General features: G+C 65.9%; 48 protein-coding genes and 1 pseudogene (1 of these 49 running past the window's edge). 22 read left to right on the top strand and 27 right to left on the bottom strand.

The genetic code is table 11. From position 1 onward, the window contains the following. Window positions 1-434 carry the 5' end (the start) of a 5-methyltetrahydropteroyltriglutamate--homocysteine S-methyltransferase gene (gene metE / locus V8683_RS24190; protein ID WP_411192766.1) on the bottom strand. 1,861 nt of this gene lie to the left of the window's left edge, so the window shows 434 of its 2,295 coding nt (coding positions 1-434); it begins with the start codon at window positions 432-434; its stop codon lies beyond the left edge, outside the window. Between the two features lie 342 nt (window positions 435-776). On the opposite strand from metE, the gene V8683_RS24185 reads away from it, so the two are divergent. The 5 genes from V8683_RS24185 to V8683_RS24165 all read left to right on the top strand — a co-directional run bounded on the left by V8683_RS24185 (window position 777) and on the right by V8683_RS24165 (window position 5,045). After that, a complete protein-coding gene (locus V8683_RS24185) occupies window positions 777-1,430 on the top strand; it encodes a VC0807 family protein (RefSeq protein ID WP_411192765.1) in 654 nt (217 codons plus the stop codon). 89 nt (window positions 1,431-1,519) lie between these two features. Beyond that, window positions 1,520-2,047, top strand: a complete 528-nt coding sequence (locus V8683_RS24180) for a 2,4'-dihydroxyacetophenone dioxygenase family protein (protein ID WP_027796931.1) — start codon at window positions 1,520-1,522, stop codon at window positions 2,045-2,047. Window positions 2,048-2,113: 66 nt separating this feature from the next. Further along, window positions 2,114-3,427: an MFS transporter gene (locus V8683_RS24175; RefSeq protein ID WP_411192764.1), complete on the top strand. Its 1,314-nt coding sequence runs from the start codon at window positions 2,114-2,116 to the stop codon at window positions 3,425-3,427. A gap of 14 nt (window positions 3,428-3,441) precedes the next feature. Beyond that, window positions 3,442-4,173: an SDR family NAD(P)-dependent oxidoreductase gene (locus V8683_RS24170; protein WP_411192763.1), complete on the top strand. Its 732-nt coding sequence runs from the start codon at window positions 3,442-3,444 to the stop codon at window positions 4,171-4,173. Between the two features lie 62 nt (window positions 4,174-4,235). After that, window positions 4,236-5,045: an IclR family transcriptional regulator gene (locus tag V8683_RS24165; protein ID WP_411192762.1), complete on the top strand. Its 810-nt coding sequence runs from the start codon at window positions 4,236-4,238 to the stop codon at window positions 5,043-5,045. 31 nt (window positions 5,046-5,076) lie between these two features. Here the strand turns inward: V8683_RS24165 and V8683_RS24160 are convergent, their stop codons facing one another. From V8683_RS24160 to V8683_RS24140, 5 genes are all read right to left on the bottom strand, one after another. Next, a complete protein-coding gene (locus V8683_RS24160; protein WP_411192761.1) occupies window positions 5,077-5,475 on the bottom strand; it encodes a VOC family protein in 399 nt (132 codons plus the stop codon). Between the two features lie 140 nt (window positions 5,476-5,615). Then, entirely contained in the window at window positions 5,616-5,966 is a 351-nt protein-coding gene (locus V8683_RS24155; RefSeq protein ID WP_411192760.1) for a BON domain-containing protein, read from the bottom strand. A 49-nt stretch (window positions 5,967-6,015) separates the two neighbouring features. Further along, window positions 6,016-7,101, bottom strand: coding sequence for a porin (locus V8683_RS24150; RefSeq protein WP_411192759.1), 1,086 nt, complete (start codon window positions 7,099-7,101; stop codon window positions 6,016-6,018). A gap of 126 nt (window positions 7,102-7,227) precedes the next feature. Then, a complete protein-coding gene (locus V8683_RS24145; protein ID WP_411192758.1) occupies window positions 7,228-8,529 on the bottom strand; it encodes an MFS transporter in 1,302 nt (433 codons plus the stop codon). A gap of 63 nt (window positions 8,530-8,592) precedes the next feature. Beyond that, a complete protein-coding gene (locus tag V8683_RS24140) occupies window positions 8,593-9,786 on the bottom strand; it encodes a M20 aminoacylase family protein (protein ID WP_411192757.1) in 1,194 nt (397 codons plus the stop codon). 120 nt (window positions 9,787-9,906) lie between these two features. Here V8683_RS24140 and V8683_RS24135 point away from each other — a divergent pair, with 120 nt between their 5' ends. Beyond that, a complete protein-coding gene (locus V8683_RS24135; RefSeq protein WP_411192756.1) occupies window positions 9,907-10,806 on the top strand; it encodes a LysR family transcriptional regulator in 900 nt (299 codons plus the stop codon). 75 nt (window positions 10,807-10,881) lie between these two features. Here the strand turns inward: V8683_RS24135 and V8683_RS24130 are convergent, their stop codons facing one another. From V8683_RS24130 to V8683_RS24100, 7 genes are all read right to left on the bottom strand, one after another. Continuing rightward, window positions 10,882-11,622, bottom strand: coding sequence for a 3-ketoacyl-ACP reductase (locus V8683_RS24130; RefSeq protein ID WP_411192755.1), 741 nt, complete (start codon window positions 11,620-11,622; stop codon window positions 10,882-10,884). 156 nt (window positions 11,623-11,778) lie between these two features. After that, complete coding sequence (locus V8683_RS24125; RefSeq protein ID WP_411192754.1) at window positions 11,779-12,666, bottom strand: transglutaminase family protein; 888 nt, start codon at window positions 12,664-12,666, stop codon at window positions 11,779-11,781. Continuing rightward, on the bottom strand, window positions 12,663-15,275 hold the full coding sequence (locus tag V8683_RS24120; RefSeq protein ID WP_411192753.1) for a circularly permuted type 2 ATP-grasp protein: 2,613 nt from the start codon (window positions 15,273-15,275) through the stop codon (window positions 12,663-12,665). Before V8683_RS24120 ends, V8683_RS24125 begins: the two co-directional genes overlap by 4 nt. A 50-nt stretch (window positions 15,276-15,325) precedes the next feature. After that, window positions 15,326-18,775 carry a transglutaminase family protein gene (locus V8683_RS24115; RefSeq protein ID WP_411192752.1) on the bottom strand — a complete coding sequence of 1,150 codons (3,450 nt, stop codon included), beginning with the start codon at window positions 18,773-18,775 and terminating at the stop codon, window positions 15,326-15,328. Between the two features lie 356 nt (window positions 18,776-19,131). After that, window positions 19,132-19,923, bottom strand: a complete 792-nt coding sequence (locus V8683_RS24110) for a hypothetical protein (RefSeq protein WP_411192751.1) — start codon at window positions 19,921-19,923, stop codon at window positions 19,132-19,134. Window positions 19,924-20,129: 206 nt separating this feature from the next. After that, window positions 20,130-21,176, bottom strand: coding sequence for a 2-dehydropantoate 2-reductase (locus tag V8683_RS24105; protein ID WP_411192750.1), 1,047 nt, complete (start codon window positions 21,174-21,176; stop codon window positions 20,130-20,132). 122 nt (window positions 21,177-21,298) lie between these two features. Further along, window positions 21,299-22,066: a class II aldolase/adducin family protein gene (locus V8683_RS24100; RefSeq protein WP_411192749.1), complete on the bottom strand. Its 768-nt coding sequence runs from the start codon at window positions 22,064-22,066 to the stop codon at window positions 21,299-21,301. A gap of 362 nt (window positions 22,067-22,428) precedes the next feature. Between V8683_RS24100 and V8683_RS24095 the strand changes: the two genes are divergently transcribed. After that, on the top strand, window positions 22,429-22,983 hold the full coding sequence (locus tag V8683_RS24095) for a DUF4142 domain-containing protein (protein ID WP_411192748.1): 555 nt from the start codon (window positions 22,429-22,431) through the stop codon (window positions 22,981-22,983). 51 nt (window positions 22,984-23,034) lie between these two features. Here V8683_RS24095 and V8683_RS24090 read toward each other — a convergent pair whose 3' ends face one another. Together V8683_RS24090 and V8683_RS24085 are read right to left on the bottom strand one after the other, a co-directional pair. Next, the gene (locus V8683_RS24090) at window positions 23,035-23,772 is read right to left on the bottom strand and encodes an OmpA family protein (RefSeq protein WP_411192747.1); all 738 of its coding nucleotides are present in this window, start codon (window positions 23,770-23,772) and stop codon (window positions 23,035-23,037) included. A 288-nt stretch (window positions 23,773-24,060) separates the two neighbouring features. Then, entirely contained in the window at window positions 24,061-24,753 is a 693-nt protein-coding gene (locus V8683_RS24085) for an aspartyl/asparaginyl beta-hydroxylase domain-containing protein (RefSeq protein WP_411193512.1), read from the bottom strand. Window positions 24,754-24,990: 237 nt separating this feature from the next. Between V8683_RS24085 and V8683_RS24080 the strand changes: the two genes are divergently transcribed. Further along, entirely contained in the window at window positions 24,991-25,257 is a 267-nt protein-coding gene (locus V8683_RS24080) for a hypothetical protein (protein ID WP_411192746.1), read from the top strand. 20 nt (window positions 25,258-25,277) lie between these two features. Here V8683_RS24080 and V8683_RS24075 read toward each other — a convergent pair whose 3' ends face one another. Then, window positions 25,278-26,627 carry a sigma-54-dependent transcriptional regulator gene (locus V8683_RS24075; protein WP_411192745.1) on the bottom strand — a complete coding sequence of 450 codons (1,350 nt, stop codon included), beginning with the start codon at window positions 26,625-26,627 and terminating at the stop codon, window positions 25,278-25,280. Further along, window positions 26,612-28,081, bottom strand: coding sequence for a sensor histidine kinase (locus V8683_RS24070; protein WP_411192744.1), 1,470 nt, complete (start codon window positions 28,079-28,081; stop codon window positions 26,612-26,614). The genes V8683_RS24075 and V8683_RS24070 overlap by 16 nt, the downstream gene beginning before the upstream one ends. Before the next feature lie 337 nt (window positions 28,082-28,418). On the opposite strand from V8683_RS24070, the gene V8683_RS24065 reads away from it, so the two are divergent. The 7 genes from V8683_RS24065 to V8683_RS24035 all read left to right on the top strand — a co-directional run bounded on the left by V8683_RS24065 (window position 28,419) and on the right by V8683_RS24035 (window position 40,210). Further along, window positions 28,419-29,582 carry an efflux RND transporter periplasmic adaptor subunit gene (locus tag V8683_RS24065; protein WP_411192743.1) on the top strand — a complete coding sequence of 388 codons (1,164 nt, stop codon included), beginning with the start codon at window positions 28,419-28,421 and terminating at the stop codon, window positions 29,580-29,582. A gap of 13 nt (window positions 29,583-29,595) precedes the next feature. Beyond that, window positions 29,596-32,694, top strand: a complete 3,099-nt coding sequence (locus V8683_RS24060; protein WP_411192742.1) for an efflux RND transporter permease subunit — start codon at window positions 29,596-29,598, stop codon at window positions 32,692-32,694. 6 nt (window positions 32,695-32,700) lie between these two features. Further along, window positions 32,701-35,928 (top strand): efflux RND transporter permease subunit, encoded by a 3,228-nt coding sequence (locus V8683_RS24055; protein ID WP_411192741.1) that lies wholly within the window; start codon window positions 32,701-32,703, stop codon window positions 35,926-35,928. 2 nt (window positions 35,929-35,930) lie between these two features. Further along, window positions 35,931-37,496, top strand: a complete 1,566-nt coding sequence (locus V8683_RS24050) for an efflux transporter outer membrane subunit (protein ID WP_411192740.1) — start codon at window positions 35,931-35,933, stop codon at window positions 37,494-37,496. 185 nt (window positions 37,497-37,681) lie between these two features. Beyond that, entirely contained in the window at window positions 37,682-38,110 is a 429-nt protein-coding gene (locus V8683_RS24045) for a helix-turn-helix transcriptional regulator (protein ID WP_411192739.1), read from the top strand. Beyond that, window positions 38,107-39,435, top strand: a complete 1,329-nt coding sequence (locus V8683_RS24040; RefSeq protein WP_411192738.1) for a type II toxin-antitoxin system HipA family toxin — start codon at window positions 38,107-38,109, stop codon at window positions 39,433-39,435. The genes V8683_RS24045 and V8683_RS24040 overlap by 4 nt, the downstream gene beginning before the upstream one ends. Window positions 39,436-39,499: 64 nt before the next feature. Continuing rightward, window positions 39,500-40,210 carry a Crp/Fnr family transcriptional regulator gene (locus V8683_RS24035; protein WP_411192737.1) on the top strand — a complete coding sequence of 237 codons (711 nt, stop codon included), beginning with the start codon at window positions 39,500-39,502 and terminating at the stop codon, window positions 40,208-40,210. Window positions 40,211-40,223: 13 nt separating this feature from the next. Here the strand turns inward: V8683_RS24035 and V8683_RS24030 are convergent, their stop codons facing one another. The 7 genes from V8683_RS24030 to V8683_RS24000 form a co-directional block, all read right to left on the bottom strand. Continuing rightward, entirely contained in the window at window positions 40,224-40,478 is a 255-nt protein-coding gene (locus V8683_RS24030) for a hypothetical protein (RefSeq protein WP_411192736.1), read from the bottom strand. Window positions 40,479-40,608: 130 nt separating this feature from the next. Further along, window positions 40,609-42,018, bottom strand: coding sequence for a DHA2 family efflux MFS transporter permease subunit (locus tag V8683_RS24025; RefSeq protein WP_411192735.1), 1,410 nt, complete (start codon window positions 42,016-42,018; stop codon window positions 40,609-40,611). Further along, window positions 42,015-42,443: a MarR family winged helix-turn-helix transcriptional regulator gene (locus V8683_RS24020; RefSeq protein ID WP_411192734.1), complete on the bottom strand. Its 429-nt coding sequence runs from the start codon at window positions 42,441-42,443 to the stop codon at window positions 42,015-42,017. Before V8683_RS24020 ends, V8683_RS24025 begins: the two co-directional genes overlap by 4 nt. 131 nt (window positions 42,444-42,574) lie before the next feature. Continuing rightward, complete coding sequence (locus V8683_RS24015) at window positions 42,575-44,446, bottom strand: AI-2E family transporter (RefSeq protein WP_411193510.1); 1,872 nt, start codon at window positions 44,444-44,446, stop codon at window positions 42,575-42,577. Between the two features lie 59 nt (window positions 44,447-44,505). Next, window positions 44,506-45,135: an MlaC/ttg2D family ABC transporter substrate-binding protein gene (locus tag V8683_RS24010; protein WP_411192733.1), complete on the bottom strand. Its 630-nt coding sequence runs from the start codon at window positions 45,133-45,135 to the stop codon at window positions 44,506-44,508. Between the two features lie 301 nt (window positions 45,136-45,436). Beyond that, the gene (locus tag V8683_RS24005) at window positions 45,437-45,844 is read right to left on the bottom strand and encodes a VOC family protein (RefSeq protein ID WP_462849546.1); all 408 of its coding nucleotides are present in this window, start codon (window positions 45,842-45,844) and stop codon (window positions 45,437-45,439) included. Between the two features lie 232 nt (window positions 45,845-46,076). Next, window positions 46,077-47,534 (bottom strand): sigma-54 interaction domain-containing protein, encoded by a 1,458-nt coding sequence (locus V8683_RS24000; RefSeq protein ID WP_411192731.1) that lies wholly within the window; start codon window positions 47,532-47,534, stop codon window positions 46,077-46,079. Between the two features lie 347 nt (window positions 47,535-47,881). Here V8683_RS24000 and V8683_RS23995 point away from each other — a divergent pair, with 347 nt between their 5' ends. Continuing rightward, entirely contained in the window at window positions 47,882-49,282 is a 1,401-nt protein-coding gene (locus V8683_RS23995; RefSeq protein ID WP_411192730.1) for a GntP family permease, read from the top strand. A gap of 94 nt (window positions 49,283-49,376) precedes the next feature. On the opposite strand, the gene V8683_RS23990 is transcribed toward V8683_RS23995, so the two are convergent. The 3 genes from V8683_RS23990 to V8683_RS23980 form a co-directional block, all read right to left on the bottom strand. Next, complete coding sequence (locus tag V8683_RS23990; RefSeq protein WP_411192729.1) at window positions 49,377-50,867, bottom strand: aldehyde dehydrogenase family protein; 1,491 nt, start codon at window positions 50,865-50,867, stop codon at window positions 49,377-49,379. Between the two features lie 11 nt (window positions 50,868-50,878). Further along, window positions 50,879-51,829: an agmatinase gene (gene speB, locus V8683_RS23985; protein ID WP_411192728.1), complete on the bottom strand. Its 951-nt coding sequence runs from the start codon at window positions 51,827-51,829 to the stop codon at window positions 50,879-50,881. Window positions 51,830-51,965: 136 nt separating this feature from the next. Then, a complete protein-coding gene (locus tag V8683_RS23980; protein ID WP_411192727.1) occupies window positions 51,966-52,853 on the bottom strand; it encodes a helix-turn-helix transcriptional regulator in 888 nt (295 codons plus the stop codon). A gap of 184 nt (window positions 52,854-53,037) precedes the next feature. Between V8683_RS23980 and V8683_RS23975 the strand changes: the two genes are divergently transcribed. The 6 genes and pseudogenes from V8683_RS23975 to V8683_RS23950 all read left to right on the top strand — a co-directional run. Next, window positions 53,038-53,382, top strand: coding sequence for a cupin domain-containing protein (locus tag V8683_RS23975; protein WP_411192726.1), 345 nt, complete (start codon window positions 53,038-53,040; stop codon window positions 53,380-53,382). Window positions 53,383-53,452: 70 nt separating this feature from the next. Further along, window positions 53,453-54,871 carry an NAD(P)/FAD-dependent oxidoreductase gene (locus V8683_RS23970; protein ID WP_411193508.1) on the top strand — a complete coding sequence of 473 codons (1,419 nt, stop codon included), beginning with the start codon at window positions 53,453-53,455 and terminating at the stop codon, window positions 54,869-54,871. 66 nt (window positions 54,872-54,937) lie between these two features. Continuing rightward, window positions 54,938-55,927 (top strand): LysR family transcriptional regulator, encoded by a 990-nt coding sequence (locus V8683_RS23965; protein WP_411192725.1) that lies wholly within the window; start codon window positions 54,938-54,940, stop codon window positions 55,925-55,927. A gap of 120 nt (window positions 55,928-56,047) precedes the next feature. Continuing rightward, on the top strand, window positions 56,048-56,284 hold the full coding sequence (locus V8683_RS23960) for a hypothetical protein (RefSeq protein WP_411192724.1): 237 nt from the start codon (window positions 56,048-56,050) through the stop codon (window positions 56,282-56,284). A 112-nt stretch (window positions 56,285-56,396) separates the two neighbouring features. Then, window positions 56,397-57,518 (top strand): polyamine ABC transporter substrate-binding protein, encoded by a 1,122-nt coding sequence (locus V8683_RS23955; protein ID WP_411192723.1) that lies wholly within the window; start codon window positions 56,397-56,399, stop codon window positions 57,516-57,518. 35 nt (window positions 57,519-57,553) lie between these two features. Next, window positions 57,554-57,671, top strand: a pseudogene (locus V8683_RS23950) (polyamine ABC transporter ATP-binding protein); the annotation flags it as partial.

Raw genomic sequence — 57,671 nt, 5'->3', positions numbered from 1 at the left:
GAGAAATCCAGGTTGAACTGCGTATCGGCCGTGAATTCGGGGACGATGTAGTGGTAGTTCGTGTCGAACCACTTCGTCATTTCGCCGGCAGCTACACCGCCGCAGCACGCTGCGTGGTCTTCGGCGCCAGCGGCCGAACGGCCACGCGCGACGCGGAAGTAGTTGTCGAGCTTGTCGCCATGAAAGCCCTGCACGCGTTCCGGCAGGTTGCCGAGCGTGAAGCTCATGTCGAGCACCTGGTCGTAGAACGCGAAGTCGCCCACAGGCACGAAATCCAGGCCCTTCTGGTTGTCCCAGTGGCGCGCGCGCAGCTCGGCACCAAGCGCCTTCAGTTCGTCGCGCGACGATTCGCCCTTCCAGTAACGTTCGAGGGCGAACTTCAGTTCACGTTTTGCGCCAATGCGGGGAAAGCCGAGATTGTGTGTCGTGACCATGTGGGCTGCCGTCCGGAATACAGAAGTTGAAAGTCGTGACAGCGATAATAGGTTTTCTATCTCATGAAATAAAATGGATTTATTTCATCTTTTCATTAGAATTCTTCATTCATCCAGTTCAGGTCTGCCGCCATACCCGGACGCATCCATCTCGTCATCGTCCGCGAAGTCGCTCGCCAAGACTGGCAGGCTTCGAGGATAAGCGCCTGAGCCGACCACCGGCCATCGCGCCGAAAAGTAGCCTATCCTTGGCTCTGACTCCGCGTGGCCCAGTAGAACAAGGCCGGCATTCACGACCACGGCAACGACCACGGCGAGCCCATGGTCAGACAGCAGACGCTCATGATGAATCCTTCCGCCCGTTATGTCCTCGCGTTCGTCGTCAACGTCGCATTGCCCGTCGCGGCCTACTGGATGGCAATCGGCACTTACGGGCTGCGGGGCGCGCTGATCGCATCGAGCCTGCCCGTGCTGGTGTGGATGACGATCGATCTGGTGCGATTCCGGCATTTCGACGCGCTGAGCGCCATCGTGCTCGCGGGCATTGCCCTGTCACTGCTCGTGCTGCTTTCCGGTCCCCCGCGCTGGCTGCGGGAAGCCCGCGACCCGCTGGTGAACGGCATGATCGGGTTGCTCTTTCTGCTCTCGCTGGCATTCAAGCGCCCTCTCGTCTTCTATCTCGGACGATCGACGCTGTCCCGTCAGCGCGCCGGGCGAGAAAACGAATTCGACGAAATGTGGCAGACCCACCCCACCCTGGTGAAATCGATCCGGCTCATGACAGCCGTCTGGGGCATCGGCCTCGTGAGCGAAAACATCATCCGGCTCTGGATCTCCAGCTACATGACGAATCCCCAGGCCGACCGCCTCTCCACGATCATCCGCTACACGGTATACACGGGGCTCACGGCCTGGACGATCTTCTATCGGCGCGTCTATCTCAAGCGCCAGGTCGCGCCAACACCCGCTGAAACAGCGGGTACCGGTCACGCTTGACACCTGTCTCGAAACGTCTGACTATCTGCCCAGCGCAGGTGTCCACAATACGGCGCAAATGTCCACTATATGGACAGACAGGAGACGGAATGACAGCCCCATCGAACGGCGCCGATGCCATGACGCCCTATCAGCTTCCCAACCCGCCTGAAGCCTTGCGCGAGATCGTGGTCGAATCCGCGATACCGAAGGACGAACGCGTGTGGGTGCCGCAGGCCGAAAACGTCTGGTTCCGGCCGCTGTGCCTGAACGTCTCCAGCGGCTACTGGATGAATCTCCTGCGCGTGCGCAAGTCCGGTGTGCTGAGCCGCCATCGTCATCCGCAAGCCGTGCATGGCATGGTGCTCAAAGGCCGCTGGCGCTATCTCGAACATGACTGGGTCGCCACCGAAGGCAGCTACGTGTTCGAACCGCCGGGGGAAACGCACACGCTTTACGTGCCCGAAGACGTCGAGGAAATGATCACGTATTTCCAGGTCAACGGCGTCATGTACTACTGCGATCCGTACGGCAATCACACGGGCTACGAAGACGTCTTCACGAAGCTCGAAATGTGTCGCGAGCACTATGAGCGTGTCGGGCTGGGCGCCTGCTACGTCGATCAATTCGTCAGGTAAGCCAAACAGATTGCATCATGCAGTAGCGGCACGCAAACATCACAAGAGCATCGGCGGAGACAAGACATGCAACCGAAGACACCGCGCCTGAAGCGCATTCAGTGGATTGCGCTCACCTTCCTCACGCTGGCCGGCATTGTCAATTATCTGGACCGCAGCACGCTGTCCATCGCCAATCATTCGGTCAGCGGCGAACTGGGTCTCTCGGCTTCGCAGATGGGCCTGCTGCTCTCGGCCTTCTCGTTCGCCTACGCATTTTCGCAACTGCCCGTGGGCGCGTTGCTCGACCGCTTCGGTGCGCGCGTCATGCTAGGTCTCGGCATGCTCGTGTGGTCCTGCGCGCAGTTGTGCGGCGGCTTCGTTCGTACGCTGCCGCAATTTCTCGCGGCACGCATTGCGCTTGGCATTGGCGAAGCGCCGCAGTTTCCGGCCGGCGCCAAGGTCGTCAGCGAATGGTACGCGTTGCGCGAACGCGGCCGGCCCACGGGCATCTTCACCACCTCCTCGACGATCGGCCCGGCGTTGGCCCCGCCCATTCTCACCGTCCTGCTGCTCGCGTTCGGCTGGCGCTGGATGTTCGTCGTGATGGGCGTGCTGGGCATTGCCGTGTCGATCGGCTGGTATCTCGCCTATCGCAATCGCGCCGAGGTCACGCTCGGGGCCGACGAAATCCAGCATCTCACCGAGGACGAGCCCCACGCCCGCGCCGAACGCCGCATGACCTCGGCGGAATGGCGCGGACTTTTCAAATCGGCCACCACGTGGGGCATGATCTTCGGCTTCATGGGCGTCATCTACATGGTGTGGCTGTATCTCACCTGGCTGCCCGCTTATCTGGAACACGAGCGGCACCTCACCATCGCAAAGACCGGCTGGGTCGTGACGATCCCCTATGTTTTCGGCACGCTCGGCATGCTATCGAGCGGCTTCGTCGCCGACGGCCTGATGGCACGCGGCATGGCGCCGATCCGCAGCCGCAAGTGGCCGATCTGCTCCGGGCTGATCGGCGCGGCCGTGTTCACGGTGCCGGCCGCGTACACGCCGACGCTCACGCTCGCCATCGTCTATCTTTCGCTCGCGATGTACTTCGTCAACATGGCAAGCGGTGCCGCGTGGGCGCTCGTGAGCGTCGCGGCACCACGGCATCTGGTGGCCTCGCTCGGCAGCATCCAGAATTTCGGCGGTTATTTCGGTGGCTCGTTCGCGCCGTTCATCACGGGCCTCGTGGTCGATCAGACGCATTCGTTCGTCAACGCGTTTCTGATCAGCGCGGGTGTGGCATTCGCGGCGGCGCTCGTCTACATGTTCGTCGTGCGCGTGCCGATCGCGGAGATGACGCCGCACGACGCCGCGCCCGGAACCCGCATGACCCATTCCTGATTGCACGTACCGTCATGACCTTCCAGCACGATCTCTTTGCAGACAAGACGGCCGTCGTAACGGGCGGCACGCAAGGAATAGGCGCGGGCATTGCGCGCCATCTGGCCGCGCTCGGCGCGCGCGTGATCGCAGCCAGCCTCACGCCCACCGATGCACAACGCAGCGCGCTGGCCGCCGACGGCATCGAAACGGCTTCGCTCGATGTCGCTTCGAAAGCCGATGTCGACGCGCTGTTCGCCTCGCTGTCGTCGCTCGACATCCTTGTCAACTGCGCGGGCGTCATCCGGCGCGGCGACGAACTCGATCCCGAGGTGTTCGCCCAGGTGCTGGACGTGAACCTGACCGGCACGATGCGCACGTGCGCCGCGGCGAGGCCGCTCCTGGCCCAACGCGGCGGCGCGATCGTCAATACCGCTTCGATGCTGAGCTTTTTCGGCGGCGGGCTCGTGCCCGGCTATAGCGCGAGCAAGGGCGGCGTGGCGCAATTGACCAAATCGCTTGCCATCGCCTACGCGCCGGAAGGCATTCGCGTGAACGCGGTGGCGCCGGGCTGGATCGCAACGCCCCTCACCCAGGCCTTGCAGGACAACGAAGAACGCACGCAGGCCATCTTGTCGCGCACGCCGCTCGGCCGCTGGGGCTCGCCCGACGATATCGGCCCTGCCGTGGCGTTCCTCTGTTCGCCGGCGGCATCGTTCATCACGGGTACGGTGCTGCCCGTCGACGGCGGTTATCTGATCGCGTGACCGTGGCGGGGCGGCGCGCCTCGCCAGCATCGTCACGCCACTCCACATTTATCTGTACGACCATGCCGACTTCCGCCGCCGAAACCCTCGAAGCCGCTCGCGCCACGGGCACCGCCGCCTTTTCGAAGTTCATGACGATGCTGCAGTTGATTGCGGACGCAACGGAAGCGCCGGGCATGCCGCAGTTGGTCGCATCGAGCGGGTTTCCGCGTCCTACGGTCTACCGCATCGTTACCGCGCTGATCGCGGAAGGGCTCGTGGTCGAGAGTGCGCGTGGCGGCGCGTTCGAACTGGGGCCGAGGCTCCTGACACTCGCCAGCCGCAGTTGGGAACGTTCGGATATCCGCGTCGTTGCCGAGGAGGCGCTGCGATCGCTGCGCGATGCGACACAGGAAACCGTGCATCTCGCCGTGCGCAGCGGCAGTGAAATGGTCTACATCGAGAAGCTGGAAAGCCCGCACGCTGTACGTATGGCTTCGCGGATCGGCACGCGCGTGACGCTGTATTCGAGTTCGGTCGGCAAAGCCTGGCTGGCCGCCGTTGACGAAGCCGCACGCGATGCGCTGCTCGACGGCCTAGCGCTCGTGCCGCTCACGGCCAATACGATCGTCGCGCCCGAGGCTTTGCGCGCGGAACTCGACGCAACGCGCGAGCGCGGCTATGCGCAGGACCGCGAAGAAAATGAAGCGCAGATCTTCTGTTACGGATGCGCGATTCGTAGTGCGAATGGCCAACCCATCGCGTGCGTCAGCGTGAGCATTCCGCTATTCAGGCTCAGCGAAACGCCACTCGACACGTATGTGGCGCCGCTGCTCGCCGCGTGCAATGCGGTCGCGCAACGGCTGGGGCCCGCCCCGCGATCGATCGCTTGATGCCGACTGGGCCGCAAAAGCCTCACACGCATTACTTGCGGCTGTACTTCGCGATGGCTTCCGCGCTAACCGGCGTAAACAGATTCACGAGGTTGCCGTCGGGATCGCGAAACAGCACCGAGCGGTTGCCCCACGGCTGCGTTGTCGGGGCCTGCACGAAATCCGTGACCACCTCTTGCAGCTTCCTGTACTCGTCGTCGACGTCGTCCACGCGAAACTCGACGATGACCGACCGGTTGCTCGCCGGCGTCGCGGCTCCCGCGCCGAACAGGTCCATCGTGCGTTGACTGCCGACCGCGAGGGTCGCGGACGGCGTGGAGAGTTCCGCGAAATCGTCGGTGTACCAGGTGGCCACGAGGCCGATCGCTTCGTAAAAGCGAACGAGTCGTTTGATGTCGCCGGTGATCATTCTGGTCGAAACGAAATCCATCTTTCTCTCCATGGTGGGTGGTGGGGTCGGCAGGGTTGCCGCGGGCGGGTCCGAAGCACGAACGGAACAGCGCCGCCGCAACCGCTACGCATCCTACTGAACACCTGCTGCCACCGTTCTGTCAGTAGCCATCGCAGCGTTCACGGAACCGGCATGCGGACTTGCAGGCTGTTGCGAACCTCCGTGACACCACTCACGCGCTGCGCGCCAGACATGGCGAGCGGAATCTGACTCGCATCGGGCACGGAACCGCCCAGGGTCACGACACCGCCTCGGGCAACAACGACCACATTGGTCGAGTCCAGCCCTTTGACGTGGACCAGCGCGCGACGTATCTGCTTTTCCAGCAGATGGTTGGCTTTGCGAATCTGCTTCGCGCTCGGCGCCGGGCCGGCCGACGCCGCGGTTTCGCTGCCCTGTGCATAGGCGCTCGTCGCGCCCAGCGCGATCAGGGCCGCGACGGCCAACCGGAATAGAGAATACTTGCCCATCTATCGTTCTCCTTACTAGCAATGGTTCGTCAAATAGACCCGGCAACGGCTAGAACACGTGGCGAATGCCGAAATCCAGACCCAGCGTGGTTCCCGTTGCGCCAAGCGGCGTGTCGATGGAAAGGCCGGTATCCATCGTGCCGCAGTTGTTGACGAGACCCGCCTGCACGTAGACCGTGGTGGTCCGGGACAGGTAATAGTTCGTACCCAGCCCGACCAGCAGCGAGTGGTTCTGCGCAACGCGACTCTGCTGCTCGTACCAGACACCGCCATTCAGGTCCAGTTGGGTCGTCACAAGAAAGTTGAGGCCGCCGCCATAGACGTTGTTGGAGGTCGAGCCCACCTTGTAGTTGACGAACGATACCTTGGCCGTCAGCCTGCCGATCTTGTACGACGCGCCAAGCTGGCGCCCCTCTACCTCGACGGGAAACTGGGTTGGCACCGGCGTCACCAACGCGCTTCCCGTGCTGGGTTGCGCTTCGAAGAACGATGCGCTGACCATGACGGTCCCATTGGTGTACTTCAAGCTGCCCGAATACTGGAAGCCATTCCGGAAATCGCCCGCCACGCCGCCGAGCGAAACCATCGCTGCGGCCTGGAATCCCCAAAGAACGGGGCTCGTGTAAGAGACGGCGTTCGGCACGAACCAGGAGGCGGCGATCAGATTGTCGGAGTTGATGATGAGGCTGCTTGCGAATTGCGAAAGGCCGCGCGGATCGAGGGCGTCCAGTTCATCGGCGAACGGCGAGTACTGCAGACCCGCCTTCACTTCGCCAAATCCGCCCTTCAGCCCGACATACGCCTGCCGGCCAAAGAGGTAGCCGTTGGAATCGTTAAAGCCTCCCGTGCCCGTGTCGTAGCCGCTCTCCAGCCTGAACTCCGCCCTCAGGCCGCCGCCCAGGTCCTCCGTGCCGTACATGCCGAATCGCGATGCGGAAAGGCCGCTGTCCGTGAACCCGAACTGCTTGCCGGCATTTTGCAGGGTCGTCATGTTCAGCGTCTTGTTGGTGTAGATCAGCCCCGCATCGGCGGTGCCGTACAAGGTGACGCTACTCTGCGCCTGCGCCATGCCTGAACAGGCCAGACCTGACGAAACAGTCAGTAATCCGATATAAAATTTTCGACTCGATGACATGATGAAGTTGCTCTCCTGTAAACCTCGCTCCCTTGGCCATCAATCGCGTCCAAGCGGGGTTTTATTTTTAGTATTACTATTTATTGGAACGACACGATGTGTGGGCGACGTCGCGCGGCTTCAGCGTTAGATCTGCCGACCTCGGCTTTCCGGCAACAACAGTATCGCCAGCGCCGTGACAAGGCTCGTGCCGACCACATACCACGCGGGTGCAAGCGGGTTGTGAGTCGATCCGATCAGCCATGTAATGACAAACTGGGTCGTTCCGCCGAACAGCGAAACGCCCACCGCGTAAGTAATCGCGAGGCCGAGCGCGCGCACCTGCGGCGGCATCAGCTCGGGCAGGACCGCCATCCCGGCCGCGCCGCTCGTGGCGGTCGCTCCGGCGAGCAGCACCGTGACACCAACGAGGCTCGCCAGATCCTTTTGCCCGGCCAGCAGCACGAACGCCGGATAGATCGCGAACAGCAACACGAGACGTGGGATCAGCATGACCGGCTTGCGTCCGAAACGATCGGACAACCAGCCGCCGAGCAGCGAGAACACAAAGGTCGCGACGCCGAACGCGGCGGTTGCCGTCATCGATACGGTCGCCGGCAACTTCAGCACGGTGATCGCGTACGTCGTCATGTAGAGGGCGATATACGTCGAGACCGTTCCGCCGAGCACGATCGCCACACACAGCGTCATCAGCCATGCGTTGTCCCTGAGCAGCGCAGCGCGCACGACAGGTGTCGTGACCGCTCGCGCGCCATCGCCGTGATCGAGCGTTTCCGGCAGGCGGCGACGCAAATAAAGCGCCATGGGAATCAGCACGAGGCCGAGCGCAAACGGCACGCGCCAACCCCACGACTGCAACTGCGCCTTCGTCAGCAACGCCGACACTGTTACGCCGACCATGCCGGCGGCGAGCGACGACACGCCCTGGCTCGCGAGCTGCCAGCTCGAATAGAGCCCCCGCTTGCCGGGCGGCGCGATCTCGATGAGAAACGCCGTTGAAGGACCGACCTCGCCGCCAAGCGCGATGCCCTGCACGAGCCGGCACAGCACGACGATCACCGGCGCGGCCACGCCGATCGTCGCGTACGACGGCGTGAGCGCAAGACCCAGGGTGCCGAACGTGATGAGGCCAATTGTCAGCAGCATCGCGGGTCGTCTGCCCGCACGGTCGGCAAAGGCGCCGATCACGATCCCGCCAAGCGGCCGCGTGAAGAAGCCGACACCGAACACCGCGACCGATGTCAGCAAGCTGACGAGCGGCACGGTGGACGGAAAAAATGCGCGGCCAATATAGACCACGAAGAACGCGTAAGTGACGAAGTCGTAAAACTCGAGTGCGTTGCCGGCCACCGTCGCGACGACAACGCTACGCGAAACGGGGGCATGGCGTGTCCCGGCCGGGACCGCCTGCGCAGTCGTGTTGTTCATCGGATATCTCCTCGTTGCCTCTCTTCTTTTTTGTGAGCCCGCGGTTGCGGGCGCGTGGTTCGTTCAGGAGTCCATGAGGAAGCGTTCCGCAAGCAGCGTCCAGTATGCCGAGCCCACGGCGACGTTATCGTCGTTGAAATCGAATCCGGGGTTGTGCACCATGCAGCCGGTCGGGCCGCTCTCGTTGCCGTTGCCGATCAGCAGATAGCAGCCGGGGCGCCGTTCGAGCATGAACGCGAAGTCTTCGCTGCCGGTGAGCGCCGGGCCTTGCGGCGTCACCCGCTCCTCGCCGACGAGTTCGACGGCCACGCGGCATGCGAATTCCGTTTCGGCCGTGGTGTTGACGAGTGCCGCGTAGCCGTGCTGATAGTCGATTTCGGCCGTCACGCCGAAGCCTTGCGCGATCGAGTGCGTGAGTTCGACAACGCGTTTTTCGAGCAGCGCGCGCACCTCGGGCTTGAGCGCGCGCACGGTCAGTTCGAGGCGCGCGGTTTGCGGAATGACATTGTTCGCGGTACCCGCCTGCATTAGGCCCACCGTGATGACGGCAGTGTCCTGCGGGTCGACGTTGCGCGACACGACGGTCTGCAGCGCCGTCACGAGGGTCGCGGCCGCGACGACCGGATCGTTCGCGCGGTGCGGGGAAGCGCCGTGGCCGCCGCAGCCGTGAATCGCGATCGCCACCTTGTCGGACGATGCCATCATCGGCCCGTCGCGGAACACCAGATGCCCCTGAGGAACGCCGGGCGCGTTGTGCATGCCGAAGATCGCGTCGCACGGGTACTTGTCGAACAGGCCGTCGTCGATCATCCGCGCGGCGCCGCTATCGGACTTCCCGTATTCCTCGGCCGGCTGGAAGATCAGGTTCAGCGTGCCGGAGAAGCGGCCGCGCTCAGCGAGCGTCCGGGCCGCGCCGAGCAGCATCGCCGTGTGGCCGTCGTGGCCGCACGCGTGCATCACGCCGTCATGGCAGCTCGCGTGGGCGAGCCCGGTCGCTTCGTGGATCGGCAGCGCATCCATGTCGGCGCGAATGCCGAGCGCGCGCGTGCCGTTACCGCGGCGCAACTGCGCGACGAGGCCGGTGCCGCCAAGCCCGCGCTCGACGCGATAGCCCCACGCCTGCAGCCTATCGGCAACGAGGTCGCTGGTGCGTCGCTCCTGAAACGACAATTCGGGATGGCGATGAATATCGCGCCGGATCGAGACGTATTCGTCGGCATGACGCCGCACGTCCTGCAAGAGTTCTTCAGCGTACATATATCGGGCTCGCGGTGAGGGGAACGCCGACCATGGTAGATATCGAAAAATAATAATTCCAATGCATAATTCTATGGATCAGCATTACCATGACTCATAGACTATTCATCTGGCCACAGCATGAACCTCGCCCAACTCCAGCATCTGATTGCGCTCGCCGACACCCAGTCGTTCAGCAAAGCGGCGCAGCGCGTCCACGTGACCCAGCCGGCGCTGAGCCGCAGCATCCAGGCGCTGGAGGAGGAACTGGGCGAGAAGCTGGTCGACCGGATAGGGCGGCGCAATGAGCTCACCCCGTTCGGGCTGACCGTGGTCGAGCGCGCGCGGCATATCGTGTTCGAGACCACGGAGCTGATGCAGAGCGGGAGCCGGCTGCGGCAGGGTGTCGAGACGCCGCTGCGTGTCGGCTTTGGCTCCGGGCCAGGCGTGCTGCTGACGGTGCCGCTGATGCTGCATTTCGCGAATACTTATCCGCGCGCGAAGCTCAGCATCGCGCGCGGCGCGATCGAGCTGCAGTTGCAGGCGCTGCGCGCGCGCAAACTCGACGCGATCGTTGTCGACATGCATTCGCTAGGTGCGGCCGCGGACCTGATGATCGAGCGGCTGCCCGATCTGCGCGCGGGCTTTATCGCCCGTGGCCAGCATCCGCTCGCGAGGCAGGCCGAAGTCACGCTCGCTCAGATGCGGCAATATCCGATCGTGTCGACGGTGTTGAGCGATATGGCGTCACGCAGGATGCGCGAGCGCTTCGGGCCCGAAGGCGATCCGCAGCAACTGATCACGCTGCGTTGTGAGGACATCATGTCGTGTATCGAGGTGGCGCTGGCAAGCGACGCGATCTTCCTGGGCATTCTCGCGGCGGCGCGCGATCGTCTCGCGCGGGGCGAACTGGTCGAGTTGCCGATCAGCCCGTCGGGCCCCGGCCATGCCAATCTCGCCATCGTGACGCTGGCGGGACGCAGCGAAACACCGTTGATGCCAATGCTGCGCAATTTCGTGTTTGCGCATATGCACGACTGAGGCGGCGACTGTGGGCGACGGAACAACAAGGCGCCCGGTTGGCAAACCTCGACAAACCCCGGGCGCTCTTGCCGCTTAGCTCATGTGCAGGCCGCCGTTCAGCGAGAAGTCGGCGCCCGTCGAAAAGCCCGCGTCGTCCGACGAGAGCCACGCGACGATCGACGCGATTTCTTCCGGCGCCCCAAGCCGCCGTACCGGAATGCTGGCCACGATCTTCTCCAGCACCTCGGGCTTGACCGCACGCACCATGTCCGTGCCGATATAGCCCGGCGAAACGGTGTTGACCGTCACGCCCTTGGTGGCCACTTCCTGCGCGAGCGCCATCGAAAAGCCGTGAATGCCGGCCTTGGCCGTCGAGTAGTTGGTCTGCCCGAACTGGCCTTTCTGGCCGTTCACCGACGAGATATTGACAATGCGGCCCCAGCCGCGCTCGACCATGCCGTCGATCACCTGTTTGGTGACGTTGAAGAGGCTCGTGAGGTTGGTGTCGATGACGGCGGTCCAGTCTTCGTGCGTCATCTTGCGGAACACGACGTCGCGCGTGATGCCCGCATTGTTGACCAGCACGTCGACCTCCCCAACGTCCTTCTTGACCTTCGCGAAGGCGGCGGCCGTCGAATCCCAGTCGGCCACGTTACCTTCCGAGGCCACGAAGTCGTAGCCCTGTGCCTTCTGATCTTCGATCCATTTCGCGCGACGCTGCGAGTTAGGCCCGCAGCCGGCGACCACGGTGTAGCCGTCCTTGAACAGCCGCTGGCAGATTGCGGTGCCAATGCCGCCCATTCCGCCGGTTACGTAAGCAATGCGCTTCGCCATAAATCCTCCTTTCATTTTTTGGGGGGTATAAGCCAGTCAACAAAAGCCAGGGAGGATGGAAGTCAGTTTGACGACCGCGCGCGCGCCGCACGATGGGCATTAACCCGTAGGTAAAAACGCCGAAAACCGGGACCCGGCGCGCGGTGCACCGGCCGTTCAGACCGGCAGTACGCTGACTGCCACCTCCACCTGATGCTCGCCGCCGCCGAGCAGCGAGCCGCGCAGAAGCGACACGTCGCTATAGTCGCGGCCGATGGCGAGCGTCACGTGATCGAGGTCGGCAAGAACGTCATTGGTGGGATCGAGGTCGATCCAGCCGCTTGCCGGACAGTGGACGGAGAGCCACGCGTGCGAGGCGTCCGCGCCAATCAGGCGCGGCTGGCCCGGCGGCGGGTCGTTGCGCAGATAGCCGCTCACGTAGCGGGCCGGCAGGCCGAGCGAGCGCAGGCAGCCGATCATCACCTGCGCGAAATCCTGGCAGACCCCGCGCCGCATTGCGAAGGCACGCACGGCAGGCGTGTCGAACGCCGTGGCCGAGGTCTCGTACGCGAAGTCCGCATGAATGCGATGCATCAGGTCGATGGCGCCCTGGGCGATCGGCATGTCCTGCGGGAAACTCGGCAAGGCATAGGCGCGCAGCTCGGGACTCGGAACGACGTTCGGCGATGCGAAGCAAAATTCGGACTCCGGATAAAAAGGCGTGCCCGCACGATAGCGCAGACCTTCGGCCACCTGCTCCCACGCGGGCGTCGTGGAGGCGTCGAGCGCAGCCCGGCGGGGTGATAGCTGTACGACCGTTTCACTCGTCATGCATAGTGCTTCGTGCGGAATATCGAGGGCGAAGTAAAGCACGTCGTTGCCGAATGCGTCCATGCGATTCGACAAATAAGCAGGATAAGGTTCGATGCTTTCGGTATGCGAGACGATCTGCTGCCATGCGCAGGCAAGCGGGCGGATCGTCGCAAGATGCTGCGCGGTCGCCACGGTCGTGGAATAACGATAGGTCGTACTGTGGGAAACGCTGAGCGTCACGGGGCCACTCATGCGCCCCCCTGCTGCGCGGCGCTCGCCGCATGGCTGAAGTAGCGTGCGCTGATTTCGGTGGAAGCCGCCATCGCGATCGCGCACAGCCGCTCGCACACCTCGACGAGCACGGGATAGCCGCCGCCCGGATCGGTCGTGCATAGCGGCTCCAGCGTGGGCAGCGTCGCCGCTTCGGGCATCAACTCGCGGAACGGCCGCCGCGACGTGCCGCCCGCCGACTCCTCGATCTGCGCGAGCTTGCGGCGCAGCCGCACGTAGACGCCATACAGGGCGCGCGGATTGGTCTCGTCGATGACGAGCAGGTCCAGCAGCGCCGGCACCTCCAGCCGCCCGGGGTACATCGAGCGGTAGGTGAGCGTCGAGTCGAACAGTTGCAGCAGCACGTCGAAGCCCTCCGGGCGGGCGAGCAGTCCGTTCGCCGCCACCGTGCGCAGGAACGTGCTCATCGCCCACAGGCGTTCGATATGGCGGCCCGCGAACAGCAGGCGCCAGGCCTCGTCGCGCGTCATGCGGTCGCCCTGCGCGCCGCTGATCGCCGAAAGCTGCGTCGCGAGACGTTCGAGCACGTCCATGAGCGCCACGCGGTCGTAGCGTTCGCCGGCGCTCGCGGGCGCAAAGCGGGCCAGGGCGTCGCGAAAGTCATTGCGCGCCGCGAGTATCGTGCGCCAGTGGTCGTTCGCGAGGCGCCCGCGCACTTCCCCGCAGGCGCGCGCCTGGCTCGCGAGGCAATAGCCGATGCCGGGCACGTTCGAAGATTCGCCAAGACTCGCCACGAGCGCGCGTTCGAACGCATGCGGCGAGCCGCGCACCGCCGTCTCTCCCGCGGGGATCAGGGAGCCCAGCGAGGCGAGCTCGACAAACGACGCGAACATCGTGTCGGCATCGTTGCTTTCCAGCGAGCCCAGGATCAGCCGGCACAGGCGCACGCCGTTCTCCGCGCGCTCGCCATAGCGGCCCGACCAGAACAGGTTCTCCGCCGCGCGGCTCGATACGGTGCGATGCCGGCGCGTGGCGAGGTCGCCCGGCTTCATGGGCGAAGGCAGCAACGTAAACGGCGGGCTGGGCTGCTTCGAAAGCACCCACGTATCGACGCTGCTGCCGCCAAGCTGCATCGACTCCGTGGCCTGGCGTTCCGCCGCGAGACGCGTGAAGCCGCCCGGCACCGCGCGCCAGTTGCCGGCGAAATCGGCAATCGCGTAGACGCGCAGCACCGAAGGGCGGCCCGCCAGCGTGCCGTCCTCGTAACGCGGCATGCAGGAGTAAGCGAGCGGCGCCTGGATCGTGAAGGCGTCCGCGGCACGGTCGATACGTTCGCACCATGTCGCCAACGGCTGGCGTCCCGCGGCCATGCCCGGGGCGCTTCCGGGCGGCGGGCCGGACTGCGAGTTTGACTGCGAATTTGACTGTGAAGCGGGCCACGTCGGCACGACGAACGCTTCGTCGAGCTGCGCGAAGGCCGCCTCGCGAGCCGCCGCTTCGCCGCACCACCAGGTCGGCACGCTCGGCAGCGCGAGCGTCTCGCCCAGCGCGGCGGCGATACCCGGCATGAAGCCGTGCAGCGCGGGCGATTCGACGAAGCCCGCGCCCGGCACGTTCGACACCACCACATTGCCCGCGCGCATCACCTGGAGCAGGCCCGGCACGCCGATGGTCGAGTCGGCACGCAGCTCGACGGGGTCGCAGAACACGCCGTCGAGGCGGCGCAGCACGGCATGCACGCGTTCGAGGCCGTTGAAGGTCTTCAGGTACAGCTTGTCGTCGCGCACCGTGAGATCCTTGCCCTCCACGAGCGTCACGCCCAGATAACGCGCAAGAAATGCGTGCTCGAACCAGGTCTCGCTGAACGGACCCGGCGTGAGCAATGCGATATGCGGTGCGGCGCCGGCATCGTCCGCGCGCAGGGTCGTGCGCGCCGCCTCGGCCAGCGTGCCGATCAACTGCGAGTAGGCCGGCGCGAGGCGGCGCACGCGCATCGAGCGGAACGCGTCCGTAAAGAGGCTCGACACGATCAGGCGGTTTTCGAGCGCGTAGCCGAGACCCGAGGGCGCCTCCGTGCGATGCGACATGACAGTCCACGTGCCTTCGGGCGAGCGCGCGAGATCGACGGCGACGATCTGCAGGTAGCCGCCGCCCGGCGGCCGGTAGCCCTTCACGGGGCGCAGATAGCCCGGATGCCCGAACACGAGGGCCGGCGGCAGCAGGCCGCGCTGCAGCAGCGTCTGCGCGCCGTAGGTGTCGGCGACGATGGCGTCGAGCAGCCGCGCGCGCTGGATCACGCCGCGCTCGATGTGCGCCCATTCGGCGTCGTCGATCAGGAACGGCAGCAGGTCCAGCGCCCAGGGACGCGGCTCGCCCTTGTCGGCATAAACGTTGTAGCTGATGTCGTTGTCGCGCACCTGGCGCGCCACCGAGTCGCGCACCTTGTCCAGCCCCGCCGCGCCCTCCTCGCCCAGCAGCTCGAAAAACTGACGCCATGGCTCGCGCAGCGCGCCGCTCTCGTCGCGCAGTTCGTCCCAATGCCCGGCGCGCGGCGGCAGCAGACGCAGGCTCGACGGCGCGTGAGCGAGGGACGCCGTGGCGTCGAAGGGCAGGATCGACTGGAATGACAAGTTCGTATCGGCTCGACTAACTGGCGTGCCCCCGGGTCGCGGCACGGAATTCAGGAGCGGCGCAGATCCAGCGTGAACGGAAACTCCAGGCTGCGTTCGAGCGGCTTCACCTCGACCGGTCCCGGCGTATGACCGATCGTGAAGAAGCGCGCGCGGCGGCGGCTTTCAGCTTCGTAGGCATTCACGGGAAACGTCTGGTAATTACGCCCACCCGGATGAGCCACATGATACTGGCATCCGCCGACCGGGCGGCTCGTCCAGGTATCCACAACATCGATCGTGAGCGGCGCATGCACACCGATGGCCGGATGCAAGGCGGATGCCTGGGCCCACGCCCGAAAGCGCACGCCCGCCACGTATTCGCCCGCGCGGCCGGTGGGCTGCAACGGCAGCGGCTCGCCATTGACCGTCACCACGTGGCGATGGTCGTTCAGTCCCAGCACGCGTATTTCCAGCCGCTCCACCGAAGAGTCGACATAGCGCACCGTGCCGCCCGCCGAGCCCTCCTCGCCCATGACGTGCCACGGTTCCAGCGCATTGCGCACGGTGAGCGCGAGGCCGCTCGCGTGCAATTCGCCTACCAGCGGAAAGCGGAACTCGAAATGCGGCGCGAACCATTCGCGCTCGAAGGCATAGCCCGTTGCGCGCAGGTCGGCCAGCACGTCGTCGAAATCCATCTGTACGAACGTGCTCAGCATGAAGCGGTCGTGCAGCTCGGTGCCCCAGCGCGTCAGGCGCGCCGTGTAAGGCGTGCTCCAGAAGCGCGCCACCAGCGCGCGCAGCAGCAGTTGCTGCACGAGGCTCATGCGCGCGTGCGGCGGCATTTCGAAGCCGCGCAGCTCCAGCAGGCCGAGGCGGCCCGTGGGGCCGTCGGGCGAATAGAGCTTGTCGATGCAGAACTCGGCGCGGTGCGTGTTGCCCGTCACGTCGATCAGGATATTGCGCAGCGTGCGGTCGATGAGCCAGGGCGGCACGCGGCTGCCCGCGCCCATTTCCGCGAGCAGATCGAGCTGGCGTTGCAGCTCGCGGAACGCGATCTCCAGTTCGTAGAGCTGATCGTTGCGGGCCTCGTCCACGCGCGGCGCCTGGCTCGTCGGGCCGATGAAGAGCCCCGAGAACAGATACGACAGCGAGGGATGGTTATGCCAGTACGCGATAAGGCTCGCGAGCAGGTCGGGACGGCGCAGGAACGGGCTGTTCTCCGGCGTCGCGCCGCCGAGCACCAGATGGTTGCCGCCGCCCGTGCCGGTATGGCGCCCGTCGAGCATGAACTTCTCGGTGCACAGGTACGACTCGTGCGCGGCCTCGTAGAGGTATTCCGTGTGATCGACCAGTTCGTCCCAGTTCGAAGCCGGATGAATGTTCACCTCGATCACGCCCGGGTCGGGCGTCACCTGCAGCAGCTTCAGGCGCGGGTCGCGCGGCGGTGGGTAGCCCTCGATCACAATCTTCATGCCGAGGTCCGACGCGGTCGCTTCGACGGCGGCCAGCAGGTCGAGGTAATCGTCCAGCGCGGTCAGTGGCGGCATGAAGACATAGAGCAACTGGTTTGCACTGCCGATCAATTCGTTCTCGACCTTCGGTCCCGCCGCGCGAGCCGGATCGCGTACCTCGACGCACAGCGCCGTACGCGTGATCCAGGACGCCGATTCGCCGCGGGCAGGCATGCGGTTCGCGTCTGGCCCCAAGCCGTGGACGCCCCCGTTGCCCTGCGCGCTGGCGCTCGTCTCGTTCCTGTGGCTTGTCGGGCCGGCGGCCGGCCGCCCTTCCTCGCGATACTGCGCGCGCAGCTCGGCCGCCTGGCGCAGCGGCACGGCCGGCGCGAACGGATCGTGCGTGTGCTGCCACGGATAATCGGTGGCCGAGACCCACGGCAGCGATTCGAGCGGCAGGCGGTAGCCCATGGGCGAATCGCCCGGAATCAGGTACAGGCGTTCGTCGCGGAAGAACCATGGCCCCGTCACCCAGCGCGGGCCCGCCAGCGAACCTTCCTGTTCGCGCGCGAGCGGCAGCACGTAGCCCGTCACGGCCGGAAGTCCAGCTTCGAACACGCGACGCAGACGCACGCGCTCGAGCTCGTCGTCGAGGCGCGAATCGAACGGATCGACGTTCACCGGCAACCGGCGCTCGCGCCACAGGTAATACCAGGTGTCTTCGTAGGCCGGCTGGATATGTTGCGCGTCCAGTCCGAGCTTGCTGGCGAGGTGGCCGATGAAGCGGCTCGCGTCGTCCGCCGTGCGCGGCTCGGGCTCGCGCTCGTCGGCGAACAGCGAGGGGTCGTGCCAGCACGGCTCGCCGTCCGCGCGCCAGTAGAGCGACATCGCCCAGCGCGGCAACTGCTCGCCCGGATACCACTTGCCCTGCCCGACGTGGAGAAAGCCGGCCGCGCCATAGCGCGCGCGCAGCTTGTTCATCAGCGCGGTCGCATAGCCGCGCTTCGTGGGACCGAGTGCGTCCGTGTTCCACTCGGCCGCGTCGCGGTCGCGCACCGAAACGAAGGTCGGCTCGCCACCCATCGTGAGCCGCACGTCCATCTCCGCAAGCTGCGCGTCGATATGGCCGCCCATGTGCAGCACGGCAGCCCATTGTTCGTCGCTGTACGGCTTCGTCACGCGCGGCGTTTCCAGTACGCGCGTGATCGACATGCCATGGTCGAACTCCACCTCGCACTCGTCCACGGCGCCCGAGATCGGCGCGGCGCTACCCGGCTCCGGCGTGCACGCCACGGGAATATGGCCTTCGCCGGCCAGCAGCCCCGAGGTGGGATCGAGGCCGATCCACCCCGCGCCCGGCAGATAGACTTCACACCAGGCATGGAGATCCGTGAAATCGACTTCGGTGCCGCTGGGGCCGTCCAGCGCCTTCACATCCGGCGCAAGCTGCAGCAGGTAGCCCGAAACGAAGCGCGCGGCCAGCCCGAGCTGACGCAGCGTTTCCACGAGCAGCCAGCCGCTGTCGCGGCACGAGCCCGAGCCGAGCGCGAGCGTTTCCTCCGGCGTCTGCACACCGGGCTCCATGCGGATCAGATAGCGGATCTCCTGCTGCAACCGCTGGTTCAGCTCCACGAGAAAGTCGATCGTCTTGCGCGGCGTGCGGTCGATGCTCTCGACAAAGCTCGCGAAGCGCGGCGTGGGCTCGCGCCTGACGAGGTAGGGCGCGAGCTCGCGCTGCAGGCCGGCCGGATAGACGAAGGGGAACTGCTCCGCTTCCGGTTCCAGGAAAAAATCGAACGGGTTGTAGACCGCCATTTCGGCGACCAGGTCGACCGTCACCTTGAAATCCTGCGTGGGCGCCGGGAAAACGAGCCGCGCCTGCCAGTTCGCGAAAGCATCCTGCTGCCAGTTGACGAAGTGCTGGGCAGGTTCGATACGCAGCGAGTACGACAGGATCGGCGTGCGGCAATGCGGAGCGGGCCGCAGCCGGACGATCTGCGGCGAGAGATGCACCAGCCGGTCGTAGCGATAGTGCGTGACATGATTCAGCGCGACTCGAATAGACACACCAGGCTCCTGATCAGATCATCGTGAACCGACGTCCTGCCTCGCGCCTGTCGCTTCTTTGAGTCGCGGCATGGCCGGCCGGAATCGGGCAAGCTCGCTGCAATGTTGGTACCGGAATGTGACAGTTCGCGATCGACGCGAGGCCCCAGGTGTACGCAGCTTCCATGCCAACCTGGGGTTGCGCGCAACATCGCACGCGCAAGGGGACATACCCCCTGCTTCACGAGGGAACGCTCGTGTTCAGTGCCGAAGAAGAGAAACGTGTGAGCAGCCGGCACGGGCAGACGCACCGGATCGGTGCAGTGCGCGCGCGCGGCGCACCATCGAAGGACGGCGCAGGCGCGAAGCGCCGCGCCTCACGGCTGCGCGGCAAGCGCAGCGGCGTAACGCAGGTACAGCCAGGCCCCACATCCGGCGCTGACGAAGACCGAGGCGATGCCGACGATCGCCCCGCTGATCGCATTGATGCCGCCAATGCCGTGGCGCCGCGCCGCGACCTCGCAGAGCATCGCCACACCGGACACCGCCAGCATCGGCAGCGTGGCGGCCATCTGTGTCAGCCAGATGCTCCAGCAATGTCCGCGCGTGTCGGCCCATGCCGCCCGAATCCGCATGCCTCCACCGATAGCGACATGCGTGGACAGCAGGCTGAGCCGCATCAGCAGGAAGAAGCCCACGCACATCGCGACGAGCATGCCGAGCCCTATCAAGGCTGGAATGAGGATGGGCGATCCGAGGTGGTGCCTCGCCGCCAGCAGCCACACGACACCGGCCCCGAGACCGAAGCCGATGGCCGCGAGGGCCAGCACGAAGAGGCACAAGACATAGATCAGCCCGAGATAGCGCCAGTAGTTTCGACCGAAGAGCGGCTCCGAGTCCGCCTCGCGTGCGCCCAGCAGCACGAAGCGCAGCGCGTGCACCGTCAGCGTCGCAAGGAGCGCGATCTTGACCAGTTCGAACGCACCCAGTGGAACATACGTGATGACCCGGAACGGCGGGCGCCGATCAGGCTTCAGCACGCCCTCGACAAAGGACGCCATCCATACCAGCACGAACATCAACGTCACGAGGCCGGGCCGATGCTGAACATAGCGCCAGCCGTCGCGCCACGCGCCCTTCACGCACTGCCCGAAGCCGATCGCCTCCATTCGTGCCCCCTGTATGCCGTCTCAGATGCGCCCACCTGTTTGCGACGCGAATGATTTTCTGGCCTGCCCGCCCAGCCGCGAGCCTGGTCTGCGGATTCTGGCACGGGGTCATGCACGGCATGTGTGGGGTAACGCACGAAAGCCCGCAGCGGCGCTATGGCAGTGCTCTGCGCCGAAAAATCATCAGTTATGCGAATTAAAAAGCTTCAGGCACGCGCCAGTTCCCCGGCACGTGCGCCCGCAGCAGCCGCACGCAACTGCGCCAGCAGATCGGCGCCGGACCACGATGGACGGGTCAACGCCCGCTCGGCCTCGCGCACCAGCTCGCACAGGCGCGCGTTGACGGGCGCCTTGCGGCCCAACCGGTCGGCCAGGCGCGGCACCTCGCCGTTGATCCAGTCGATCTCGGTCTTGCGGCCCGCCGCGAGGTCGTCGGACATCGAGGAGCGCGCGAGCGGGTCGATCGTCAGCATGCGGCGGCCAAGACGTTCGAACCAGGCGTCCGGCAGGGCGAGCAGCCGGGGAATCCAGTGCGGCGGAAATGGCGTGAGCCGCGCAGGACGAATGCCTGCCGCGCTCAAGAGCGAGAGGGCCTCGCGCTGCGCCATGGCAAGGCACTGCCTGTAGGCGCGCTGCGCGAGTTCCTCCTTCAGCGGCCGGTTCGCCAGGGCGTTGATCGCATTGTTCAGGTTCAGGAGAAGCTTGGACCACTGCACCGGCAGCATCTCGTCGTGCTCCACGAGCGGCAGGCCCGCCCGGCTGAAATCGGCAAGAAACGGCTGTAGCGTCGGGGCTCGCTGCACTTCGAGCGCGCCCGCCGTGGCCTGATGAAAAGCGCCCGGGCCGCGCTCGACCACGTTGAACGGCACCATGCCCGCCAGCACAGGATGGTTCGGCAACGCGGCGCGCAACACGTCGGCATTGCCCACGCCATTCTGGAAGCTGGCGACCGGCACGCCGGGCCGCAGCACCGCCGCGAGTTCCGCAGCGGCTTCGGCGGTGGCGGCCGACTTCACGGTGACGAGCACGAGATCGGCCGATGCCGCCGCGGCGGCGTCCGTCGCATAGTCGACCTGATGAGGCGCCGCCAGCCAGCGCTGACCGCTGTAGTGCGTGAGACCGACGCCATGCTGGCGCAGCAGCCCGCCCATGCGCTCGCGTCCGATGAACACGACATCGCTCCCGGCCGCGAGCAGCCGGCCGCCGAGGTACACGCCGATCGAGCCGGCGCCATAGATACAGATCCTTGCCATTTCCCTGCCTCAGTACACCATGCGTGCGGCATGCGCCTCACCAGCGCTCCCCGAACATTCGCCGGGCATGCAGGCCGCATTCCGGCAGATCGATGCGCAGGTCGGCCTGCGCGGCCCAACCCTTACTCCGCGTAACCGGGATTCGCGCGGTCGAGACGGCGCAGCAGCCCCGGCCAGACGAGCGCGCCCGGGCTCATGCCGCGCGTCACCTCGACGATCTGGCGTTTGATGCCGGCGAGGATGGGCTGCGGGATCGAACGCAGCGCGCCGCCGCCGGCCTGCGCACGCACCTGGATCATGCAGGAGGCTTCGAAGAAGTACATCGCGACGAATGCGTCGGCAGCCGATTTGCCCACCGTCAGCAGACCGTGATTGCGCAGCATCAGGTAGGTGTTGCTGCCGAGATCGGAGACGAGACGCGGCTTCTCCTCTTCGTTGAGCGCGATGCCCTCGTAATCGTGATACCCCAGCGACGCGAGCACGCCCAGCGACTGCTGCGAGAGCGGCAGAAGGCCCTCTTCCTGCGCCGAAACCGCCACGCCGTTCACCGAATGCGTATGCATCACGCACAGCGCATCCTCGCGCGCGGCATGCACGGCGCTATGGATCGTGAAACCGGCCGGATTGATCTCGTAAGGCGAGTCCATGACCTTGCGCCCTTCCAGATCGACCTTCACGAGAGAGGACGCCGTGATCTCGTCGAACATCAGCCCATACGGGTTGATGAGGAAGTGATGCTCGGGACCCGGCACGCGCGCCGAAACATGCGTGAAAACCAGGTCGTCCCAGCCGAACAACGCGATGAGCCGGTAGGCGGCGGCGAGGTTGACCCGCGCGGTCCATTCGGCGGGGGAAACGGTCTGCTTCACGTCGGATTGCAATGCGCTCACGGTTTGTCTCCGGATCAGGGGTTGTGGTGTGGGACGTCGTTGCGTGCTTGAGTCCTTGCCAGGATGCGGCGCTGGACCGAAGCGAGCCCTCATGATCGGCATATTGGCACGCGAAATCTGTCGGGTACGCGACAACCCTGTGCAGCGCCCAAGGTGCCCGCGATGCCGCCTGCATCGTTACCAACCGTTACAGAAGCGACGCCATCGTTTCACCTACCGCCGGAGCGAGTTTCTAGAATTCGTCAGACCGTTGGGCAGCCACTCCGGGTCATCCCCATCCGGCCCGACGGTCCCGCGCAAGGCCGCCCTGGCTGCGGCCGCGCCGGTGCAGTCGATACCAACCACGCAGAATGGAGCTTTCTATGACTCGCCTCTCGCTGGCCTCGATCCTTGCCACGTCCGCCTTCGGCCTTTGCGCCGTTGCGCTCAACGCCCATGCTCAAACCCCGGCGGCGCCCACCACATCCGACGCCGGGGAACTGCATGCCGCCGACAAGACCTTCATCAGCGATGGCACCCAGACCGTTGCGACCCAGCGCGATGCCGCGCGCATTGCGGACTCGCGTTCCACCGACCGTGACGTGAAGGCCTTCGCCGAAAAGCTGGTGTCCGACTATACGAAGCTTTCCGATTCGTTGCGCGCGGCGAGCCCGCGCGGCGTCGATGTGCCGGCCAACGATCCCGACACGGCCACGCTGGCCGGCATTCAGGATCTGCGCGGCGCCGATTTCGACAAGAAATATATCGAGCAGGTGGCGCTGGACGGCCAGCAGAAGACGCTTTCGGCCTTCCAGGCCGAGATCGCATCGGGCCGCGACGCGGGCCTGAAGAAGGCGGCTACCGCCGCATTGCCCATGATCCAGGCCGATTACGCCAAGGCGCAGGAATTGGCCAAGCGTAAGCATCTCGCGGGCTGATCGATCATCCCGAATGCGCCGGCTCGCTCGATGAGGGGGCCGGCGCGCGCATCACTGCGTAGCCATCCCCGGCCCGGGCGGCGGCCCCGACGGCGCGTAGCGCTCGCCGGTCCGCGCGAACGTGACGATCTCGACACGCCGGTCGGGCTGCAGGCACGAAATAAGGCTATCCCGCGCCTGATTGTCGGAGCAGTGCGTGATCGGATCCTGCGCGCCCAGACCGCGCGCATCGATACGCCCGGCCGGGATGCCCTGCTGCACGAGCAGCGCCTTCACCGCATCCGCGCGACGTTGCGACAGTTCCAGGTTATATGCCGGCGAACCCAGACGGTCCGTATACCCGCGGACTTCGATATGGCCGAAGCGCGTTGCACTAAGCTTCGCCGCGACGTCGCGGATTTCGGCACGGCCACCCGGCAGGATGTCCGCAAGATTGCCCCGGTCGAACGCGAACAAGGCATCGGCCGACAACCGCATCACCTGCGCGACGGGCGCGGGCGGCGGGGGCGGCGCGGCCACGCCGCGGGCAACGACGACCCAGTGGCCCGGCACCCAGACGTAGCGACCGTACTGCCAGGCCCAGTAGCCGCCCGTCCACATGTAGCCTCCGCGCGGCGGCGGCGCAGCCTCATAGACCGGCGCCGGCGGCGCCAGCACCATCACCTGCGCCGAAGCCGGCGCGATGCCGCCCAATCCTGCGGCGGCTGCGAGCGCGGCACCCGCCGCCAGTTCGATTGCGATGCGGCGGCGCCGGTTGCCAATGTCGTCACGGAAAATAGCGGGTTTCATGTTTTATCGTGCAAAGCGTTGAATGGGGAGTCGGCGCAAAGACGGCAGAGACTGAGGCCGTGACCCAAGGCTAACGGCTTGCACGATGAAAAGTTTTTGCGGAGTGTAAGTAAACGTCGGTGCAAGCTTGGGCGCTGCGAACACACGCCCCCGCGCTGAAAGACGTGTTTTACCGGGACTCGCAGGGCGCGGCGGCCGCGTGCGGCAATCGCCGAAGTAATGCCGAGTAATAAACCGGCTGTAAGCCGGATACATCGGTTAAATAGGCGTTAAATCTCGCGAGTCGGCCTAAACCGCAATTCTCGATCCGCGCAAATAAATCCCCAGCCGCACGAGCGCGATCACCGCCCCCGACAAAAGCCGCATGTCGCGCGGCATGCGGCGGCGGCGAATATCGAGCAACAGCACGACGCGCACAGCGTTGCTGGCATTGCGCACTTCGTGCTCGAACGTGTCGTCCCACAACATGAATTCGCCGTCGTGCAGACGATGGTCATGGCCGTCGACGGTCAGCGTCGCCGCGGGTCGCCCATCGGCGTCGAGCGGCATCGAGAGGACGAGATAACCGCGCAGAATGCCGCGAAATGGCCCGCGATGCGGCGGAATGTGCTTGCCCGGCGCGAGAAAGGAAAACGAAGCCGAAAGCACGTCGGGCGACCGGGCCACGACTGCCGCGAGCGTGGGACAACGCGCGAGATTACGGGCAAAGCGCACGCCGTAAGCCTGCATGATGTACATGCGCCAGTCGCGTCCGTCGTTGGCCGAGATGTCGGCCTGCTCCCGCATGATTTCGTGAAAGCGTGGGATGCGGCCGAGGCTGGCCGCGACTTCCAGCGCCTCGGCGCGTATCGCCTGCCAGTTCGCCACGAAGTGTTCGGCGTCGGGGAAATGACGGGGGGCGTCGAGCACGGCCGCATCGTGCAGACGCCGGTCGTAGATGCGCCGCATGAGCCGCGCGCCGCTGTCATAGAGCCGGTTCATGAGCGTCGCGGCGGCATTGGCCAGCGTGTTGGCTGCCTGGGAGTCGTGTTTCTGCATCAACGAGTCGGATGGTCGGGTTCGTCGATCTATTGTCTCGCGAACACCTGACGGAATGACTACGTTGCTGCGGACCAACGGTCAGCCCGCAGCGAGCCTCGAAGCCATACCCGGCGCGGGCGCGCGCCTTGCGGCGCCGCGCGTGACATACTCCCGAACCTGGAAAGTACAGATACCGCCATGTTTCCTGCCATTACCACCCTCGCCCTGCTGATCATCGGCTATGTCCACGCCAACATTCCCCGCTTTACGGTGGCGGGTCGCAAGCGCTTCGTCGCGCACGCTGTGCTGCTGGCGGTCGGCCTTCTGTTCGGCGTGATCTGCGCCATGCTGGCCGGGCCGCTGGCGCCACCGTGGGTGGTGATCGCGTGCGGCGCCGGCGTCGTCCATGCGCCCGCGTTCTGCGTGCTCGTCATCAAGCGCATCAGGCATTCGGGACGAAGCTGAGCGCGCGAGGTACGAGCGGATCAGTCCTCGCCCTCGGGTCCCCTGTCGTCCGCCTCCTCGATACCATAGCGCTTGAGCTTCGCATAGAGCAGTTGACGATTGATGTTCAGCCGCCGCGCCGCGTCCGTGCGGTTATTGCCGCTGTGCCTGAGCGCGCGGCGTATGAGCATCTCTTCGAGGCGCGCGAGCGCGGAAGGCAGGTCTTCGTCGGGCCAGTCGAGCACGTGATCCGCGCCCGCGCGCTCGCCCTGCAGGAACGCGAGATCGGTCGTGTGGATATACTCGCCGCGCACCATCACGGCCACGCGCTCCATCGCGTTCTTCAACTCGCGCACGTTGCCGGGCCAGCCATAGCGGATCAGATGTGCCGCGGCGTCGGCGGACAGGCGCTTGCGCGTGAGCGCGCGGGCGAGGAAATGCTCGGCGAGCGGCACGATGTCGGCAATGCGCGCCGAAAGCGGCGGCAGATGAATCGGCACCACGTGCAGCCGGTAGTAGAGGTCTTCGCGAAAGCTGCCTTCGCGCACGCCTCGCATCAGGTCGCGGTGCGTCGCCGCGATCACGCGCACCTGCACGGGTACGGGCCGTCCGCCCACCGGCGTCACCACGCGTTCCTGCAGCGCGCGCAGGATCTTGGCCTGCATCGCCATGCCCATGTCGCCGATCTCGTCGAGAAAGAGCGTGCCGTGCGCGGCCTGGCGGAACGCGCCTTCGCGCTCGGCGCTCGCGCCCGTGAACGCGCCGCGCGTATGGCCAAATAGTTCGCTTTCCAGAAGATCGGCGGGAATCGCCGCACAGTTCACCGCGACGAACGGCCCGCGATTGTGCAGGCCGTGTTCGTGGATCGCGCGCGCGACGACTTCCTTGCCCGTACCCGTTTCGCCGGTGAGCAGCACGGTGGCGTCGCTGTCGGCGAGTACGCCGATGGTCTTCTGCACCGCGCGCATCGCCTCGCTCGAGCCGATCAGCGTTTCGGGCTCCGCGCTCGCCACGAGCGGCTGCGGCTCCACGATGCTCGCGAGCATGCGCTCCAGCACCTGGGCGATATCGTTGCGGCCGATAGGCTTGGTGAGGTGGTCGAAGGCGCCAAGGCGCATGGCCTCGATCGTGTTGGACGCCGTGGCGTGCGCGGTGAGCACGGCAACCGCCGGAGCGGCCGGACGCTCGCGCAGGCGGCGCAGCACCTCCAACCCGTCGATGCCCGGCATGCGCAGATCGAGGAACATCGCGCTCACGGGTTCGCGCTCGACGAGTTCGAGCGCCAGCGCGCCGTTCGCGGCGAGGCAAACGCTGTGGCCGAGGTCGCGCACGACTTCGGCGAGCGCGTCGCGCATGGTCTCGTCGTCGTCGACGATCAGGATGTGGGCCATGGCAATACCATTTCGAATGTCGTTCCGTTCGCGCGCCGCACGAAGCGGGCCACGCCGCCGTGCGCTTCCGCCACTTCGCGCACAATCGAAAGGCCGAGGCCCGTGCCGTCCGGGCGGCCCGTGACGAACGGCTCGAACAGGTGCTCGAGAATCGCGGCAGGCGGGCCCGCGCCTTCGTCGTGAACCGCCAGGATGGTGGCGTCGTGCTCGCGCCGCGCGGCCACCACGATACGGCTGCCGGAGGGCGCCGCCTCGATCGCGTTGAGGATCAGGTTGTCGAGCGCGCGCTCCAGTTGATCGGGATCGAAGCGGGCCTCGTGAAGATCGCCCGTGCGCGTCATCGTAACCTGCTTCGCCGCGGCCCGATCCGCATGCCGTGCGAGGCACGCGTCGAGGAACGGCCCGATCGCCACCTGCTCGCGCCGCGGCTCGTCGTGCTCCGTGATGCTGAGGAGGCGCCGCACGAGCGCGTCGAGCCGCTCGATCTGTCCGAGTATCACCTGAAGCGCCTGCGGCTGCCGCTCGGGGCCCGCCGCCACGGCGCTCTCCGCCTTCAGGCGCATCGCCGCGATCGGATTGCGGATTTCGTGCGCGACGCCTGCGGCCACGCGGCCAATCGCGGCCATCCGCTCGGCCGTGGCCATCTGGCGCGCCAGCGTGTCGGCGCGCTGGCGCGCAGCCGAAAGCCGCCGCCCCGCCTCGTTCAGCGCGAGCACGATGCGGTCGAGCTCGCGCTCGCGCGTGGCGGGCAGCACCGGCAGCTCGGCCACGTCGTAGGCGTTGAGCGCGCTCTCGATTTGCGAGACGTGGCGCGACCAGGTCATCGTGAGATGCGTGAGCAGCGCCGCGGCCGCCAGCACCATGACGAGCAGCACGCCGAGACCCGCCATGAGCTGGTGGTAGCTGCTGCCCGCGAAGGTCAGCGCCCAGCTCATCGTCCAGGCGGTGAGGTGCGGAATCGGCCCGGGCAGCGGGCACGCCGCCAGCAGGAGCGTCTGCGACTGCCCCCGGTAGCGCTTGCTCGTCGTGTGGTCGCTCGCGAGCGCGGCCTCGTTGATCGCGCGAATGCGCGGCAGCTCGCCTCCGGGCGGGTCGGTGCGCTCCACCGCGCCGGGGTAGGTGGGATACGCGTAGGCAAACGAGCCCGCTTCGCCGCTCCAGATGCCGCCCTGAATGCCGGGCCGCGTGCGCAGCGAGCCGTCGAGCAGATCGCTCAAGCGGCGGTGCACGGTGGCGTCGTCGAGGCCGGCCTTCAGCTCCGGATGTGCCTCGCTATAGGTGCGGTAGGCCGCCGCGATCGAGTCGCAGGCGCGCGTGTTCTCGGTCGCGGCCTGATTCAGCAGCGCATCCGCCGATTGGTGAAACAGTCCGACCATCAGGACACCGGTCGCCAGCGCCGCGCCAACGAGGAGAACGAGCAGCAGGATCAGCCGGCCGCGTAGGGATCGGAGCATGTCGGTCCAGTTACGGTTTTCAGTGGTGGTGAGGGACAGGGGCATTATCCAACGCGAAAGCCGTGCCAGGCGAGCCGCGGGTTCCCGCGCCAGCCGCCAGGCGCCGGCCAGCCTGCGCGTGTCGCAAATCACGACACGGCCTGTTGGGTTTTACGACAGCGGCCGGCCGTCCGATCCCGGTCATCGCCCGGAAAACCCAAGCCGCATCGTTGCGCTCTGCCTGGCATGTCCTTTGCAGAGGATGGCACGCGTTTTATCCCTCCCCGCGTGGCCAGGATCGTCCCGATCGAACCCGCATGGCGATGGCGGCGCGCTTACGGGCCCCGATCGAGGCGTTATGAATAGAAAACACATCAACTGGGTAGCACTCGCTATCGCAGTGCTGCTCGTCGCCGTCGCGGCGTGGTTCTTCCTCGGCCGGCGCCCTGCCGCGAGCAACGCGGCGGCGCCGCGCGGCATTCCGGTTTCGGCCGTCGCCGTCAAGCTGGCCGACGTGCCCGTGTACATCGACGCGCTCGGCACCGTCACGCCCATCCGCACCGTGACGCTGATCACCCAGGTCAACGGCATTCTCGATTCGGTCGGCTTCAAGGAAGGCCAGCGCGTCAAGAAAGACCAGGTGATCGCGCACATCGACTCGCGCCAGCTCGAGGCCGAGCTGCAGCAGGCCCAGGGCACGCTCGTGCACGATCAGGCCACGCTCGCCAACGACCGCCTGAACCTGCAGCGCTACCAGGTGCTCATCAAGACCGGCTCGATCACGCAGCAGCAGCTCGACACGCAGGTGGCCACCGTCAAGCAGGACGAGGGCGCGGTCACAGCCGACACGGGCAACGTCAAGAATCTCCAGGTGCAGGTGAGCTACTGCACGATCACGTCGCCGGTGGACGGCGTGATCGGCCTGCGCCTCGTCGATCCAGGCAACTACGTGACGACGACGAGCACGACCGGCATGGCCGTCATCGCCCAGCTCGAACCGATCACCGTGATCTACGCGGTGCCGGAGGACTACCTCGGCCAGATTCACGAAGCCATGGCGCGCGGCCCCGTGAAGGTGCTCGCCTGGGACCGCGACAAACGCAAGCTCCTCGCCACCGGCACGCTGCTCGCGCTCGACAACCAGGTCGACACGACCACCGGCACGGTCAAGGTCCGCGCCCAGTTCGATCACGCGGGCGACGCACTCTTTCCGAACCAGTTCGTGAATGCGAGCATGCAGGCCGACACGCTCGACCAGGTGCCGGTGATCCCGACCGCGGCGATCCAGCACGGCACCAACGGCGACTTCGTCTTCGTGGTGGGCGCGGGCAACAAGGCCGTGCTGCGCAACGTAAAGGCGGGCCCGGTGAGCGGCGACGACACGGCCATTCCCGACGGCAGCGTGAAGCCGGGCGAGCGCGTGGTGACCGACGGCGCCGACAAGCTCGACAACGGCTCGCTCATGCGGGTTGTTTCGTCGCCGGCTGTCTCGTCACCCGCTGTTTCGTCCGCTTCGCACTGAACAGGCCGCGCCCATGAATATCTCGCGCCCGTTCATCGAGCGGCCGATCGCCACCGCGCTGTTGATGGTGGCGATTCTGCTCGCCGGCCTGCTCGGCTATCACCTGCTGCCCGTTTCGGCGCTGCCCGAGGTCGATTACCCGACGATCCAGGTCTACACGCAGTACCCCGGCGCCGCGCCCGACGTGGTCAGCTCGTCGATCACCGCGCCGCTCGAAGTGCAGCTCGGCGAAATGGCGGGCCTGAAGTCGATGAACTCGACCAGTTCGAACGGCGTCTCGGTCATCACGCTAGAGTTCGACCTCACGCTCTCGCTCGACGTCGCGGAGCAGGAGGTGCAAGCCGCCATCAATGCGTCGGCGAGCTACCTGCCGGCCAACCTGCCCTACCCGCCCGTCTACAGCAAGGTCAATCCGGCCGACGCGCCGGTGCTCACACTGTCGCTCACGTCCCAAACGCTGCCGCTCACGAAGATCGAAGACCTCGCCGACACGCGCCTCGCGCAGAAGATCTCGCAGATCTCGGGCGTGGGGCTCGTCACGATCAGCGGCGGGCAGCGTCCGGCCGTGCGCGTGGAAACGAACACGGGCATGCTCAACTCGCTCGGCATGTCGCTCGACGACGTGCGCACCGCGCTCGCCGACGCCAACGTGAACCAGGCGAAGGGCAACCTGGACGGCCGCTACCAGTCGTATGCGATCGGCGCCAACGACCAGCTTCAGACCGCTTCGGCCTATACGGACCTCGTGATCGCCTACAAGAACGGCGCGCCCGTCCGCCTCTCGCAGATCGCGCACTCCGTCGACGGCGCCGAGGACGTGCGCCAGGCCGCGTGGACCAACGACACGCCCTCGATCGTGCTCAACATCCAGCGCCAGCCGGGCGCGAACGTGATCGACGTGGTGGACCGCGTGCAAAAGCTGCTGCCGCAGTTGCGCGCAAGCTTGCCGGGCACGCTGAAGGTCGACGTGCTGACCGACCGCACGCAGACTATCCGCGCCTCGGTGCGCGACGTCGAGTACGAGCTCGGCATGGCCGTCGCGCTCGTGGTGATGGTGATCTTCCTGTTCCTGCGCAAGCTCGCGGCCACCCTCATTCCGGCCGTGACGGTCCCGCTCTCGCTGATCGGCACGCTCGCGGTGGCCTACGGCCTCGACTTCTCGCTCAACAATCTCACGCTGATGTCGCTCACCGTGGCCACGGGCTTCGTGGTGGACGACGCGATCGTGATGATCGAGAACATCACGCGCTACCTCGAAATGGGCGAAACGCCGCTCAATGCAGCGCTGAAGGGAGCCAAACAGATAGGATTCACGATCATTTCGCTTTCGGTCTCGCTGATTGCCGTGATGATTCCGCTCCTCTTCATGGGCGACGTGGTCGGGCGGCTCTTTCGCGAGTTCGCGCTCACGCTCGCCATCGCCATCGTGATCTCGGCATTCGTCTCGCTCACGCTCACGCCGATGATGTGCTCGCGCATGTTCAAGCCGCACGACGCCGCACACGGCGCGGAGCACCATGCGGACTTCTTCGACAAGATCAACGCGCAGTACGTCAAGGGACTCGGCTGGGTGCTGGAGCACCGCGTGCTCACGCTGATCTCGGTGGCCGTGACGGCGGCGCTCACCTTCGCGATCCTGTTCTTCATGCCGAAGGGCTTCTTTCCCGAGCAGGACACGGGCCTTATCGAAGGGATCTCCCAGGCCTCGCCGGGCATTTCGTTCCAGTACATGGTGAAGAAGCAGGAACAGCTCGTTGGCCAGATCCTCAAGGATCCGGCGGTGGAAAGTCTCTCCTCGTTCATCGGCATCAACCAGACGAGCCCGACGCTGAACCAGGGAACCATCCTCATCAACCTGAAGGACAAGGGCGATCGCGACAGCAGCGCCGCCGTGATCCGCCGCCTCTCGGATTCGACCGCGGGCGACGCCGGCATGCGCCTCTTCCTGCACCCCGTGCAGGATCTCACGCTCGACGACACGCTCTCGACCACGAGCTACCGCGTCGGCCTCCAGGCGACCGACACGGACGTGCTCAACGAATGGACCGGCAAGCTGATCGCGGCGCTGCGCGCGGACCCCGCGTTCGCCGACGTGCAAAGCCAGGCCATGCAGCAGGGCAACCAGATCCAGCTGACCTTCGACCGCGACACCGCTTCGCGCCTCGGCATCACGCCCCAGGCGATCGACGACGTGCTGTACGACGCCTACGGCCAGCGCCAGGTCTCGACGATCTATACGCAGCTGAACCAGTACCACGTCGTGCTCGCGGCCAACCGCGAATCGAGCGACATGACCCACCTGCTCGACGGCCTCTACGTCGATACGGCCTCGGGCGGCGTCGCGCCGCTCGCCACGATGGCGACCATGAAGCTCATCCCCTCGCCCGTCACGATCAACCGCCAGGGCCAGTTCCCCTACGCGGACGTGTCGTTCAACCTGGCGCCGGGCTACACGCTCGGCACGGCGCTCTCGCACCTTTCCGGCATCGAGAAGCGCATCGGCCTGCCGGCCACGGTGCAGGCGTCGCTCGAAGGCTCGGCGGCCACCTTCCAGGCCTCGCTCGCGAACGAAGCCTTCCTCGTGGCAGCGGCCATCATCGTCGTGTATCTGATGCTCGGCATTCTGTACGAGAGCTTCATCCATCCGGTGACGATCCTCTCCACACTGCCCTCGGCCGCGCTCGGCGCGCTCGCCGCGCTCGTCGTCACCGGCACGCAGTTCGACATCATCGGCCTGATCGGCATCGTGCTGCTGATCGGCATCGTGATGAAGAACGCGATCATGATGATCGACTTCGCGCTCGAACTGGAGCGCAACGAAAAGCTCGCGCCCGTCGAGGCGATCCGCCGCGCCGCCGAGCTGCGCTTCCGGCCGATCCTGATGACCACCATGGCGTCGCTGTTCGGCGCCGTGCCGCTCGCGTTCGGCACCGGCATGGGCTCGGAGCTGCGGCATCCGCTCGGCATCGCGATCATCGGCGGCCTGATCGTGAGCCAGCTGCTCACGCTCTTTTCGACGCCCGTGATGTATCTCGCGCTGCATCGCGTCGAGGACTTCTTCAGCAAGAACGCGCCCGGCGCAGCCGGCGCAACCGGTGCGGCGGCGGAGTAACCGGCAATGAACCTCTCAGAACCGTTCATTCGCCGGCCCGTCGCGACCACGCTGATCGCCGTGGGCATCGCGCTCTTCGGCATGCTCGCGTTCAAGCTGCTGCCCGTGGCGCCGCTGCCCGAGATCGACTTTCCGACCATCAACGTAACGGCGCACCTGCCGGGCGCCGATCCGGAGACGGTGGCGACCTCGGTGGCCACGCCGCTCGAACGCCAGTTCGGCCAGATCGCCGGCATCACGCAGATGACCTCGGTGAGCTCGCTCGGCGCGACGCGCATCACGATGCAGTTCGACCTGAACCGCAACATCGACGGCGCCGCGCGCGACGTGCAGGCCGCCATCAACGCCGCGCGCACGAACCTGCCCGCGAACCTCGACGGCAACCCGACCTATCGCAAGGTCAACCCTGCCGACGCGCCCATTCTCATCATCAGCCTCACCTCCGATTCGGCCACGCGCGGGCAGCTCTACGACGCCGCCTCCACGGTGCTGCAGCAAAAGCTGCTGCAAACGCCGGGCGTGGGCGACGTGACCGTGGGCGGCGGCGCGCTGCCCGCCGTGCGCATCGAGCTGAACCCCGACCGCGTGAGCCACTACGGCGTGAGCCTCGAGCAGATCCGCACGGCAATCGCGAACTCCAACACCGACCTGCCGAAGGGCTCGGCGGCATTGAGCGGGGTGGCCTACACGATCGGCGCCAACGACATGCTGTACAACCCGGCCGACTACGCGCCGATCATCGTCAAGCAGGTCGGCAACGACGTCGTGCACATCTCGGACCTGGGCTACGTGCGCCAGGACGTGGAAAATCTGGAGAACTACGGACTTTCGGACGGCAAGCCCGCCGTGCTGCTGATCGTCTACAAGGAGCCGGGCGCGAACGTCATCGACACCGTGGACAACGTGAAGGCCGCGCTGCCGTTCCTCGAAGCGTCGATCCTGCCCACCATCCGGCTCAACATCCTGATGGACCGCACGGTCACGATCCGCGCCTCGCTGCTCGACGTGGAGATCACGCTGGCCGTTTCGATCCTGCTCGTCACGCTGGTGACTTTCGCCTTTTTCCGCAGTTGGCGCACGACGCTCGTGCCAGCCATCGTCGTGCCGCTCTCGCTGCTCGGCACGTTCGGCATCATGTACTTCCTCGGCTTCAGCCTGAACAACCTCTCGCTGATGGCGCTCACCATCTCGACGGGCTTCGTGGTGGACGACGCGATCGTCGTGGTCGAGAACATCATGCGCCACCTGGAGCGCGGCGAACGGCCCGTGCAGGCCGCGCTGAACGGCGCGCGCGAAGTGGGCTTCACGGTGCTCACGATCAGCGTGTCGCTCGTCGCCGTGTTCATTCCGCTCCTGCTGATGGGCGGCATTGTCGGGCGGCTGTTCCGCGAGTTCTCGGTGTCGCTCTCCGCCGCGATCATCATGTCGATGCTCATCTCGCTCACGGTCACGCCCATGCTCTCCAGCGTGGCCCTGCACGGCGCGCACGAAGGGCACCGCGAAGAGGAGTACCCCGACTCGCGCTTTCACCGCTTCTACGCGCGCACGCTCGGCTGGGTGATCCGCCATCCGCTCCTGATGGGCATCGTCACGATCCTCGTGCTCGCGCTCAACGTGATGCTCTATGTGGTCGTGCCCAAGGGCTTCTTTCCGCAGGAGGACACGGGACGCCTGATCGGCTCGATCCAGGCCTCGCAGAGCATCTCGTACCGGCTCATGCAGCAGAAGTTCACGGCCATCTCGAAGCAGGTGCTCGCCAATCCGAACGTGCAGGCCGTGGGCGGCTTCATCGGCGGCACCAACGCGATCAACACGGCGATCCTGTTCGTGACGCTCAAGCCGCTCGGCGTGCGCCACGCGACGGCCGACGAGGTCATCGCGCAGATCCGCCGCACGCTGGGCGACATTCCGGGCGCGCGGCTCTATCTGCAGTCGGCCCAGGACATCACGGTGGGCGGCCGGCAAAGCGCGGCGCAATACCAGTACACGCTGACCGCCGACGACCAGGACGACCTCGACAAGTGGGTGCCGAAGGTGGTCGCGCTGATGCACAAGATCCCGATTCTCCAGGACGTCAACACGGACCAGCAGGACAACAGCATGCAGGCGACCGTGAATGTGAACCGCGATGCGGCGGGACGCCTCGGCGTGAACTTCGACTCGATCGACAACGCGCTCTACGACGCGTTCGGCCAGCGCCAGGTCTCGACGATCTACAAGTCGGCCAACCAATATCACGTGGTGATGGAACTCGCGCCCGAGTATTGGACCGACCCCGCCGCGCTCAAGGGCATCTACGTGCCGGCCGGCGCACCGAGCGCGGGCGGCGCCGGCTCGGGCGGCAGCGGCAGCCCGGCGGGCGCGAGCGTCATGACCTCGGCCAGCGAGACCGCCGCGCTCGCCGCGGCGGCTTCGGCCGCCGCCGCGGCCGGCCCCGCCAGCACGACCGTCACGCCCGCCACGGCCGTGCTTTCGAGCGGCGAGCCGCTCGTGCCGCTCGCCGCGATGGCGCATTTCTCGATCGACCGCACGGCGATCTCGATCAATCACCAGGGCGTCTTCCCGGCCGTCACGGCGTCGTTCAACCTCGCGCCCGGCGCCTCGATCGGCGCGGCCACGCGCGAGGTCGACGACGCCGTCTCCCAGTTGCGCATGCCCGCCAGCATCACCGGCAATTTCGCGGGCACCGCGCAGGTGTTCCAGCAGTCGGTGTCGAGCGAGCCGCTCCTGATCGTGGCCGCGCTGCTCTCCGTGTACATCGTGCTCGGCATGCTCTACGAGAACCTGATGCACCCGCTCACGATCCTCTCGACGCTGCCCTCGGCCGGCGTGGGCGCGCTGATCGCGCTGATCGCCACGCATACGGAGCTTTCGATCATCGCGCTCGTCGGCGTGATCCTGCTGATCGGCATCGTGAAGAAGAACGCGATCATGATGATCGACTTCGCCATTACCGAAGAGCGCCAGCACAAGCTGCCCGCCGAAGAGGCCATCACGCGCGCATGCCTGATCCGCTTCCGGCCGATCATGATGACGACGAGCGCCGCGATACTCGGCGCGCTGCCGCTCGTGTTCGGCTCGGGCTACGGGTCGGAATTCCGCAAGCCGCTCGGCATCTCGATCATCGGCGGCCTCATCTTCAGCCAGATGCTCACGCTCTATACGACGCCCGTCATCTATCTGTGGCTCGACCGGGCCTATCAACGCTTGCGTCGCCGCAAGAAGGAAGCATGACCATGACTACGCCGTCATTCTTCGCGCAGTCTCTCTTCACTACGCTGTCGCGCCCGCGCGCCGCGCGCCCCGCCCTGCGCCGCTGCGCGGCCGCGCTCGCGCTCCTGTGGCTCGCGGGCTGTGCCGTCGGCCCGGACTACCACAAGCCCACGACCGAGATTCCGGCCACCTTCAAGGAAGGCGTGGACTGGCAGCGCGCCGACGCGAATCCGCAGGGATCGCTCTCCAGCAGTTGGTGGACCGTCTACGACGACCCGAAGCTGACCCAGCTCGTCGAGCAGTCGCTCAAGGCCAACCAGTCCATCGTCGCGGCCGAGGCAGCCTACCGGCTCGCGCAGGCCACCGTCGACGCCAGCGTGGCGAGCCTCTTTCCGGTCGTCACGGCGGGGCTCTCGGCCACGCGCAGCGGCACAGGCCCGGGCGCCGCCACGGGCGGCGTGAGCCCGACAACGGGCAGCACGATCGTGGGCGTGCACAACGCCGTGAGCGCAAACGTCGCCGCGAGCTGGGAACCCGACCTGTGGGGGCAGATACGCCGCGAGATCGAATCGAGCAAGGCCAGCGCACAGGCCTCGGACGCCCAGCTCGCAGGCGAGCGCCTTTCGATCGCCGCGAGCGTCGTGGACGACTACTTCGCGCTGCGCCAGGCCGATATCGACATCGCTTCACTCAAGACGCAGCGGGACATCGAGGCGCGCCTGCTCGACATCACGCGGTCGGCCTATTCCCAGGGCACGGCTTCGAACGACGACGTGCTCGCCGCGCAGGACGCGCTCGAACTCGTGTTGGCCGAGCTGCAGACCACCGAGACCTCGCGCGAGCAGGACGAGCACGCCATTGCCATGCTGGTCGGCGTGCCGCCCGCGAGCTTCACGCTCGCGCCGCAGCAGGATTACGCGTTCGGCACGCCGGCCGTGCCGCTCTCGCTGCCGTCGCAGTTGCTTGAGCGGCGGCCCGACGTGGTGAGCGCCGAGCGCTCGGCGGAAGCGGCCAACGCGAAGATCGGCGTGGCCGAAGCGGCGTTTTTCCCGGCGCTGGACCTGAGCGCGCAGGGCGGCTTCGAGCACAACACGTTCGCGCATCTGTTCTCGCTGCCAAGCCGCGTGTGGACGCTCGGCCCGGACCTTGCCGCGACGATCTTCGATGGCGGCGCGCGCACGGCTGCCGTGCACGAGGCGCAGGCAAGCTACGACGAGGCCGTGGCCAACTATCGGCAGGCCGTGCTGGGCGCGTTCCAGAACGTCGAGGACAGCCTGTCCTCGTGGAACCATCTCGCGCAGCAGGAAACGGCCTACGCGAACATCTACCAGCGCAACCAAGCGTTGTTCGCGAGCGTGGAGGCGCAGATGAGCGCCGGCACGGCCAGCGAGGCAGGCCTGCTGACGCAGCAGCTCACGCTGCTGCAGGCTGAACAGAACGTGAAGGACACCCAGGCGCAACTGGTGCAAAGCAGCGTGGCGCTGATCAGGAATCTGGGCGGCGGCTGGCAGTGGGATGAGCGCCGGGGCGCGGCAGTGGCGGCCGACGGTCCCGGCAGCGCCGGGCACGAGGCGCAACAGGTGCAATAGCATCACGGGCAGGGCGCCGCGAACAGACGCGGGCGCCCTGCCCGGCAACACCGGCTGAAAATCCGGAATCCGGTTTTACAGTCTAAACCCTGTATTTTCCATTTACAGCTTATACGTTGTATTTTGAATTTACAGCCTGCAGGCTGTATCATCCGGATAGCGATCCCCGCGCCCTGGAGATCCCCGTGGACTATCCGATCAAGACCCTCAGCCAGTTGCGCCCCATTCTCGTGGGCTTCCGCAAGGAGGCTGGCCTCACCCAGGAGGCCATCGCCCGGCGTCTCGGCATCTCGCAGCAGAGCTACGCCGCCTTCGAAGCCAATCCGGAGACGGCAAGCGTCGAGCGGCTCTTTCGCGTGCTGAGGCAGTTCGATGCCGCGATCAGGCTCGGCGCGCCCGAACCCTCCGAACGATCCGCGCCATCGACCGGTCCCGCCACGCCGCCCGCCCGCATGCAGGCTCGCGCCGGCCGGAAAGAGGCCGACGCCGCCAGCCAGCCCGCGCCCGCGAAAACGGCGTCGTCCCCCTCGCGCAAGCGCCGCAGCCCGTCGGCGGCCGGCAGCGGCACGCCACGCGCGCAGCGCCCGGCCGGCAAGACACGGGAGGACTGGTGAGCACGCGCCGCCCAGCGAACCGCCTCGACCTCTGGATGAACGGACTGCCTGTCGGGTATTGGGAAAACGTCCGCGGCGCCGAGCGTCTCGTGTACCTGGAGAGCTGGATCGGCGACGAGCAGGGCCGCCCGCTCTCCCTTTCGCTGCCCTTCACGCCCGGCAACCAGCCCTACCGGGGCCGGATCGTCTCCGACTACTTCGACAACCTGCTTCCGGACAGCGACCGGATCCGCAGGCGGATCGCCGTCCGCTACCGGACCGGCGGGACCTCCCCGTTCGAACTGCTCGCGGCACTGGGGCGCGACTGCGTGGGCGCACTGCAGATACTCCCCGCCGGAGAAGAGCCCACGGGACTCACGCGCATCAAGGGGCGCCCGCTCGGCGAGTCCGACATTGCAGCACTCCTCAGGGAAACAACGGCCGCCCCGCACGCGGGCGAGCCCGAATCCGCGGACAACCTGCGCCTCTCCATTGCCGGCGCCCAGGAAAAGACCGCGCTGCTCCACCACGGCGGTCAATGGCTGCTGCCCGAAGGCAGCACGCCCACCACCCACATCCTGAAGCTGCCGCTCGGTCTCGTGGGCAACATGCGCGCCGACATGCGCACGTCGGTGGAAAACGAATGGCTGTGCTCGAAGATCATCGCCGCCTTCGGCCTGCCCGTCGCGCACTGCGACATCGCCCGCTTCGACGACGCCAAGGCGCTCGTGGTCGAGCGATTCGACCGGCGCCTGGCGAGCGACGGCAGATGGATCGTCAGGCTTCCTCAGGAATACCTGTGCCAGACAACGGGCACGCCTGGACTCGGCAAGTACGAGGCCGACGGCGGCCCCGGCATCGAAGGCGTGATGGCCGTGCTCGACGGGTCCGCGCGCGCAGCGGACGACCGCCACGACTTTTTCCTCTCGCAGATCGTCTTCTGGCTGCTTGCGGCAACCGACGGCCACGCCAAGAATTTCAGCATTGCCCTGCTCTCGGGCGGCCGGTATGTCTCGACGCCGCTCTACGACGTTCTTTCGGCCCACCCCATCGTGGGACGCGGCCGCAACCATATCGCCCCGCAACGCGTCAGTCTCGCGATGGCGGTGCGCGGCCGGAACCGGCACTACCGCATCGACGAGATCGCTCCGCGGCACTGGATCGCCCAAGGCCAGCGAGTGGGGTTCGCCGCCGGGGAAATCGGGCAGATGATCGCGCGCGTGGCGGCGGACACGCCCGGCGTCATCGAAGCTGTTTCGGCGCAGATTCCCGCCGACTTTCCCGAAGACATAGCCGAGGCGATCTTCTCAGGCATGCGCAGGCTCGCGGCGCGGCTCCATTCGTGAGCGGACCGACGCCGCTTACAATCTGCCGGATAGACGACAACCCACACGATCACGCGATTCGCCGATGAATGCGCCGCAACGCTACCGCCCGCAACTGGAAACGACCGGCTGGTTCCACGGCCTGCCGGCCGGGCTCAAGGACTGGCTGATCGCCCACGGCTCGCTCATGACGCTCGACAAGGGGCAACGGCTCTATCGCTACGGCGACCGGTCGAACGGGCTCTATGCGGTGCTGGGCGGCGGGCTCACCATCGGCACGGTCGGGGCCGACGGCAAGGAAGCACTCCTCGCCGTGCTCGGCCCCACGGCCTGGATCGGCGAGATTTCGCTGTTCGACGGCCTGCCGCGGCCGCACGATGCAACGGCCGCCAGCCGCACCCTGCTCATGCACGTGCCCGAAGCAGCGCTGCTCACCCTGTTGGAAACGACACCCGCGTATTGGCGCGACTTCGCGCTGCTGATGGCGCAGCGGTTGCGCCTCTCGTTCGCGAACACCGAAGACATGACGCTGCTGCCCGCCGCGCAGCGGCTCGCGAGCCGGCTGCTCTCGATCGCGGGCGGCTACGGCGGCCTGCACGAGCGCGGCGAGCGCATCCGGCTCTCGCAGGAGCGTCTCGCCTCGATGGTGTCGCTGTCGCGGCAAACCACCAACCAGTTGCTCAAGAAGCTGGAGAGTCAGGGGATCGTGGCCCTGAAGTCCGGGGAGATCGCGATCCTCGACTTTGCGAGGCTTGGTGCCGCAAGCCGCGGCGAAGGCGATTCCGATACTGCGTAGCCGCTCAAGCCGCTCAGAGGCCCACGGCAAAACGGTCGAACGTGACGGCTTCGCTGGCGCGAGGCAAGGCCGCATCGAGCCTGCCCACGGCCTCCAGCAGCCGGCGGCCGGCCCTCGTCAGCGACAGGCGGCGGTCGCCGCCGGAACGCGATTCGAACGAAACCAGGCGGCGTTCGAGCAAGGTGCCGAGTTCGGTGCGATTCATGTCGATCTGGTCCGGCGAATGACGGACCAGCATCAGCGTGGCAAATTCGTGCGGGCTCAACATCGGGTCGTCTCCCAGTAACAGTCATGCCGCAACCAGGGGCACAGGGCCGTGTATGTTCGGGGAGAAATGTGACAGACGCATGAATGTCACAAAAAATTCGTGCCGCGACCCACGGCGTTCGATCCGCCTCTCAGGCCTCCGCCATGCGCCGGATTCGCCCCGGCAGCAGCAGCGCCGCGCCGAATGCCAGCAGATGCAGTCCGGCGAGCGCCACGAAGACCGGAAGATAGGACTCCGAACGCGCGCTGCCCGGGTGCTGCGTCGCCAGCGAGACGACCACGGCCAACAAGGTGGTCGCGACGGGTCCGCCCAGTCGTTGCGCGATGTTCAATGCCGTGTTCGCCACCGGAATCCGCGCTTTGGGAATCGAGGCATACGCGGCCGATATGGCCGGTATGCTGATCGTGCCCTGCCCCACACCCGCCGCGAACAGGCCAATCACGGCCCACACCGCCGAGAAGCCCTGCCCGGCCATCCACGCGAACGCGACCGTGCCGAGCAACGCCAGCCATGCTCCGCCCGCCGCGACTGCACGACAGCCGAATTTGTCGCTCAGGAATCCGAGCGTAGGGAACGAGCACATCATGCCCACGCCCGTCACCGCAACGAGCCAGCCCGCCTGCGAGGCGGCCAGCCCGCAGCCCGCTATCAGGTAGAGCGGCACGGCAAGCTGACGGCCATACAGGATGGCGTTGGCAAAAAACTGCGTGAACGCGGCAATGGAGAAAATCCGGTCCGCGAAGACCCGCACGTCGATCAGCGCCGTGCCGCCCTTGCGCACCGAATGCCACAGGAATCCCGCCAGCAACGCCGCGCCGGTGAACAGGAGCCACAGTCCTTCGGGATGCGAAGCATTTTGCAGCCCGTCAATGAGTGCGACGAGACCCGGCGAGATCAGCGCGAAACCGGTGAAATCGAACGGACGCTTCTGCAAGGCGCCGCTATCGCCGGGCAGCAGCGACGCCGCCAGCACGACACCCAGCAGGCCGACCGGTACGTTCAGATAGAAGAGCCACGACCACGTTGCGTGGGCAAGGATCGCACCGGCCAGGACCGGGCCCACAATGGGAGCGAGCAGTATGGGCAGGCTCGCGTAACCCATCACGCGCGCCATGTTCTTCCCCGCCGCCCGCGCGATCATCATCTGCGTCATGGGCGCCAGAATGCCGCCGATCAGCCCCTGGAATACTCGCGCCCCGGTCAGCTCCGCGATGGTTCGCGATGCACCGCATAGCACCGACGCCACGGTGAACATCGAAAAGCAGATCATGTAGAGCCGCTTTGCGCCGATGCGGTCGACCAGCCAGCCGTTGAGCGGCAGCATGAGCGTCATGGCCAGCAGATAGCCGCTCACGATCCACTGCACGGTCGCGACGGGCGAATCGAAAACGTGGGCAATCGTCGAGAGCGAGACGTTGACAACCGTCGAATCGAGTTGCGCCATGAACGGCCCGATCGTGGCGACCATCGCCACCTTCCAGACCGTCCAGTCGACCGCGGCAGCGTCGGCCGCCCTGGCCCGCTTGCCTGCCCCGCTCACGACCCGGCTATCCGGCGCATGATCGCGGCGGCCTTGAAGAGCGTCTCGCGTTCGCCGGCATCGAGTTCCGCGATCGCCTCCGAAAGCCATACCTGCTTCGCCTCGCGCGTCTTCTTGCGCAACTGTACGCCTTTCGGTGTCAGTTCGATCAGCATCTGGCGGCCATCGGTCTCGTGCGGGGTGCGCCTCACGAGACCCATTTCCTCCAGGGCCGCGACGGTCGTTCCCATCGACTGCGGCCTCATGCCTTCGGCGCGCGCCAGCGCCGCCGTGGTGGCCGGGCCCTCGCCGGCAAGACGCGACATGACGACGGACTCCGTCATGGAGAGTTCGTCCGCATGCGCTTCGCTGCGGGTACGCCGCACGAGCAGACCGATCGCCTGGATCAGTTCGAGAACGGCCTCTTCGAATGCCTTGGTACGCATAATTTCCGGAACGGTATGGAAAGGGATACCGGAAGCATGCCGGAAGCCAGCCAAACTTACAAGGCAAACTTGCAAGTTTGGCTGACTTGATTTCGCAGCGATGCCGCAGTGATACCGTAGTGACGCCTTTTTCAGCCCGTCCTCGTGGGCCGCTCCTCGCCCGCCTGCCCCGCCGCGCATTCCTCCACGAGATCGCGCAACGTCGCCGCAAGGCGCGCCCCCGGATCGTCGACGATCACGGGCCCCTCCTCGCGCCGCAGCGTGCCCACGCCCACGAGAATTTGCGCACGCGCGGTGCGCTCGCACAGCCGTCGCACGAGGTTGCGCAGATAGGGCGGCGCCTCCGGCGTGTCGAGCGACACCACGCAGATCACGGGCGTAGCGTCCGGATCCACCATGCCCGCGCGCGTGCTGCGCACCTGCTCGTAGCTCGTCGTCACGCACGGCACGCCGCGCCGCGCAAGCAACTGCGACACGACGGCCGCGACGACGTCGTCGAACGCCCCGCGGCCCGGCACGCACAGCACGGGATGGCCCTCGCCGCGCGTCGATGCGGCGCTTTCGGCACCCGGTCCTTCCGGCGGGAAATGGCGCGAGTCGTCCACGGATTCGAGGTCTTCGACGATGTCGAGCAGTGCCTGGTTGATGCGCGCCAACTGTTCGGCGGGCAGCACGCCTCGCAAGGCGTCGTTGCGCGCGAAGCGCAGCCCCTCGAACACGACCTGCTCGTAGTAGTCGATCAGCGGCATCTCCGTGAGCAGGCGATCTGCCTGCAGCAGCGCCTCATGCGGGTCGTCGGCGAGCAGACGCTGGTAGCAGGTCTGCGCCGGCGTGAGCGCGGGCTGGTCGCCCAGCAGGATGGTCAGGAAGTTGAGGCGGTCCACATAGCGGCCGAGCGTGACGATGCACAGCGTGAGCGGCGTGGAAAGCACGAGCCCGACGGGTCCCCAGAGCCAGGTCCAGAAGATCGCCGCCACCACCACCGCCAGCGGCGAGAGCCCCGAGCGGCGCCCGTAGAGCATAGGCTCCGCGAACTGCCCGGCCACGACATCGACGACGATGAAGAGGATCAGCGTCGACACGGCCATGGTCCATTGCGGCTGGATTGCGGCAGCTAGGACGGTGGCAAGCACCGCCGCGATCCAGATGCCGATGTAGGGCACGAAGCGCAACAGTGCCGCCATGGCCGCGAACAGCAAGGCACCCGGCACGCCGATACCCGCGAGCCCGACGGCAATGACCGCGCCCACCGAAACGTTCACGCCCAGTTGCGCGACGAAGTAGCGCGACAAACGCTGGGAGGCGTCGTTGATGGCCGTCGTGGTGCGATGCAGGTCCTCCGAGCCGAACACGCTGATCAGCCGGTCGCGCAGGTCCTCGCGCTGCAACAGGATGAAGATCGTCACCACCAGCACGATGAAGCCGGTTTCGAGCGGCCCGACGATCGGCGACAAGGCCCGCTGCGCGAGTTCCATGGGCGTGGGCGCGGGCGTATGAACCTCCACGGGCATCGGCACCGCGGGCGCGTTGCGTGCGGCCCGGCCGCGCGGCGGCGGCAGCGCGGGCGGGGGCGTCGGCGTGATGCGCTGCAGCGCGGTCGCGGTACGCGCCATGAGACTGTCGGCACGGCCCACGGTCTTTTCGTGGACCGTCTCCACTTTCTGTTCGATCGCCTCCTGGTATTGCGGGAGATCGGCGGCAAGCTGAACGATCTGCGCGGCGATCAGCGCGCCGGTGCCCGCCAGGGCGAGCACCGTGGCGAGAACCGCGAGGAAGATCGACAGGAACTGCCCGAGGTGCAGGCGGCGCAGCGCCGTCACGAGCGGCGCGAGCAGGAAGCTCAGCAGGACCGAAAGCGTGATGGGTATCAGCACCTCCCGCCCGAAATACAGCCCACACACCACGACCACGCCAGTGATCACGGACGCGAGACCGTGCAGCGTGGGCGAACTCGGCGGAAAAACACGGTTGCGCCGGCCATGCGGCGGCAAGGGAAAATTCATGTCGTAGCGAGGCGGTTTCATGGGGCGGCCCGGCGGACCGTTTGCGGGATCATGGAGGCTCATGACTTGCCCGGCGAGAGTTCCTGGTTGCGCGAAGCGAGGAACTGGATCAGGCCGTCGATGCCGCCTTCCTGGATCTTCTCGCTGAACTGCGCCCGGTAGGTCTGGATGAGCCACGCACCCAGCACGTTCAGGTCGTAGAGCCGCCAGCCCTGCGGGGTCTTGTACAGCCGGTAGTCGATCTCGACGGGCTTGCCGCTCGTTTGCGCCAGTGTGCGCACGACGGCGTCGGTATCGCCGGGCGCGGTGCGCATGGGCAGATATTCGATCTGCTGGTCGGGCGTGAGCTGTGCGAGCGCGCCCGAATACAGATGGATCAGCAGCAACTGGAACTGCGTGACGAGCTGCTCCTGCTGCTCCGGGGTGGCCGTGCGCCAGTAGCGCCCCATCGAGAGCCGCGTCGTGCGGCGGAAGTCCACGTAGGGCAGGATATCGCGGTCCACGATGCTGCGGATGCGGGCAATGTCGTCCGGTGCGATCGCCTGGGTCCGCACCTCGTCCAGCACTTGCTGGGTCGCGGTCTTGATGAGCGCCTGCGGATCGGACTGGTCGACGGCGCTCTCGGCCAGCGCCGGCGCGGCAGGCGCCAGCGAGACCAGCAGCACGAAAACGAGGAATAGCCTTTTCATTGAAATCTCGCAGGTGGGCCGCGCCGCTGGGGCCGCAGGGGGGGCCGCGCCGTCCTGGCCGGATCTCGCGGGCCGGGTCGCCAAAGACGCATGCGCGCCATGCCGGTCAGTCTATCGGTTCGGGGCGTGGAAGGTCGGAATGCTGCAGGGTCGGCGCCGCGCATCGTTCAATCTTGCACTGAAACATCATTTTGAAGCAAATCGCATACCAGTGCGCGACGGGGCCGCGCCGCCGGATTCCGGCCCGGCAGGGCGCCCCAATCCGGTCGCTATGCGCTTGTAAAAATTTCAGCGCCGGCAATCACGCCTCGAACGTGCCGCGATATTCCGGTGCGGCGTCCCGCCTCGTGTTGATCTCGAACATCACGCCGCCCGGCGCCCGGCAGAAGAAGCGCGAGCCGCGTCCGTTGTTGAAGACCTCCGTCTCCATCTCCACGCCCTCTTCCCTGAATCGTTCGTACAACTCTTGAACAGCTTCGAAACTCGGTAGCTCGAACCCGGCATGGAAGGCGCGAGGCCATGCGGGCGCATCGCCTTCGGCGTGGTCGATCACCACGTCGAAGCCCGGACGCTTGAGGATATACGAACGCTCCCACGTTCCAGAGATCGAGAAGCCCAGGTAGCGCTCGAAGAATGCAGCCGTGGCAGCCGTATCGGCAGAAGGAAAGCTCAAGTGATTGAGTTTCATGCTCTTGATGTCATCAGTCATCGTCGTTCTCACGTAATGCGGCAAAGGCCCCATGCCCTCGCCAACCGACGACATCAGAATATAAGCAAAAGCTCGCATTCCTCAACTCGCATTGCGAACTGGGAGACGAACCGTCCAACCTCAATCAGGACAAGGGTTTCGGCGTGCCGCTAACCTGCCGGCGCACACGTTGCTCGTTTTCAGGCGGCGGCGCGCACTGCCTGAAAGCCGTATTTGGCCCGGAGGAACCCGATCAGATTTCGATGCCGAGCGCGACGATACGCCGGTAGAGCGTTGCGCGCGCCATGCCGATTCGCGTGGCGGCCTGCGCAACGTGGCCGCCAGCCGCGCGCAAGGCATCGATCAGGAAGCGCCGCTCGAACTCGCGCATGGCGTCGCCATAGCTCGACGTTTCGATGCCTTCGCTCCCGCCGTTCACGAGTGCAGGCCCACCGCCGCCCCGCGCGACACCCTCGCCGCCACCGTCGCCGATGAAGCTCGCAAGCGAACGGCCATCAATACATTCGTTCTCCGAAAACAACACCGCACGCTCCAGGGTATTGCGCAGTTCGCGCACGTTGCCGGGCCACGCATACGAGCACAGCAGCGCCAGCGCATCGCGGTCCAGTTCGAGATGCCCCGCGCCGGTCTCGACGGTGAGCTTGTCGAGGATCGCGGAAGCGATGGCCTCGATATCGGTCAGGCGCTCGCGCAGCGGCGGCACGCGGATCGTCAGCACGTTGAGGCGGTAATAGAGGTCAGCCCGGAACCTGCCCTGCGCCACGAGCGCGGGCAGGTCGGCCGAGGTAGCGGCAATGATGCGCACGTCGGCGCGAACGATGCGATTCGAGCCGAGCGGCTCGAACTCCTGCTCCTGCAGCACGCGCAGCAGCTTGCCCTGCAGGGCGAACGGCATGTCGCCGATTTCGTCGAGAAAGAGCGTACCGCCGCTCGCCAGCTCGAATTTGCCGATACGCCCCTTGCGGTCCGCGCCCGTGTACGCGCCCGCTTCGGCGCCGAAAAATTCCAGTTCCAGCAAGGTTTCGGGAATGGCCGCGACGTTGACCGTCACGAGCGGCCCGTCGGCACGCCCCGAAGCGCCGTGTATTGCATGGGCAAGCAGCTCCTTGCCGGTGCCCGTCTCGCCCAGCAGCAGGACCGGCGAGGCCAGGCGCGCCGCGCGGCGCGCCTGCCGCTTGACCTCCAGACTGACCGCGCTCGTGCCGATGAGGCTCGAGAAGCTGTACTTGGGGCGGCGCACCTGCGCGAGCGAGTGCCGCGTGCTGATCAGCTCGGCGCGCAGGCGCGCGTACTGGCTCACGAGCGGCGACAGGCCCTTGATCTCGTTGAACAGGACGAAGCCCACCGCGCCGATCGTCTCGCCGTCGTCGTCCTTGATCGGCAGGCGCGTGACGACGATCGAGTCGCGGTCGGTTTCGAGAATGTCGAGCAGGATCGGCTCACCGGTCTGCACGACCTCGCGCATCATGCTGTTCGGAATGACCGCCTCGCAGTCGAGGCCGATGACGGCCTGCGGATCGTCGAAACCGAAACGCGCGGCGTAATCGCGGTTGATCCAGACGACCCGCGCATTGCGGTCGACGATCACGGTCCCTTCGCTGAAATTTTCGAGAGTCTTGAAGAGCGACTGCATCGCCAGCCGCCTCACGTGGTCGTAGTCGGCAAGCAGTGCGGGGGGGGCGAGTTCCATCCAGTGTTCCGTAGGGTGCGGGCCCGGTACAGGCCTTGATTCTCATTTTCGGGACGCATTATCCCAGAAGCGAGATCACGGCGCAGGCAGGCATGCGCGCGCTGCCAGAGACGGTAGTCGGCTACGATCTGCCCTCACGTCTCAAATTTGGGACGCACAGGCGCCGTGCGAAGCCAGCAAGGCTCCGCGGCATGCCCCCGGAACCCGCCGGCACACCGGTGAGCCGCTTGCAGCAAGGCCGGCCACCAACTGGCATACTCCGTGCTTAAAGCCGACGTCGCGCACAACCGCCGCGCGATCGCATGACGCGCAGACCCCGCGCGCACAAACAAACCCCTGGAGACAAGATGTCCTTTGTAATTGTGATCGCCGCTCTGGCGTTCCTGATGCTGGTGGCCTACCGCGGCTACAGCGTCATTCTCTTCGCCCCCATCGCCGCGATGGGCGCCGTTCTGCTGACCGATCCCGCCGCCGTCGCGCCCGTTTTCTCGGGCATCTTCATGGACAAGATGGTCGGCTTCGTGAAACTCTACTTTCCGGTGTTCCTGCTCGGCGCCGTCTTCGGCAAGGTCATCGAACTCTCGGGCTTTTCCGAAGCGATCGTTGCGGCAGCCATCCGGTACATCGGCCGTTCGCGCGCCAATGCCGTGATCGTCGCCGTGTGCGCGCTGCTGACCTACGGCGGCGTCTCGCTCTTCGTCGTGGTCTTCGCCGTCTATCCGTTCGCGGCCGAACTCTATCGCCAGAGCAACATTCCGAAGCGGCTGATGCCCGGCGCGATCGCACTCGGCGCCTTTACGTTCACGATGGATTCCCTACCCGGCACGCCGCAGATCCAGAACATCATCCCCACCACGTTCTTCAAGACCACCGCATGGGCCGCGCCCGTGCTCGGCACCATCGGTTCGCTCTTCATCATCGTGGTGGGCCTCGCGTATCTCGAGTGGCGCCGCCGTGCGGCCATGGCGAAGGGCGAAGGCTATGGCACCTCGCTCGTGAACGAGCCGGAGCACGTGCAGACGACCGACCTGCCGAATCCCGTGCTCGCCATCGCGCCGCTCGTGCTCGTGGGCGTGGCGAACTTCGCGCTCACCAAACTCATTCCGCAGTGGTACGGCGCCAGCTACACCGTTTCGCCCGACGTGCTGCCTGGCGTCCACACGCCCGTGAGCGTGCCCGTGAAGAGCGTGGTGGCAATCTGGGCCGTGGAAGGCGCGCTTTTGCTCGGCGTGCTGCTCGTCATCGTGACGGCGTTCGGCCGCGTGAAGGAGCGCTTTGCGGCCGGCACCAAGACCGCCGTGGCAGGCGCGCTGCTTGCCACGCTCAACACGGCTTCCGAGTATGGCTTCGGCGGCGTGATCGCGGCGCTGCCGGGCTTTCTCGTCGTCGCCAACGCACTCAAGGCCATCCCGAACCCGCTCGTCAACGCGGCCGTTTCGGTATCGGCGCTCGCGGGCATCACCGGCTCGGCGTCGGGCGGCATGAGCATCGCGCTCGCCGCCATGTCGGACACCTTCATCAAGACCGCGCAGACCATGCACATTCCGCTGGAAGTGCTGCACCGCGTGGTGGCCATGGCGAGCGGCGGTATGGATACGCTCCCGCACAACGGCGCCGTCATCACGCTGCTCGCCGTGACGGGGCTCACGCATCGCGAGTCGTATCGTGACATCTTCGCAGTCACGATCATCAAGACGCTTGCCGTTTTCTTCGTGATCGCCGTGTACTATACGACCGGGCTTGTTTGAGGGATTGGGATCGTGTGCCGGTCTCCGTCCTGGCGGGACCGGCACACGCAGCACATTGCGCGCGGGGTTACGCGCCAATGTGCAATCCTGAACGTCAGGGCGTTACGACCTGAATGGCGTGCCGCAGCTCCTGGAAGCTGCGCAAGCCCGCAAGACCCAGCTCCCGCCCGATGCCGCTCAAGCCGAATCCGCCCCACGACACCTGCGGATAGATGAGCTGCGGCGTATTCACCCACACGAGTCCCGCACGCAAGGCACGCCGATAGCGTTGCGCCATCTCTTCGCTGCGCGTGACGACCGTCGCGACCAGACCATAGCGCGTGTCGTTGGCGAGCGCGATGGCTTCGGCGTCGGTGCGAAACGACTTGACGCATGCGACAGGGCCGAAAATCTCGTCGGTCCACAAGACGTTATCGGCCGGCGGCTCGGCAATCACGACCGGCGCCATGAAGAAGCCGTCGCCGGCATCCTCCATGCTTTGCCCCTGGAATGCGACCTGCGCACCGCTGCGGATGCCGGCCTCGACGAGCGACTGGACGCGTGCGCGCTGCGCCGCTGAAATGAGCGGCCCCATCCCCACACCCTGCGTTCCCGGTGGCGCGACAACCAGCGCGTTCACCGCCGTTTCGAACGCCGCCATGAACTTGCGGTACAGGCTGTCGTGCACGAGGATGCGCGCGGTAGCCGAGCACATCTGCCCGGCGTTCGCGAACGCGCCGCCTACCGCGAGCGAGACGGCCAGGTCGACGTCGGTATCCTCGCGCACGATCAACGCGGATTTGCCGCCCAGTTCGAGCGTCACGCGCTTCATGTCCTCTGCGGCGGCGCGCATCACATGCTTGCCGGCGGCCGTACTGCCGGTAAACGAAATCTTGTCGACGAGCGGATGCCGCGTGAGCAGCGCGCCCACCTCGGCGCCGCCGTTCACGACATTGAGCACGCCCTCGGGCACGCCGGCCTCGGCGAGCAGGTCCACGAGCGCGTGCTCCGTGGGCGAGGTGAGCTCCGAAGGCTTGAGCACGACCGTGCAGCCGGCCGCGAGCGCGGGAGCCAGCTTCCACGCCGTCGTCACCATCGGGAAATTCCATGGCACGATCAGCGCGGCCACGCCGACGGGATCGTGAAAGCGCTCTGCCGCCACATCGGCACCCGGAAGCGGCACCGACTCGGCCTGGAACGCGGCAGCCTGCGTACAAAGTTCGGCATACCAGGCAAAAGTCGCTGCAACGTCGCTCACGTCGGTCGAGGCCTCCCCAGGAGGCTTGCCGCTCACGCGCATCTGCAGCACGGCCAGTTCGTCGCGCCGGGCCTCGACAAGATCGGCGACCTTGCGCAGGATTGCGCCGCGCTGCGCCGGCGTGGTGTCGCGCCAGCCGACAAAGGCCTCGCTCGCCGCGCGTACGGCCCCGTCGATCTGCGCGGCGCTCGCGCTCTCCTGCCAGCCTATCGTGGCGCCAGTCGAAGCATTGCAGACCGCACTGCGGCCTTCGGCGCCGCTCGCATACGCCGCCCGTCCGGCAATACGGGCGGCAGGCAGCACGGGCAATTCGCCCGCGCTGCCGTCGAACCATTCGATCCTGTTCATCGCATGCGCCCTCAACGATAGTGAACGCCAGGCATTATGCAGAGCATCTCGTAGGCGAGATTCGCGCCCACGAGTGCCGTCGTGCTCGCCTGGTCATAAGGCGGCGAGACCTCCACGAGATCCGCGCCGACCACATTGAGTCCCTTCATGCCGCGCACGATCTCCAGCCCTTGCTGCACGGTCAGGCCACCCACCTCGGGCGTGCCCGTGCCCGGCGCGAAGGCGGGATCGAGCCCGTCGATGTCGAAGCTCAGATAGACGGGCGTATCGCCCACGCGCGCGCGCACCTCTTCCATCAGCGGCGCGAGCGAGCGGTTCCAGCAGGCCTCGGCCTGCACCACCGTGAAGCCCTGCGCGCGGCACCAGTCGAAGTCGTCGGCGTGATAGCCGGTGCCGCGCAGGCCGATCTGGGTGACCTTGTCGCATTGCAGCAGCCCGTCTTCCACGGCGCGGCGAAACGGCGTGCCGTGGGCGATCTTCTCGCCGAACATGGTGTCGTTGACATCGGCGTGCGCGTCCACGTGCACGACGGCCACCTTGCCGTACTTCTTGTGCAGCGCGCGCAGGATCGGCCACGCGATCGTGTGATCGCCGCCGAGCGTGATGGGGCGGCAGCCGTTGGCGACGATGCGGTCGTAGGCGGCTTCGATCAGGCGGATCGAATCCTTGAGGTCGTAGGGATTGGTGGCGACGTCGCCGATATCGGCCACCTGCAGCGAATCGAACGGCGCCGCGCGCGTCGCCATGTTGTACGGGCGAAGCAGTACGGACTCCGTACGGATCTGGCGCGGACCGAAGCGGGCGCCGGAGCGGTTCGAGGTGCCGATATCGAGCGGCACGCCAACGAAGCAGGCGTCGAGTCCCTCGGTGGTGGCCGCGTGCGGCAGCCGCATCATCGTGGCGATGCCGCCAAAGCGCGGCATGTCGTTGCCGCCGAGCGGCTGGTTGAATTCGTGCGTCATGGCGCCGGTCTCCTCATCGGTGAAAACGATCGAGCCGATGATAAGTGGAGAACGTGCGCGCAAAAATTCCAAAGACGCGGTGTTTACATCGAAGTTATCGATGTAAACACCGCGTCCTTTCCGCGAAAGCGAGGGATTACCCTGGGATCGTGTCAGGCTGCGTAAGGCCCGCCGTGGCGCGAATGCCGCCCTGCTCGCAAGCCGCGGTCACTCGCGCCACGAGTTCGCGCTTGTTGCCCACGCCGAGTTTCGCAAACGCGCGCTTCGCATAGGACTCCACCGAAGCGTGCCGCACGCCGAGAATCTCCGCGGTTTCAGGCAGGGTCTTGCCGGAGATGAAGTGCTTGCAGGCCTCGTACTCGCGTTTCGACAGACGAATGCCGCCGGCCGCGACCATGGCGTCGAAGCGGGTCAACGGTACGTCGGTGGATTTTCTCTGCGCAACGAGCCTTGCCGCTGTCGTGGACGCGTGCAACTCCAGCGCGGGAAAGAGAAAGTCGCTGACGCAACGAAACTGCCGCATCTCTTCGAGCGAAAAGGGCGGGCGGTCCAGCGACCGTTCGAGCGCGATCGAAAGCTGGGCAAAACGCGTACCGCGGGCCAGCACGCATTCGTGCCCGATCGAAACGTCGTCGTAAATACGCTTGCGGAATTCGCCGGGAGGAATCGCCTCGATGTCGCGCACCACGAGCAAGGTGCCGATCTTGCCGCGTATGCCTGCGAAAAGGGGATCGTTGGCCTGGAAGCGCTCGTAGTAGAGCGTCATGACCTCCGAAATCTCCGTGTCGGCCCGTTCGATACCACTGCTGCCTATCCATTCGCAGCGATAGCCCGACGGCATCGTATCGTCCACGCGCGAGCGCTCCACGTGTGCGACGTCGATTGGAATCACGCTATTGAGGAACCTGGCCAATTGGGGCACGAAATCAGGTGTGCCGATGACCTCGACCATATCGCCCATCGACTTGAACGTAACGGGAAGAGGATCGGTGTTTTTACTGGAGGGGGAAGTATTTAGCAGCATGCCGTTCTACCTTTGGCAGTTCCCGCCAGTATAGCAGCGCCTTTCGCGCGGTTGGACCGCTCCGCCGAAAGCGGGGCGCCCTCGCGATAAAAGCCACTTTGCCCCCCCGAATCCGGGGCATACCGGGCAAGCCGGAATCGATAACTTCCTGCTTACCTTATCGACGGTTGAGTGAGACATAAAAATGAGCAAGCTGATTCAGGACATCGTATTGCTGGGCGCAGGCGAAGGCGAATTCACCAGGCTGGAATTCGGCATGGACGAAATCGACTGGCGCGGCGCGGCGGGCGAAACCCGCAACTACGTAGCCGGCTGGTGGGAAGGCAAGGTCGGTTCCGTCGACTTCCCCGAAACGAGCGCCGACGAAGCGGTCTGGCTGACCGAAGGGCGCATTGCGCTGACCGACGTTGCCGGCAACCGCAAGGAATTCAGCGCCGGCCAGGGCTACCTGCTGCCCGCCGGCTTCGCCGGTCGCTGGGAAACGCTCGAAGACGCCAAGAAGTTCTACGTCGTGCTCGAACGCGCGTAACTTTGCGCCGCGGCGCGCCACTATCAGAAAGATCATGAGTGAAATCATGGAGAGGAGAACGGCGGCAAAGATGGCCGCCCGGGACCGGCGCGCGCCGGTGACGCCGGACGTCGAAGCTGCGCTTGCGAACGCGAAGCTCTCCCCGTATTGGCTCGACAATCCGGCTGCGCCCGCTGCCGAGCCGGCACTGACCGGCGAAACGAAAGCGGACCTGCTCATCGTCGGCGGCGGCTTCACGGGCCTGTGGGCAGCGGTGCAAGCGAAGGAACTGATGCCCGAACTGGACGTCGTGGTGATCGAGGCGAACCTCGTGGCCCACGGCGCCTCGGGACGCGCCGGCGGCATCATCTCCACCTCGGTGATGCACGGCCTGCCCAACGCGGTACGCGTGTTTCCCAACGATATCGACCAGCTCGAACAGTTCGGGCAGCACAACCTCGATGGTTTCGAGGCTACACTCAAGCGCTACGGCATCGATGCGGACATCGAATGGAACGGCGAAATGACCGTGGCCGTCGATCCCGATCATGTGGAACATCTGCGCGCCGACTACGAGCTTCACAAGAGCCACGGACACGACGTGACGCTGCTCGGCCGCGAAGCAACCCGGGCACAGCTCGATTCGCCGCTTTTTGCCGGTGCGCTGTGGTCGCGCAATCGCAGCGGCATCGTGCATCCCGCGAAGCTCGCTTGGGGCCTCAAGCGCGCCGCGCTCTCGCTGGGCGTTCGCCTTTACGAGCACACGCCCCTCGAAACCGTCGCCGACGAAGGCGGCACGGTGTACGTGACGACGCCCAGGGGGGGCGTGCGCGCGCCGCGCGTGCTGTTCGGCAGCGGCACGGCCAAAGTGGGCGTGTCCGACATCAACCGCCGCGTGATGCAGGTGCGCGACCACGTGCTGGCCACCGAGCCGCTCACCGACGAACAGCTCGCGCGCATCGGCTGGACGAATCGCCAGGGTATCTACGACACGCGCACCCAGCTCAACTACTTCCGCCTGACCCGCACCAACAGCATCATCTTCGGCGGGCTCGTGAGTTACCACTTCGACGGCAATCCGGATCCGCAACAGGATCGCCAGCGCGAAACATATACGCGGCTCGCGCAGGCGTTCTACAAGACGTTTCCGCAGCTCGCCGACGTGCGCTTTTCGCATGCGTGGGGCGGACCGATCGATTATTGCTCGCGCGGTTCTGTCTTCGCGAAGCGCTACCTGGGCGGCAAGGGCGTGTTCGTCGCGGGCTACACGGGCTTCGGCGTGGCCGCGAGCCGGTTCGGCGCCTTCATGGGCCTGAACATCCTCTTCGATCGCAACAGCCCTGAACGCAAGCTCGATATCGCCAACCAGAGTCCGACGTGGATCCCGCCGGAACCGTTCCGCTGGATAGGCGCAAAGATCACCTTCCACGCGTTCGACGGCGCGGATGCGGAAGGCGGCTGGAAGCGCGCGTGGATCAACGGGCTGAAGTCCATGGGCTTCCCGATGTAAGCGGTCGACGGCCTGCGCGCACCGGTTGCGTAGCGCCAGGCAGTCCGAATTGCAGGATGCGTCACGATGTTTTCGAATACCTCTGACCTCGATTTGCGGCTGATCCGCGTGTTCCTGGCGGTCGTGGACGCCCGCGGAATCACGGCAGCCGAAGCCTCGCTCGGCGTGCGCCAGTCGACGATCAGCACGCAGCTCTCCGTGCTCGAAGCACGCGTGGGCTTCAAGCTTTGCGAGCGGGGACGCGGCGGCTTTCGGCTGACCTCGAAGGGCGAGCGCTTCGCCGCGACGGCTCGCGAACTGATGGGCGCCACGAGCGAATTCGTGGCGCGCGTACGCGAGATCGACCGCAAGCTCGTGGGCACGCTGTCGATCGGCCTGATCGGCCACGCGCCGCTCGTCGAAAACGCGCGGGTGGCCGAAGCCATAGGCGCATTCCAGCAGCGCGACCAGGCGGTAAGCATTTCGATGAAGGTGAAATCGCCCCAGGAGCTGGAGGAAGGGCTCATCAATCGCCAACTGGATCTCGCTATCGGCTACTTCTGGCATCGTGCGCCCGGGCTCGTCTATCAGCCGCTCTTCACCGAAAGACAGGTCATTTACTGCGGCCGCGGGCATCCGCTCTTTCATGCGAAAGCGCCGGTCACCGCGGAAGACCTGAGGGGCAGCAATTGGGTATGGCGCAGCTACCCAATACCGGAAGAGCAGACGGGGTTCGCGGAGCGCCGCGTGACGGCGCACGCGGACAGCATCGAGGCAGCGACGATCCTGATCATGTCGGGCGGCTATGTCGGCTACCTCCCTGCCCACCACGCAGCCCCGTTCGAGCAGAGAGGGCTTATCCGGGCACTCGGCAAGGCGGAATTCAGCTTCGATGTGCCGCTGCATCTCGTCACGAGGCGTAGCGCGGCGGCAAGGCCGATTGTCGACGCGTTTGTCGAAGATCTGCTCGACGTTTATGGACAAGGCGCCGATGCCTGTCATCGGTCCGATCGAGTGGTCGCGAGGTCGGTCTCGACAGCGAGTTCCGACGAGGACGAACCGGTGCTGAGCGGGTAGCAGCGGGTAGCAGCGGGTAGCGGCAGCATCGGGCCTCGCGATAGCGTAGCCCCAATGAAAAAATCCGACGCCGCGCCGCACGTCATGTGCAGGCCGGGCATTCCACAGGAGTGGGAGACAATGGTTGCAAGCAATTTCGTGCAAGTCGAGACATTCGGCTTCGAACCTCTTCGCGATCTCTCGCGTCACGCGCGATCGATCGACCTGTTCGATTTGCTGTTCGGCGAAATCGACACGTTTTCCAGTTCGGCGCCCGGCCGCTATCCAGCGCCGGTCCGGCTTTCCGCGTTCACGATCGCGCTACGAAAGCGATCGTCGCCGCGAACGTCGCGGCCCGCACCTTCATTCGCGGCCTGACCGGCCGGCTCCGTTTGTCATCCCCTTTGCCCCCCTTTGTCACGCCGTTCGCCCTGCAGTTTGCTCGACGGGCGGCGGCATCGCCCGATCATTATCTTCAGGAAATACCAGCATGAGTCTTTGCCATCTTCGTCGTGCGACCGCTGTGGCGGCCGCCACCTTGTTTGCAGGTCTCTCCGTCGCCGCGAGCCAGCCTGCCCAGGCGGCCGACGACGTCTTGAACGTCTATAACTGGTCCGACTACATCGCAAAGGACACGATTCCCGATTTCGAAAAGCAAACGGGTATCAAGGTCAAGTACGACAACTACGACAGCGACGACACGCTGCAGGCCAAGCTGCTCGCGGGAAACTCGGGCTACGACATCGTCGTGCCGTCGTCGAACTACATGGCCAAGCAGATCCAGGCCGGCGTGTACCAGAAGCTCGACAAGTCGCAGATTCCGAATCTGAAGAACCTGAACCCGACGCTCATGAAGATGATTGCCGATAGCGACCCGGGCAATCAGTATGGCGTGCCCTGGGCCTATGGCATCGACGGCGTCGCCTATAACGAGCAGGCCGTCAAGAAGGCCCTCGGCGACAAGGCGCCGGTGGACAGTTGGGCTCTCGTGTTCGATCCGCAATACCTCTCGAAGCTGAAGGGTTGCGGCGTCTCGTTCCTCGACCAGCCCGCCGACGTGTTCGCGGCGACCCTGCAATACCTGCACAAGGACCCGAACAGCACGAACCCGGCCGACTACCAGGCTGCCTTCGAAGTCCTGAAGAAAGTTCGCCCGTACATCACCCAGTTCAATTCGTCGGGCTACATCAACGACCTCGCCAACAACGACGTCTGCGTGGCCGTGGCGTATTCGGGCGATGTCGGCATCGCGCGCCGCCGTGCCGAGGAATCGAAGCGTCCGTACACCATCCGCTTCTCGAACGTGAAGGAAGGCGGCGTGCTGTGGTTCGACATGATGGCCGTGCCGAAGGATGCACCGCATCCGCAAGCCGCGATGAAGTGGATCAACTACATCGAAGATCCTAAGGTTAACGCACAAATCACGAACGAGGTGTTTTATCCGACGGCCGACGCTGCCGCTCGCCCGTTCGTGACGCCGGCCGTCGCCCAGGACACGAGCATCTACCCATCCGAAGAGGACATCAAGAAGATGACCTTGCTGAAGTCGCTGCCGATCGAGATCCAGCGCCTTGAAAACCGTCTGTGGGCTCAGCTCAAGACGGGCCACTGATTATCTGAAGAAGAGACAAAGGAGACATTGCGATCATGAAATCGACGCCTTCAGTCAACGCCCGTCAGGCCGCGCCCGCACCGGCCGCCACGTCCCGGGACGCGTTCGTCCGCATCGAAAACGTCGTCAAGAAGTTCGGCGAGAGCACCGCGG

The organism is Paraburkholderia sp. AV2 (genome assembly GCF_054968425.1).
Note: the sequence above shows the minus strand (reverse complement) of the source record. Positions and strands in the feature narration are given on the sequence as shown.

Coding starts and splice junctions, on each gene's coding strand:
- V8683_RS24160 (WP_411192761.1), bottom strand. CDS start 5,475: ATGGATTTCGTTTCGACCAGAATGATCACCGGCGACATCAAACGACTC.
- V8683_RS24010 (WP_411192733.1), bottom strand. CDS start 45,135: ATGAAAAGGCTATTCCTCGTTTTCGTGCTGCTGGTCTCGCTGGCGCCT.
- V8683_RS24170 (WP_411192763.1), top strand. CDS start 3,442: ATGACCTTCCAGCACGATCTCTTTGCAGACAAGACGGCCGTCGTAACG.
- V8683_RS24050 (WP_411192740.1), top strand. CDS start 35,931: ATGACTACGCCGTCATTCTTCGCGCAGTCTCTCTTCACTACGCTGTCG.
- V8683_RS24020 (WP_411192734.1), bottom strand. CDS start 42,443: ATGCGTACCAAGGCATTCGAAGAGGCCGTTCTCGAACTGATCCAGGCG.
- V8683_RS24015 (WP_411193510.1), bottom strand. CDS start 44,446: ATGAATTTTCCCTTGCCGCCGCATGGCCGGCGCAACCGTGTTTTTCCG.
- V8683_RS24135 (WP_411192756.1), top strand. CDS start 9,907: ATGAACCTCGCCCAACTCCAGCATCTGATTGCGCTCGCCGACACCCAG.
- V8683_RS24125 (WP_411192754.1), bottom strand. CDS start 12,666: ATGAGTGGCCCCGTGACGCTCAGCGTTTCCCACAGTACGACCTATCGT.
- V8683_RS24095 (WP_411192748.1), top strand. CDS start 22,429: ATGACTCGCCTCTCGCTGGCCTCGATCCTTGCCACGTCCGCCTTCGGC.
- V8683_RS23960 (WP_411192724.1), top strand. CDS start 56,048: ATGGTTGCAAGCAATTTCGTGCAAGTCGAGACATTCGGCTTCGAACCT.
- V8683_RS24130 (WP_411192755.1), bottom strand. CDS start 11,622: ATGGCGAAGCGCATTGCTTACGTAACCGGCGGAATGGGCGGCATTGGC.
- V8683_RS24145 (WP_411192758.1), bottom strand. CDS start 8,529: ATGAACAACACGACTGCGCAGGCGGTCCCGGCCGGGACACGCCATGCC.
- V8683_RS23975 (WP_411192726.1), top strand. CDS start 53,038: ATGAGCAAGCTGATTCAGGACATCGTATTGCTGGGCGCAGGCGAAGGC.
- V8683_RS24035 (WP_411192737.1), top strand. CDS start 39,500: ATGAATGCGCCGCAACGCTACCGCCCGCAACTGGAAACGACCGGCTGG.
- V8683_RS24150 (WP_411192759.1), bottom strand. CDS start 7,101: ATGTCATCGAGTCGAAAATTTTATATCGGATTACTGACTGTTTCGTCA.
- V8683_RS24180 (WP_027796931.1), top strand. CDS start 1,520: ATGACAGCCCCATCGAACGGCGCCGATGCCATGACGCCCTATCAGCTT.
- V8683_RS24165 (WP_411192762.1), top strand. CDS start 4,236: ATGCCGACTTCCGCCGCCGAAACCCTCGAAGCCGCTCGCGCCACGGGC.
- V8683_RS24175 (WP_411192764.1), top strand. CDS start 2,114: ATGCAACCGAAGACACCGCGCCTGAAGCGCATTCAGTGGATTGCGCTC.
- V8683_RS24185 (WP_411192765.1), top strand. CDS start 777: ATGATGAATCCTTCCGCCCGTTATGTCCTCGCGTTCGTCGTCAACGTC.
- V8683_RS24070 (WP_411192744.1), bottom strand. CDS start 28,081: ATGCTCCGATCCCTACGCGGCCGGCTGATCCTGCTGCTCGTTCTCCTC.
- V8683_RS23970 (WP_411193508.1), top strand. CDS start 53,453: ATGGCCGCCCGGGACCGGCGCGCGCCGGTGACGCCGGACGTCGAAGCT.
- speB (WP_411192728.1), bottom strand. CDS start 51,829: ATGACGCACGAATTCAACCAGCCGCTCGGCGGCAACGACATGCCGCGC.
- V8683_RS24105 (WP_411192750.1), bottom strand. CDS start 21,176: ATGGCAAGGATCTGTATCTATGGCGCCGGCTCGATCGGCGTGTACCTC.
- V8683_RS24075 (WP_411192745.1), bottom strand. CDS start 26,627: ATGGCCCACATCCTGATCGTCGACGACGACGAGACCATGCGCGACGCG.
- V8683_RS24055 (WP_411192741.1), top strand. CDS start 32,701: ATGAACCTCTCAGAACCGTTCATTCGCCGGCCCGTCGCGACCACGCTG.
- V8683_RS24140 (WP_411192757.1), bottom strand. CDS start 9,786: ATGTACGCTGAAGAACTCTTGCAGGACGTGCGGCGTCATGCCGACGAA.
- V8683_RS24080 (WP_411192746.1), top strand. CDS start 24,991: ATGTTTCCTGCCATTACCACCCTCGCCCTGCTGATCATCGGCTATGTC.
- V8683_RS23965 (WP_411192725.1), top strand. CDS start 54,938: ATGTTTTCGAATACCTCTGACCTCGATTTGCGGCTGATCCGCGTGTTC.
- V8683_RS24155 (WP_411192760.1), bottom strand. CDS start 5,966: ATGGGCAAGTATTCTCTATTCCGGTTGGCCGTCGCGGCCCTGATCGCG.
- V8683_RS23995 (WP_411192730.1), top strand. CDS start 47,882: ATGTCCTTTGTAATTGTGATCGCCGCTCTGGCGTTCCTGATGCTGGTG.
- V8683_RS23980 (WP_411192727.1), bottom strand. CDS start 52,853: ATGCTGCTAAATACTTCCCCCTCCAGTAAAAACACCGATCCTCTTCCC.
- V8683_RS24090 (WP_411192747.1), bottom strand. CDS start 23,772: ATGAAACCCGCTATTTTCCGTGACGACATTGGCAACCGGCGCCGCCGC.
- V8683_RS23955 (WP_411192723.1), top strand. CDS start 56,397: ATGAGTCTTTGCCATCTTCGTCGTGCGACCGCTGTGGCGGCCGCCACC.
- V8683_RS24030 (WP_411192736.1), bottom strand. CDS start 40,478: ATGTTGAGCCCGCACGAATTTGCCACGCTGATGCTGGTCCGTCATTCG.
- V8683_RS24085 (WP_411193512.1), bottom strand. CDS start 24,753: ATGAACCGGCTCTATGACAGCGGCGCGCGGCTCATGCGGCGCATCTAC.
- V8683_RS24000 (WP_411192731.1), bottom strand. CDS start 47,534: ATGGAACTCGCCCCCCCCGCACTGCTTGCCGACTACGACCACGTGAGG.
- V8683_RS24110 (WP_411192751.1), bottom strand. CDS start 19,923: ATGGAGGCGATCGGCTTCGGGCAGTGCGTGAAGGGCGCGTGGCGCGAC.
- V8683_RS24065 (WP_411192743.1), top strand. CDS start 28,419: ATGAATAGAAAACACATCAACTGGGTAGCACTCGCTATCGCAGTGCTG.
- V8683_RS24060 (WP_411192742.1), top strand. CDS start 29,596: ATGAATATCTCGCGCCCGTTCATCGAGCGGCCGATCGCCACCGCGCTG.
- V8683_RS24005 (WP_462849546.1), bottom strand. CDS start 45,844: ATGACTGATGACATCAAGAGCATGAAACTCAATCACTTGAGCTTTCCT.
- V8683_RS23990 (WP_411192729.1), bottom strand. CDS start 50,867: ATGAACAGGATCGAATGGTTCGACGGCAGCGCGGGCGAATTGCCCGTG.